Origin of the sequence: Bartonella sp. Raccoon60 (genome assembly GCF_002022585.1) — a bacterium.
Lineage (GTDB): Bacteria > Pseudomonadota > Alphaproteobacteria > Rhizobiales > Rhizobiaceae > Bartonella > Bartonella rochalimae.
Map to the genome: position 1 here is coordinate 692,059 of NZ_CP019786.1, position 57,671 is coordinate 749,729.

General features: G+C 35.1%; 50 protein-coding genes, 2 tRNA genes and 9 pseudogenes (1 of these 61 running past the window's edge). 27 read left to right on the forward strand and 34 right to left on the reverse strand.

The features are described 5' to 3' along the window. Window positions 1–105: 105 nt before the first annotated feature. The 4 genes from Bra60_RS03075 to parE all read left to right on the forward strand — a co-directional run bounded on the left by Bra60_RS03075 (window position 106) and on the right by parE (window position 4,796). A complete protein-coding gene (locus Bra60_RS03075) occupies window positions 106–753 on the forward strand; it encodes a LemA family protein (protein WP_078688574.1) in 648 nt (215 codons plus the stop codon). Continuing rightward, window positions 754–1,605: a TPM domain-containing protein gene (locus tag Bra60_RS03080; RefSeq protein ID WP_078688575.1), complete on the forward strand. Its 852-nt coding sequence runs from the start codon at window positions 754–756 to the stop codon at window positions 1,603–1,605. 280 nt (window positions 1,606–1,885) lie between these two features. Then, window positions 1,886–2,623 carry a lipoyl(octanoyl) transferase LipB gene (gene lipB / locus Bra60_RS03085; RefSeq protein ID WP_078688576.1) on the forward strand — a complete coding sequence of 246 codons (738 nt, stop codon included), beginning with the start codon at window positions 1,886–1,888 and terminating at the stop codon, window positions 2,621–2,623. Between the two features lie 94 nt (window positions 2,624–2,717). Then, window positions 2,718–4,796: a DNA topoisomerase IV subunit B gene (gene parE / locus Bra60_RS03090; protein ID WP_078698063.1), complete on the forward strand. Its 2,079-nt coding sequence runs from the start codon at window positions 2,718–2,720 to the stop codon at window positions 4,794–4,796. Window positions 4,797–4,813: 17 nt separating this feature from the next. Here parE and recJ read toward each other — a convergent pair whose 3' ends face one another. Then, window positions 4,814–6,598, reverse strand: coding sequence for a single-stranded-DNA-specific exonuclease RecJ (gene recJ, locus Bra60_RS03095; RefSeq protein ID WP_078698064.1), 1,785 nt, complete (start codon window positions 6,596–6,598; stop codon window positions 4,814–4,816). Between the two features lie 236 nt (window positions 6,599–6,834). Between recJ and rplM the strand changes: the two genes are divergently transcribed. Together rplM and rpsI are read left to right on the forward strand one after the other, a co-directional pair. Beyond that, a complete protein-coding gene (gene rplM, locus Bra60_RS03100; RefSeq protein WP_078688579.1) occupies window positions 6,835–7,299 on the forward strand; it encodes a 50S ribosomal protein L13 in 465 nt (154 codons plus the stop codon). A 2-nt stretch (window positions 7,300–7,301) separates the two neighbouring features. After that, entirely contained in the window at window positions 7,302–7,787 is a 486-nt protein-coding gene (rpsI, locus tag Bra60_RS03105) for a 30S ribosomal protein S9 (RefSeq protein ID WP_035005774.1), read from the forward strand. 116 nt (window positions 7,788–7,903) lie between these two features. On the opposite strand, the gene Bra60_RS03110 is transcribed toward rpsI, so the two are convergent. The 3 genes and pseudogenes from Bra60_RS03110 to Bra60_RS03120 all read right to left on the reverse strand — a co-directional run bounded on the left by Bra60_RS03110 (window position 7,904) and on the right by Bra60_RS03120 (window position 9,169). Then, complete coding sequence (locus Bra60_RS03110) at window positions 7,904–8,269, reverse strand: response regulator (protein WP_035005772.1); 366 nt, start codon at window positions 8,267–8,269, stop codon at window positions 7,904–7,906. Window positions 8,270–8,472: 203 nt separating this feature from the next. Continuing rightward, a pseudogene (locus Bra60_RS03115) lies at window positions 8,473–8,899 on the reverse strand (phage terminase large subunit); the annotation flags it as partial. Beyond that, window positions 8,880–9,169, reverse strand: a pseudogene (locus Bra60_RS03120) (hypothetical protein). The pseudogenes Bra60_RS03120 and Bra60_RS03115, both read right to left, overlap by 20 nt. Between Bra60_RS03120 and Bra60_RS03125 the strand changes: the two are divergent. The 3 genes and pseudogenes from Bra60_RS03125 to Bra60_RS03135 all read left to right on the forward strand — a co-directional run bounded on the left by Bra60_RS03125 (window position 9,156) and on the right by Bra60_RS03135 (window position 10,213). Next, a complete protein-coding gene (locus Bra60_RS03125) occupies window positions 9,156–9,656 on the forward strand; it encodes a hypothetical protein (RefSeq protein WP_078688580.1) in 501 nt (166 codons plus the stop codon). The pseudogene Bra60_RS03120 and the gene Bra60_RS03125 overlap by 14 nt on opposite strands. Before the next feature lie 109 nt (window positions 9,657–9,765). Further along, window positions 9,766–9,894 (forward strand): annotated as a pseudogene (locus Bra60_RS07545) (type II toxin-antitoxin system RelE/ParE family toxin); the annotation flags it as partial. Between the two features lie 10 nt (window positions 9,895–9,904). Beyond that, entirely contained in the window at window positions 9,905–10,213 is a 309-nt protein-coding gene (locus Bra60_RS03135; protein ID WP_078688581.1) for a HigA family addiction module antitoxin, read from the forward strand. A 102-nt stretch (window positions 10,214–10,315) separates the two neighbouring features. On the opposite strand, the pseudogene Bra60_RS03140 reads toward Bra60_RS03135, so the two are convergent. From Bra60_RS03140 to Bra60_RS03185, 11 genes and pseudogenes are all read right to left on the reverse strand, one after another. Next, window positions 10,316–10,552: pseudogene (locus Bra60_RS03140) on the reverse strand (type II toxin-antitoxin system RelE family toxin); the annotation flags it as partial. Between the two features lie 97 nt (window positions 10,553–10,649). Then, a complete protein-coding gene (locus tag Bra60_RS03145) occupies window positions 10,650–10,982 on the reverse strand; it encodes a type II toxin-antitoxin system PemK/MazF family toxin (protein ID WP_078688582.1) in 333 nt (110 codons plus the stop codon). Further along, complete coding sequence (locus Bra60_RS03150) at window positions 10,982–11,239, reverse strand: AbrB/MazE/SpoVT family DNA-binding domain-containing protein (protein WP_035005764.1); 258 nt, start codon at window positions 11,237–11,239, stop codon at window positions 10,982–10,984. Before Bra60_RS03150 ends, Bra60_RS03145 begins: the two co-directional genes overlap by 1 nt. Window positions 11,240–11,341: 102 nt before the next feature. Continuing rightward, on the reverse strand, window positions 11,342–11,737 hold the full coding sequence (locus tag Bra60_RS03155) for a hypothetical protein (RefSeq protein WP_442856041.1): 396 nt from the start codon (window positions 11,735–11,737) through the stop codon (window positions 11,342–11,344). Beyond that, a pseudogene (locus tag Bra60_RS07350) lies at window positions 11,711–11,991 on the reverse strand (HigA family addiction module antitoxin); the annotation flags it as partial. The gene Bra60_RS03155 and the pseudogene Bra60_RS07350, both read right to left, overlap by 27 nt. 15 nt (window positions 11,992–12,006) lie before the next feature. Further along, window positions 12,007–12,288 carry a type II toxin-antitoxin system RelE/ParE family toxin gene (locus tag Bra60_RS03160; protein WP_078688583.1) on the reverse strand — a complete coding sequence of 94 codons (282 nt, stop codon included), beginning with the start codon at window positions 12,286–12,288 and terminating at the stop codon, window positions 12,007–12,009. A 203-nt stretch (window positions 12,289–12,491) separates the two neighbouring features. Continuing rightward, window positions 12,492–12,568 (reverse strand) — tRNA-Arg (locus tag Bra60_RS03165). 34 nt (window positions 12,569–12,602) lie between these two features. Next, complete coding sequence (locus Bra60_RS03170) at window positions 12,603–12,908, reverse strand: ETC complex I subunit (RefSeq protein WP_035005762.1); 306 nt, start codon at window positions 12,906–12,908, stop codon at window positions 12,603–12,605. Between the two features lie 93 nt (window positions 12,909–13,001). Beyond that, window positions 13,002–13,078 (reverse strand) — tRNA-Pro (locus Bra60_RS03175). A 558-nt stretch (window positions 13,079–13,636) separates the two neighbouring features. Further along, on the reverse strand, window positions 13,637–14,326 hold the full coding sequence (gene hdaA / locus Bra60_RS03180; protein ID WP_078698065.1) for a DnaA regulatory inactivator HdaA: 690 nt from the start codon (window positions 14,324–14,326) through the stop codon (window positions 13,637–13,639). Continuing rightward, window positions 14,323–15,480 (reverse strand): AI-2E family transporter, encoded by a 1,158-nt coding sequence (locus Bra60_RS03185; protein ID WP_194284806.1) that lies wholly within the window; start codon window positions 15,478–15,480, stop codon window positions 14,323–14,325. The genes hdaA and Bra60_RS03185 overlap by 4 nt, the downstream gene beginning before the upstream one ends. 217 nt (window positions 15,481–15,697) lie before the next feature. Here Bra60_RS03185 and purM point away from each other — a divergent pair, with 217 nt between their 5' ends. Both purM and purN read left to right on the forward strand, forming a co-directional pair. After that, window positions 15,698–16,783 carry a phosphoribosylformylglycinamidine cyclo-ligase gene (gene purM / locus Bra60_RS03190; RefSeq protein ID WP_078698066.1) on the forward strand — a complete coding sequence of 362 codons (1,086 nt, stop codon included), beginning with the start codon at window positions 15,698–15,700 and terminating at the stop codon, window positions 16,781–16,783. Continuing rightward, window positions 16,780–17,391, forward strand: coding sequence for a phosphoribosylglycinamide formyltransferase (gene purN, locus Bra60_RS03195; protein ID WP_078688587.1), 612 nt, complete (start codon window positions 16,780–16,782; stop codon window positions 17,389–17,391). The genes purM and purN overlap by 4 nt, the downstream gene beginning before the upstream one ends. Window positions 17,392–17,628: 237 nt before the next feature. On the opposite strand, the pseudogene Bra60_RS03200 reads toward purN, so the two are convergent. Beyond that, window positions 17,629–20,180, reverse strand: a pseudogene (locus Bra60_RS03200) (ATP-binding protein). Window positions 20,181–20,346: 166 nt separating this feature from the next. On the opposite strand from Bra60_RS03200, the gene Bra60_RS03205 reads away from it, so the two are divergent. Beyond that, window positions 20,347–20,673 (forward strand): flagellar biosynthetic protein FliO, encoded by a 327-nt coding sequence (locus Bra60_RS03205; RefSeq protein ID WP_078688589.1) that lies wholly within the window; start codon window positions 20,347–20,349, stop codon window positions 20,671–20,673. Between the two features lie 783 nt (window positions 20,674–21,456). Here Bra60_RS03205 and Bra60_RS03210 read toward each other — a convergent pair. Then, window positions 21,457–21,996: a flavin reductase gene (locus Bra60_RS03210; protein WP_078688590.1), complete on the reverse strand. Its 540-nt coding sequence runs from the start codon at window positions 21,994–21,996 to the stop codon at window positions 21,457–21,459. Between the two features lie 157 nt (window positions 21,997–22,153). On the opposite strand from Bra60_RS03210, the gene rpe reads away from it, so the two are divergent. The 10 genes from rpe to Bra60_RS03260 all read left to right on the forward strand — a co-directional run bounded on the left by rpe (window position 22,154) and on the right by Bra60_RS03260 (window position 31,114). Next, on the forward strand, window positions 22,154–22,828 hold the full coding sequence (gene rpe / locus Bra60_RS03215) for a ribulose-phosphate 3-epimerase (protein ID WP_035005751.1): 675 nt from the start codon (window positions 22,154–22,156) through the stop codon (window positions 22,826–22,828). Window positions 22,829–22,837: 9 nt separating this feature from the next. Beyond that, complete coding sequence (purB, locus tag Bra60_RS03220) at window positions 22,838–24,139, forward strand: adenylosuccinate lyase (protein WP_078688591.1); 1,302 nt, start codon at window positions 22,838–22,840, stop codon at window positions 24,137–24,139. An 8-nt stretch (window positions 24,140–24,147) separates the two neighbouring features. Next, complete coding sequence (locus Bra60_RS03225) at window positions 24,148–24,696, forward strand: RBBP9/YdeN family alpha/beta hydrolase (protein ID WP_035005748.1); 549 nt, start codon at window positions 24,148–24,150, stop codon at window positions 24,694–24,696. Window positions 24,697–24,839: 143 nt separating this feature from the next. Further along, complete coding sequence (gene purC, locus Bra60_RS03230; RefSeq protein WP_078673772.1) at window positions 24,840–25,604, forward strand: phosphoribosylaminoimidazolesuccinocarboxamide synthase; 765 nt, start codon at window positions 24,840–24,842, stop codon at window positions 25,602–25,604. Window positions 25,605–25,684: 80 nt separating this feature from the next. Next, the gene (purS, locus tag Bra60_RS03235; RefSeq protein ID WP_078688592.1) at window positions 25,685–25,924 is read left to right on the forward strand and encodes a phosphoribosylformylglycinamidine synthase subunit PurS; all 240 of its coding nucleotides are present in this window, start codon (window positions 25,685–25,687) and stop codon (window positions 25,922–25,924) included. A gap of 11 nt (window positions 25,925–25,935) precedes the next feature. Continuing rightward, on the forward strand, window positions 25,936–26,604 hold the full coding sequence (gene purQ, locus Bra60_RS03240; protein ID WP_078688593.1) for a phosphoribosylformylglycinamidine synthase subunit PurQ: 669 nt from the start codon (window positions 25,936–25,938) through the stop codon (window positions 26,602–26,604). A gap of 246 nt (window positions 26,605–26,850) precedes the next feature. Further along, entirely contained in the window at window positions 26,851–29,064 is a 2,214-nt protein-coding gene (gene purL / locus Bra60_RS03245; RefSeq protein ID WP_078688594.1) for a phosphoribosylformylglycinamidine synthase subunit PurL, read from the forward strand. Between the two features lie 63 nt (window positions 29,065–29,127). Continuing rightward, on the forward strand, window positions 29,128–29,361 hold the full coding sequence (locus tag Bra60_RS03250; protein ID WP_035005741.1) for a BolA/IbaG family iron-sulfur metabolism protein: 234 nt from the start codon (window positions 29,128–29,130) through the stop codon (window positions 29,359–29,361). 99 nt (window positions 29,362–29,460) lie between these two features. Next, on the forward strand, window positions 29,461–29,793 hold the full coding sequence (gene grxD, locus Bra60_RS03255) for a Grx4 family monothiol glutaredoxin (protein WP_078688595.1): 333 nt from the start codon (window positions 29,461–29,463) through the stop codon (window positions 29,791–29,793). A gap of 67 nt (window positions 29,794–29,860) precedes the next feature. Continuing rightward, a complete protein-coding gene (locus tag Bra60_RS03260) occupies window positions 29,861–31,114 on the forward strand; it encodes a multidrug effflux MFS transporter (RefSeq protein ID WP_078698067.1) in 1,254 nt (417 codons plus the stop codon). An 89-nt stretch (window positions 31,115–31,203) separates the two neighbouring features. Here Bra60_RS03260 and parC read toward each other — a convergent pair whose 3' ends face one another. The 9 genes and pseudogenes from parC to aspS form a co-directional block, all read right to left on the reverse strand. Beyond that, entirely contained in the window at window positions 31,204–33,453 is a 2,250-nt protein-coding gene (gene parC / locus Bra60_RS03265; protein ID WP_078688597.1) for a DNA topoisomerase IV subunit A, read from the reverse strand. 17 nt (window positions 33,454–33,470) lie between these two features. Then, window positions 33,471–33,692, reverse strand: a complete 222-nt coding sequence (locus tag Bra60_RS03270) for a hypothetical protein (protein ID WP_078673776.1) — start codon at window positions 33,690–33,692, stop codon at window positions 33,471–33,473. A gap of 18 nt (window positions 33,693–33,710) precedes the next feature. Continuing rightward, a pseudogene (locus tag Bra60_RS03275) lies at window positions 33,711–34,013 on the reverse strand (hypothetical protein). 161 nt (window positions 34,014–34,174) lie between these two features. Beyond that, complete coding sequence (locus Bra60_RS07550) at window positions 34,175–34,483, reverse strand: hypothetical protein (RefSeq protein WP_236823963.1); 309 nt, start codon at window positions 34,481–34,483, stop codon at window positions 34,175–34,177. Further along, a pseudogene (gene trbL, locus Bra60_RS07740) lies at window positions 34,480–35,311 on the reverse strand (P-type conjugative transfer protein TrbL). The gene Bra60_RS07550 and the pseudogene trbL overlap by 4 nt, the downstream one beginning before the upstream one ends. A 96-nt stretch (window positions 35,312–35,407) precedes the next feature. Next, a complete protein-coding gene (locus tag Bra60_RS07565; protein WP_235692183.1) occupies window positions 35,408–35,587 on the reverse strand; it encodes a hypothetical protein in 180 nt (59 codons plus the stop codon). 12 nt (window positions 35,588–35,599) lie between these two features. Further along, window positions 35,600–35,833 carry an entry exclusion lipoprotein TrbK gene (gene trbK, locus Bra60_RS03285; protein ID WP_236823973.1) on the reverse strand — a complete coding sequence of 78 codons (234 nt, stop codon included), beginning with the start codon at window positions 35,831–35,833 and terminating at the stop codon, window positions 35,600–35,602. Continuing rightward, window positions 35,818–35,865 (reverse strand): annotated as a pseudogene (locus tag Bra60_RS07570) (hypothetical protein); the annotation flags it as partial. The gene trbK and the pseudogene Bra60_RS07570, both read right to left, overlap by 16 nt. Window positions 35,866–36,128: 263 nt before the next feature. Continuing rightward, window positions 36,129–37,919: an aspartate--tRNA ligase gene (gene aspS, locus Bra60_RS03290; protein WP_078698068.1), complete on the reverse strand. Its 1,791-nt coding sequence runs from the start codon at window positions 37,917–37,919 to the stop codon at window positions 36,129–36,131. 132 nt (window positions 37,920–38,051) lie between these two features. On the opposite strand from aspS, the gene rnd reads away from it, so the two are divergent. Further along, window positions 38,052–39,206, forward strand: a complete 1,155-nt coding sequence (gene rnd / locus Bra60_RS03295) for a ribonuclease D (protein WP_078689043.1) — start codon at window positions 38,052–38,054, stop codon at window positions 39,204–39,206. Window positions 39,207–39,262: 56 nt separating this feature from the next. On the opposite strand, the gene Bra60_RS03300 is transcribed toward rnd, so the two are convergent. Beyond that, complete coding sequence (locus tag Bra60_RS03300; RefSeq protein WP_078688600.1) at window positions 39,263–40,777, reverse strand: Ppx/GppA family phosphatase; 1,515 nt, start codon at window positions 40,775–40,777, stop codon at window positions 39,263–39,265. 32 nt (window positions 40,778–40,809) lie between these two features. After that, a complete protein-coding gene (locus tag Bra60_RS03305) occupies window positions 40,810–42,966 on the reverse strand; it encodes an RNA degradosome polyphosphate kinase (protein ID WP_078698069.1) in 2,157 nt (718 codons plus the stop codon). A 340-nt stretch (window positions 42,967–43,306) separates the two neighbouring features. Here Bra60_RS03305 and Bra60_RS03310 point away from each other — a divergent pair, with 340 nt between their 5' ends. After that, window positions 43,307–43,555, forward strand: a complete 249-nt coding sequence (locus Bra60_RS03310) for a zinc-finger domain-containing protein (protein ID WP_035005726.1) — start codon at window positions 43,307–43,309, stop codon at window positions 43,553–43,555. Window positions 43,556–43,576: 21 nt separating this feature from the next. Further along, window positions 43,577–44,836, forward strand: a complete 1,260-nt coding sequence (locus Bra60_RS03315; RefSeq protein WP_078688602.1) for an FAD-binding protein — start codon at window positions 43,577–43,579, stop codon at window positions 44,834–44,836. Between the two features lie 255 nt (window positions 44,837–45,091). Here Bra60_RS03315 and dnaE read toward each other — a convergent pair whose 3' ends face one another. Next, on the reverse strand, window positions 45,092–48,580 hold the full coding sequence (dnaE, locus tag Bra60_RS03320; RefSeq protein ID WP_078689044.1) for a DNA polymerase III subunit alpha: 3,489 nt from the start codon (window positions 48,578–48,580) through the stop codon (window positions 45,092–45,094). A gap of 382 nt (window positions 48,581–48,962) precedes the next feature. On the opposite strand from dnaE, the gene recG reads away from it, so the two are divergent. Further along, on the forward strand, window positions 48,963–51,068 hold the full coding sequence (gene recG / locus Bra60_RS03325; protein ID WP_078698070.1) for an ATP-dependent DNA helicase RecG: 2,106 nt from the start codon (window positions 48,963–48,965) through the stop codon (window positions 51,066–51,068). A 239-nt stretch (window positions 51,069–51,307) separates the two neighbouring features. Here recG and glmS read toward each other — a convergent pair whose 3' ends face one another. The 5 genes from glmS to Bra60_RS03350 all read right to left on the reverse strand — a co-directional run bounded on the left by glmS (window position 51,308) and on the right by Bra60_RS03350 (window position 56,857). Continuing rightward, window positions 51,308–53,128 (reverse strand): glutamine--fructose-6-phosphate transaminase (isomerizing), encoded by a 1,821-nt coding sequence (glmS, locus tag Bra60_RS03330; RefSeq protein ID WP_078688604.1) that lies wholly within the window; start codon window positions 53,126–53,128, stop codon window positions 51,308–51,310. Window positions 53,129–53,307: 179 nt separating this feature from the next. Continuing rightward, the gene (gene glmU, locus Bra60_RS03335) at window positions 53,308–54,657 is read right to left on the reverse strand and encodes a bifunctional UDP-N-acetylglucosamine diphosphorylase/glucosamine-1-phosphate N-acetyltransferase GlmU (RefSeq protein ID WP_078688605.1); all 1,350 of its coding nucleotides are present in this window, start codon (window positions 54,655–54,657) and stop codon (window positions 53,308–53,310) included. A gap of 14 nt (window positions 54,658–54,671) precedes the next feature. Further along, the gene (locus Bra60_RS03340; protein WP_078688606.1) at window positions 54,672–55,460 is read right to left on the reverse strand and encodes a cytochrome c biogenesis CcdA family protein; all 789 of its coding nucleotides are present in this window, start codon (window positions 55,458–55,460) and stop codon (window positions 54,672–54,674) included. A gap of 50 nt (window positions 55,461–55,510) precedes the next feature. Then, complete coding sequence (locus Bra60_RS03345; protein ID WP_371326049.1) at window positions 55,511–56,416, reverse strand: hypothetical protein; 906 nt, start codon at window positions 56,414–56,416, stop codon at window positions 55,511–55,513. Between the two features lie 117 nt (window positions 56,417–56,533). Continuing rightward, on the reverse strand, window positions 56,534–56,857 hold the full coding sequence (locus Bra60_RS03350) for a HesB/IscA family protein (RefSeq protein WP_078688608.1): 324 nt from the start codon (window positions 56,855–56,857) through the stop codon (window positions 56,534–56,536). 116 nt (window positions 56,858–56,973) lie between these two features. On the opposite strand from Bra60_RS03350, the gene Bra60_RS03355 reads away from it, so the two are divergent. Next, window positions 56,974–57,671: the 5' portion of a deoxyguanosinetriphosphate triphosphohydrolase gene (locus Bra60_RS03355; RefSeq protein ID WP_078692369.1), read on the forward strand. It continues 532 nt past the right edge of the window; 698 of the gene's 1,230 nt are visible here — the first part of the coding sequence; it begins with the start codon at window positions 56,974–56,976; its stop codon lies off the right edge, out of view.

Genomic DNA, 57,671 nt, shown 5'->3' on the forward strand with positions numbered 1-57,671 from the left:
ATATTAATGAGTCAGTTTCAAAACTCAAAATGCTTTGCCATATATAAAATATACCCTATTATAAAATATACCCTATATACGTGAATAAGTTTTCGGAGATATTTTATGCTAGATGTACTAACTACACAACGAACTATAGCTATCTATCCTCAATTAAAAATATTAAAATCATTTTTTATTATTGTTTTTTTAGCGTTTTTAATACCATTTTTAAGCGGATGTGGATTTAATATAATACCAACAAATGAAGAAAAAGCACATGCAGCATGGAGTGAAGTTTTAAACCAATATCAACGCCGTGCAGATCTCGTTCCTAATCTTGTAGAAACTGTTAAAGGTTATGCATCACATGAGAAAAACGTACTTTCTGATGTTATCGAAGCACGTGCAAAAGCAACGCAAACAACTATTAATGCTGATATGTTAAATAACCCAGAAATTATGCAACAATATCTCAATAATCAAGCAAATTTATCAAGTGCTCTTTCACGTCTGGTGGCTATTGTTGAAAATTATCCTGATCTTAAAGCAAATCAAAATTTTTTAGCTCTTCAATCACAATTAGAGGGAACTGAAAATCGTATTTCTATCGCCCGCCGTGATTATATTGAAGCAGTACGCGTGTACAATACTGCACTCAAAACAATGCCAACAATGATTTGGGCAAAGTTATGGTTTCGCGATGCAAAATCTATGCAAACATTTACAATTGATAGTAATGCTCAACAAACACCGCGGGTTAATTTCAATTAAATGATACCATTTCGATATTCTATTCAACGTAGTATTATTTTAGTTTTTTTAGCTTGTACAAGCTTTTTATATTTAATTATTACGTTGAATGATATTGCCTATTCGCAAATCTCATTTCCTCATTTAACTGGTCACGTTAGTGACACAGCTCACTTACTTGACCATACAACAATAAAAAATTTGACAACAAAACTCTCTGCTTTAGAAGAGCAAACAGGTGATCAAATTGTTATTGTAACTGTTCCTACTCTTTCTGGAATTGATATCGAAACCTATAGTAATTTACTTTTCCGTAAGTGGGCCCTAGGTCAAAAGAAGATGAATAATGGTGTCTTACTTGTTATTGCTCCAAACGAACGTGAAGTACGTATTGAAGTAGGCTATGGTTTAGAAGGAGAATTAACAGACGCGGTTTCTTCAGTCATTATTAATAATTTTATTCTTCCTAATTTTCGTAATAAGAATTATCAACAAGGTATCATCGAAGCAATCAACGCAATAACCAAAATTATTATAGAAAATGATTCTGATTTTATTTCCCGAATCAAGGAAAAAGCTAAAGCCATTGAAATACAGCGTAAACAAGAAAAACAAGAAGAAATGATATTTAATACAATTATATTTTTAATTTTTTTTATAGTGATTGGTTTACCTATTTTAGCAATGATTTTTGGCCAAAAAGTAGGTCCACAAAAATATCGTTGGATGGGAATCATTTTTACTCTTTGGTTTATCAATTTGAGTATTGATGGTAAACGCTCTGATAATATATTCAGAAGACATTCAAATAGGGGCGGTTTTAAAGGTGGAGGAGGCTCATCAGGTGGAGGTGGTGCATCAGGAAGATGGTAAAGTATCTTTAATACAGATTAATCACTTCTATATTAAATAGAATAACTTTTTAAAAACAATAATATAACAAAAAATGACAAATTAAATTATGAATTAAAAAGTTCTTAGTCATTTTAAGATTTTATTAGACTATAATAATTCAAAATAATAGAGTTTATTTTTATGACTTTAAGAAAAAATATCTACACCGTCCATTTTTCATTTTCATTTTAATAAACAAACCTATATCGTATCTTGTTACTTACTAATAAAAAACCAAATAACTTCAGATATATTTTTAATGATATCTAAATTGAAACATACTGATCGCAATTATTTATTACATCATTTTAAAGCGACTCACAATGCTTCACCAGTTGAGTGGAAAATAAGTGATAGCTTAATCGAATATCCTGAAGCATTATGCTATATGCAAGAACGCGTAGAGAATATTTCCGCAAAAACTGCATATGAGCAAGTTTGGCTTCTTGAACACCCTCCCCTTTATACAGCAGGAACAAGTGCTCAACAAAAAGATTTATTAGCTCCTCATTCTCTTCCTGTATATAAAGCTGGTCGTGGTGGTGAATTTACATATCATGGTCCAGGACAACGTGTTGCTTATGTTATGCTTGATCTTAAACGTCGAAAACAAGATATACGTGCTTTTATTAGTGCACTAGAACAGTGGATCATACAAACACTTGCACAATTTAATATTAAAGGAGAACGTCGCGAAGATCGAGTTGGTGTTTGGGTTATTCGGCCTGATCGCCCACTGACACTAAACGGAACGTTTGCTGAAGATAAAATTGCTGCTATTGGTATTCGTATACGTAGATGGGTAAGCTTTCATGGCATTTGTATTAATATCGATCCCGATTTATCTCACTATACAGGAATTGTTCCCTGTGGAATTGCAAATCACGGTGTAACAAGTTTACTGGACCTAGGTTTACCTATAACAATGCATGATGTTGATATTGCTATGAAACAAGCTTTTGAACAAATTTTTGGTCCGACAATTGATATTTCCTAAGTGCATTGATTTTTAACTAAAAAACGGGCATAAAATTTAATTCTGATTAAAGGTTTATTTATACAATTTAAACTTAGATAGACGATCGAGTGATATGAGCGATAATAATAAAGATCTTTTTAGTATTTTAAATAATGCTCAGTCCCGCATAGAAGCAAAAGAGAAAAATAAGCCAATTTCAGTAACCACACAAGAAACATCTCGGTCAATTTCTACCTCTGCTTCCAAAAATGATATAAAAAAAGATGAGTATAACGCCTTATCTATCCGAGTACTCGAAGGTTTAGAGCCTGTACGCTTACGACCTGGAATGTATATTGGTGGAACAGATAGCAAAGCGCTTCATCATTTATTTTCTGAAATTATCGACAACGCAATGGATGAAGCTGTCGCTGGTTATGCCGATTTAATTGATGTCTCATTGGATGAGCAAGGTTATTTAACAGTTACAGATAATGGACGTGGAATCCCTGTTGAAAATCATCCTCAAATGCCAGATAAATCTACTCTTGAAGTCATTATGACACAACTTCATTCAGGCGCAAAATTTGATGGGAAAGCTTATCAAACCTCTGGTGGATTACATGGAGTAGGCATTTCTGTTGTTAATGCTCTTTCTGATGATATGGAAGTTGAAGTAGCACGAGATCGTAAACTTTATCGTCAACGTTTTTCACGCGGTATTCCTCAATCTGGCTTAGAAAATCTAGGTGATGTTTATAATCGTCGCGGTACGCGCGTCCGCTTTCATCCCGATAGTAAAATTTTTGGTGAGAAAGTAGCCTTTGAACCAGAAAAAATCTATAAGATGGCGCGCTCTAAAGCCTATCTTTTTGGTGGAGTAAAAATTCGCTGGAATTGTGATTCTAAAATGCTTGAAGGTATAAAAAATATTCCTGAAAAAGCTGTTTTTCACTTTCCTGATGGATTAAAAGATTATTTATTATCCTCATTGAAAAATGAATATCGTGTAACATCTGAGGTTTTTTCTGGTAAAACAAAACAGCATGGGGCTCATGGTTCAGTTGAATGGGCTATCGCTTGGTATGGTGGTGATGCTTGCGTACACTCTTATTGTAACACTATTCCAACGGGAGAAGGTGGGACACATGAAGCAGGATTACGACAAGCTCTCTTGCGTAGTCTAAAAGCCTATGCTGAATTAATAGGCAATAAACGTTCTGCTATTATTACTTCCGATGACGTAATGATTTCAGCAATTGCAATCCTTTCAGTTTTCATCAGAGAGCCTGAGTTTGTTGGACAAACTAAAGATCGATTAGCAACAATTGAAGCGCAACGTATTGTTGAAAATGCAATACGCGATCCTTTTGACCATTGGCTTGCTAATTCTCCACAAGAGGCTACAAAACTTCTTGATTGGATTATTGAGCGTGCTGAAGAGCGTGTAAAACGGCGCCAAGATAAAGAAATAAATCGAAAAACGGCTGTACGTAAATTGCGATTACCTGGAAAATTAGCAGATTGTAGTCAAAACTCCGCTGTTGGAGCTGAATTATTCATTGTTGAAGGAGATTCTGCTGGTGGTTCTGCTAAACAAGCACGAAATAGAGTTAATCAAGCAATTTTACCTCTTCGTGGAAAAATATTAAATGTAGCGAGTGCAGCTCGTGAAAAAATGAGTGCAAGCCAAGCAATTAATGATCTTATCCTCGCGCTAGGATGTGGAATACGTTCTAAATATCGTGAAAATGATCTAAGATACGAACGTATCATTATTATGACAGATGCAGATGTTGATGGTGCTCATATTGCATCACTTTTGATTACCTTTTTCTTTCAAGAAATGCCTGATCTTATTCGTCAAGGGCATTTATATCTTGCTGTGCCCCCTCTCTATAGAATATCACAAGGAGGAAAAGTTGCTTATGCGCGTGATGATAACCATAAAGATGAATTATTAAAAACTGAATTTACTGGAAAAGCTAAAATTGAAATTGGACGTTTTAAAGGGCTTGGAGAAATGCGAGCCGAACAACTTAAAGAAACAACTATGGATCCCCAAAAACGCACACTTTTACGTATTGCTATCGATGCAGTTGATATGCAAGAAACCAAAAATACAGTAGAAAGTTTGATGGGAACTAAGCCAGAAGCACGGTTTCGCTTCATCCAAGAAAATTCTACTTTTGCAGATAATTTAGATATTTGATCTTCAAAATATATTGATCAAACCACTGCAGCTGCATCAATAACATGCAATTGTGGGCTGATATTTCCTCTCCAGTGATTTAAACTAAGATTACCAGCTAAATGAATTGTTTTACCAATATTTTCAGAAAGAAACTTACCAAGAGCTGTTCCTACTGCACCAAAAGCTATTCCTTGCAATTTTTCGCCTTCAATATTAGAAATAATAAGACGCAAATGGCCTTTTCCAACTTCATATAAATTAACTAACCGGTGAGAAGGAAAAACAAAAACAGGTGTAGCATTTCCTGAGCCAAAAGGACCAGCTTTTTCAATCATATCAAAAAGATCTTTATTAGCACCAGAAGCAGAAAGAAAACCATCTATACTAAGAGACTTCTCGGCACGTAATTGCGAAACTATTAAAGATATTTTTTCTTCTAACCATTCACGAAAAGCTTCAATTTTGTCTGATTGAATTGTAAATCCTGCAGCCATACTGTGTCCCCCACCCTTTTCTAATAAATTTAGTGCAACGGCTTCATGCACAAGCGCTCCCAAATCTATACCACTAATCGAACGACCTGATCCAATACCACTACCATCTTCCTTCAAAGCTATTATCAAAACAGGACAGAAAAAACGTTCTTTTAAACGGGCTGCAAGAATACCAATGATACCCGGATGCCATCCTTTATGAGCAATTACAAATGATGATGGTATTGTCCTTTCTTGATAAATGGAATCAATATAAGCTTCGGCTTGAGCTAATTGAGTTATCTCCATTTCTTGGCGTTCTTTATTAAGTTGGTCTAGTTGTTGCGCTATTCTATCTGCCTCATCTCTATCGTTACAGCTGAGTAAATATGCCCCTAAGGCCTGATTTCCTATACGTCCTCCTGCATTAATCCTAGGCCCCAATAAAAAACCCAAATGAAAACTATTAAGTGGTTCTCCTATACGTGCAACTTTTGCTAAAGCAGCTATTCCAGGATTATGCATAGAACGAGCCACCTGAAGCCCTTTAACCACAAAAGCACGATTAACGCCTTGTAATGGAACAACATCACATATGGTAGCTAATGCAACAAGATCAAGCATACTTAAAAGATCAGGTAGCGCCCCTTTCCACTTTTTCTCTCGCAATAAACGATTAACCCACATTAATGTAATAAATACAACACCAGCAGCGCATAAATGTCCTTGCTCAGAAAAATCATCAGGACGATTAGGATTAACAAGGGCAACTGCTTCTTCATGAATATTTTCCATTTGATGATGATCTAAAACAATAACATCAGCACCCGCAAGCCTCGCCGCTCTTATAGCATTGGGACTATTTGCACCACAATCAACTGTAATAATTAAATTCGCTCCTTCTTGTACTAATCCTTTCATTGCCTGTTCATTTGGACCATACCCTTCAATAATACGATCAGGAATATAGATTTTTACTATTATACCAAAACAATGTAAAAAACGTGCTAAAAGCGCTGCTGAACAAGCACCATCAACGTCATAATCACCAAAAACAGCAATTTTTTCTTGGTTTATAATAGCTCTAACTAAACGCTCTGCTGCACAATCCATATCTGTAAATTTTTTTGGATTAGGCATTAAAGCGCGCAGTGTAGGATTAATAAAAACCACAGCTTCTGATTCATCAACATTTCTTGCTGCAAGAACCCGAGCAAGCTGGTCTGGTAAACCAAACTTTTGAGAAATGGCACGAGCGTTATTAGTCCTATCCATATCAAGAGCATCAATCCAAGCTTGATTACAAGCAGAAGATTGAATATTAAGTAAATAACGAAATCGTCCCATTACTGCTGATAATACTCCAATAAATAACAAAAATATAATAATGAGTAAATCATTATTGGCACAGTTATTATAACAGCACATTTATATAAGTTTTATTTTCTCTTGACGCAAATCATCAGACATTATATCAAATAAATAGCATATTTGCAGTGTATTTTGTTGTGATAATAATACACAACGCCAAGCAACAAAAAATGCCCTTACTTTCTAAAGGGATTCTTATAAAGGATACTTCTATGGCAACTTTTTCACAAAAGCCAGCTGAAGTGGTGAAAAAATGGGTTATTATTAACGCAGAAAACCTCGTTTTAGGTCGTCTTGCCACGCTCGTTGCTAACCGCTTACGTGGAAAACACAAAGCTACTTTTACTCCGCATGTCGATGATGGAGATAATGTTATTGTTATAAACGCAGATAAAGTAGTTATTACTGGAAAAAAATATACCGATAAAAAATATTATTGGCATACCGGTTATATCGGCGGCATCAAAGAACGCACAGCTCGTCAAATTCTTGAAGGGCATTTTCCCGAACGAGTTATTGAAAAAGCCGTAGAACGTATGATCCCTCGTGGCCCTCTTGGTCGTCGTCAAATGAAAAATTTGCGTGTTTATGCTGGTAGTGAACATCCACATGTAGCACAGCAGCCTGAAATTCTTGATGTAGGTGCTTTAAATTGCAAAAATAAAAGGATTGCTTAGATATGGCTGAACTTAATTCCCTTTCTCAACTTAGTACCGCAACAGGTATTGTAGAATCTAATGAAAATGTTGCTCCCATTCACGTACAAAAACTTGACTCACAAGGACGTGCTTATGCAACAGGCAAACGTAAAGATGCTATTGCTCGTGTATGGATCAAACCAGGATCTGGGAAAATTACTATTAACAATAAAGAATTCGACAAATATTTTGCTCGTCCTGTTCTTAGAATGATTCTTCGTCAACCGATTGTGGCAACCAAAAGGGATACTCAATTTGATGTTGTTGCAACTGTCGCTGGAGGAGGCCTTTCGGGTCAAGCAGGTGCAGTACGGCATGGACTTTCAAAAGCGCTAACTTATTACGAGCCTGCACTCCGCGCTATTTTAAAAAAAGGAGGATTTCTTACGCGTGATAGCCGTGTTGTTGAACGTAAGAAATATGGTAAAGCAAAAGCGCGACGCTCTTTCCAATTTTCAAAACGTTAATTTTTATAATGGTAGATTGAGTTCTTGTTTTCAGTCAGGATTTTTTTATTCAAAACAAATAACTAAAATTATTTATCAAACAGTATTTTTTATTGTTATTATCTAAAATGAGGCTCTTAGTTTAAAAAGGACTTTACCATTGTAATAAAGTGAGGAACAGAAATGGGTTTTGACATGTATTCTTCACACCCACTTGCGCGAATTCGTTCTTCATCTCCTTTCATAGCAAAAGCGGTTACAGCAATAACGGGGATAGATTTGAGTTCTTCATCTTCTTTCAATTGCTTAATAATATCAATCCCTGATACTTCAGGCAATTGAATATCCATGAGAATAAGCGAAGGTTTCGAGGAACGAGCTAGATCTAGCGCAATAAGGCCATTACGCGTTTCAACGGTTTCATAACCACATGCCTCTATAAGATCACGAAATAATTTCATATTAAGTTCGTTATCTTCTACGATCATGACTTTTTTTAACATTCGTATAACTCTCCTACCCTTTCCACATAAAAGGCTATTATATACTAAAATATATTATCACTAAGCAAAGATGATGAAAAACTGTAAACTTTGAGAAATCTAAGTAAATCATGATAGAAGCATTTTTTCATTATCTAGTGTATTACTTATGATACTTTTCTAAACACTAAAAATCTATAATGTTTCTACAATTACATTATTGTCAGCATTTGCCAAGCCATCTCAGTCACCGGTTCGGCTTCATCAACCCAACAAAGCAAAATCCGACCCATTGATTTGATACTCGCTATATTCCGGTCTAATCCAGAAAACTGAAAAACTAATACGACCATCACGCGACTTAATCGATGCCTCTCCGACCTTATAATAGTCCTGTAAAAAATCATACGCTTCTATCGCCCGTTTAATCTCTTCTAATGAACTCTCTGCAAGCGAATTCTGAAACTGTCGTGCACAAAGAAGCGTTCCTGATATACCGGCCATACCAAATTGATACCCCTTTAAAGCGGCCATCAAAGCAAAGGACCTGGTCTTCCCTGATCCTCATCCGCCCCATGCCGCTCTTACAAAAGCATCTCCTGAAAAAATCGGTATAAGCTTCGGGACAATCCTAATCTGTCTTACTGTCATGAACCAAAGGCGCTATTTCTACGCGCCCTATCATCTGAATTGCTCCACCATTCTCACCCGTAACCTGTAACGGTAAAACTTTACCAAGCAATGCCAAATAAGCCGCTGGACAGTTGACAGCTTGCTTTTCTAAATACGAAACCAAACCATCATTCCCTATTTTATTCCCGGCATTCTCAGCGGCTTTAAGCACTGCTTCTTTCAAAATACGCGTCATTTATTCGGAACGCCTTTAACACGGCCACTCCCTGTACCAATGGTAGAAAAAATTAGCTATGCCTTTACAAAAGATAAAAGCAAATGGAAAGAATTAATCGAGAAACGAGAAAAACTTAGAAAACGCATAACAATTAAGAAAAAAAATCAATTTGCCAAACACAATAGAATTGTTTTCTTCCGTGCAACAGCAGGCACTTTCATTATTATATGTCTCATATTAGTCGTTTTTGTATGTCTTCCTGACTCTTTTTCTCCTTATTTGCTAGCGCTAATCATTTTAATGCCTGCTCTTCCTCTTACAGTCTGTATAGCACCAATCCAACGTAGAATACAGGTGCTACCTCTTTCACTTTTAATACAGATAATGCTTTTCTGGTTTCAATTCTACGGCAACTACACAGATAAAAAGACTGTAATCTACATCGTATTTTTTGAAATATTCATGTATACATTATTTAGCTTTTTTCACATAAGATTCACAGCTTCAAAGATCAGAAGAGCAATCCGTAATAAACTTGAACTGCTTGATCTTCTATAAGATATCTGATCTGAAAACTGGCTCCTACATATAATTGGTTAACTAAAGATCGTCACGACCTTCGCCAATACCTCATTCATAATAGCTGTTGGCAAATTTTCTACTTTGATTTAATTTTCATGCTTTGATTGGATTTCATCCTATCCGTTACACTATCCATGTTAATGGACCATGGTGTATTACATTCGAATTTGAGGCATATAATGCCTATCGTGTTGATCTTGAACAATATCATTGAGGACAAAATTATGAATGATTTTCCAGCAAAACGCCATAAAAACCGCTGCCCCTCTCATCCAGGTGATTTATTAGCAGAAATTATTCCAAAAACCGGCAAAACAAAATTGGAAATTGCACAAATGCTTGGTATATCGCGTCAGCATCTTTATGATATCTTGAAGGCAAAAAAATCTATTTCGCCTTCTGTTTCGGCGCGTCTAGGAAAAATGTTTGGTGATGGAGCTGCTGTTTGGTTACGTATGCAAGCAGCTTATGATGCTTGGCACGCTGAACGTGAAACAGATGTCAGTGAAATTCTAACATTCTGTAGCATTTAAAAATAATCTTAAGTGTATTTATCAAATTTAAGCAGTTATAGCGTTGATCAAATTTATTTGGACAATGCTCTAACAATCAAAATATTTTCTGAAAGATTTTCCTTAACCTTTATATATATTTTTTCTATGTCCAACAGCCAAGACTAACACGACAAGCTCTTTATCATAAAGATCACAGAGTATCCTGTAATCTCCTACACGATACCTCCATAAACCTGATAATTGGCCTCTTAACGGCTTACCTATTGCACGCACATCTTCAAGAGAAGCGACATGCTGATCTAAAAAATCAACAATCCGATGTGCTTCTTTTTTATCGCATTTTTTTAAAAAACTGAGAGCTTTTTTTTCATATCAAATGAATCTTTTACATGACTTTTTCCCCCGTCTCAAAGAACGGTGTTTTACGGCACAACAAGATAAAGATTTAAACCAACTACGTCAGAAATGTCGCTAGCTTAGCAAGGACTTCATTCATAATCATAGGTGGAACTGTTTCCAGTTTCTTCCCTTGACGCGCTCCAATATCAAGAGCACGTGGTTGATCACAACGTATTACGCCCGTTGTATGCAATCCCGCTCCCATTAATGATACAGCAAAACCTGCTGTTCTAGCAAAATTTCCTCCGCTTGTAATAGGCAAGACAATGGGTGTTTTCGTTACACGATTAAATGCCTCCAGTGATACAATTAGTACAGGACGCGTTCCTTTTTGCTCATAGCCTGAAGATGGGTCAAGAGATACAAACCAAATTTCTCCCCGCTTCATCACAACAGCTCTTTACCAACAGGTTGAGCACCAAACCACTCCATATCTTCATCTGCAAAATCATCTGAGGAATTACATTGGGCTAATAATTCATCAAGAGTATAACTAGGGAATGTCTGTGGTTTCACAATCAATTGTCCATTATCAACAGCCAAACCAACTTGCGTATTTTCTGTAAGATGAAGAACATCAAGTAATGCTGGCGGTATGGAAAGCATCACTGATCCTCCAACTTTACGTAATTTTGTTGTATGCATAAAACACTCTCTCTCAAATATTATATAAATATATAACATTCTGAAAACTATTTCAAGAACTCAAGAGCTTTTAATGCTTTTATAAAAATACCAGTAAAACATTTAACATTTAGTTTTTCTGACAAAATATTTCTGGAGAGCATTCAGAGCAAATCGCAATGAAGACACAAGATACGGTAATGTTTGATCTTCTGCGACAAGATATTGTAATGCGGAATGCAGGTTATATTGTTTATAGCGGCATTGTACTTCTCTTACTATCTTTTGCATACTTGAAAATTGTTCTGTTGTCAACTGAACCCATTTATCTCTTTCCTTCTCATCAGAAGAGGAAGGCATTTCATCATAAATAGCACAAAGAAAACCTTTTGCACAAAGGTAATTGTTTCTTATCTGTAGATATTTTTGTGCTGCATCATATTGCTCTTGAGTGAGCTCACCTTTCAAACAAAGCCACCCTATGTAAGTACTCGAAAGCGGATTTTTTTCCTGTTCTATGGTCAAACCAAAACGCTTAGTTTGCCATAAATTATAATTTTTTTGCATATCCAACCAAAATTTAGCTTTACTAAAACAGCTAATTCTAATTTAATTGCAAGCTCTGTACGCATAGAAGCGTGACCATTAATCACTCTTGAGAGAGAAGCTCTTGTCATATGGAGATGGTCAGCTAATTTTTGTATTGATAGCCCCATTTCTTCCAAGAAAGCCACTTTTAGAACTTCACCCGGATGTGCAGGATTATGCATCACTTTTTGTTCCTTTCATCAATGATAGTCCTGATAATCAACAAGCTCCACATCTGTTCCTATAAAGCGAAAAGTAACACGCCAATTTCCATTCACCCATAGAGAATAATATCCTGTAAGTTCACCTTTAAGAGAAAGCATTTTAAAGGCAGGTGCTTTCAAGATTTCGGACGTAGTAGCACTTGTTAAAGCCGTTAAGATAACGCATAACTTTTTTACGTGATCTGCTCTAATAGCTTTTGTAGACCCTGTTGTATAAAATAATTTTAAGCCCTTATGTTTGAAACTCACAATTGCTATTGCAGCCCCTTATTGTATAGCATCACTATACGATTAATAAAAATAAGGGTTAAGTTTTATACAACCAAATTTAGTTTCATATTTGGATAAAATGATTGAGAATAAGCTATAAAAAGGTTCGGAATAGAACAGAAAAAACATAATAAAATCAATAACTATAAAATTCCCTTACCTTTATATAACTTATTGATTTTATTGATATTTGGCGATCCCGACAGGATTCGAACCTGTGACCTGCGGCTTAGAAGGCCGTTGCTCTATCCAACTGAGCTACGGGACCAAACAAGAAACATCTTAATTAAGTAACATCCTCGTTAATGTGTCCAAGGCTGTTGTCGACTACTATGAAAATTATCAGAATAAGAAATAGCGCGTCGTAAAGCTTTATGCAAATTTTCTACACGATAAGGAATAGCATTTTTTATAGCAAAATTTATTGCTTCTTCTTTTGTTTGAAACCGAATTTTTATCTGACTATTTATATCAGAGGTCGCTGTATAACCCATAAGAGGTTCAATCATTTTTGCCTGTACTGGCTCATATTGAAGAATCCAAAAACCAGTATTTGCTTTGCCTGATTGCATTGGTGTTTTTGCAGGACTATAAATACGTGCAACCATAGATCTTCTTTTTCCCTTAGATAAAGCAATAGCTAAATAATAACTTTACTGCATACCATCCAATTTGTAATATTATCCTTAATCGAATAAGAATGGTCGGAGCGATAGGATTCGAACCTACGACCCCCTGATCCCAAATCAGGTGCGCTACCAGACTGCGCTACGCTCCGTCATTTATATTTAATTTACTTTCCCTAAAATTTTCATAGCAGAAGTGCAAGAGCAAAACACACTTTTTTTAATTTTTCTATTCCTTAACATATAATAATTCTTTTAAACACTTTTTTATTAAATAATAAACTATAGAAATCAAAAAACACTCTATAAAAATAAAACCCATAGCAGACAGAATAAAAATATTCTTAACATAGATTTTCAACAAACTGAATAATAATTCATTATAGCAATAACCGACTGTTATAATGATTGCAAAAGATAATATACATAAAAAAATTGAAAAACTGCTTATTTTAGATGAGTTATTTTTTATTTTAATGACTTATTTAAATAAGTATGTTGTTTATAGAATAAAATAAAAATAGCCTACTAATATTAAGCCTCTAAATTTTTATTATTTGCTAAAAAATTAGGAAATATGACCACACTAAAAACTACAAATGAAATTATTGCTTGAAAAACAAACATTATAGCTAAAAAAATGAAGGGGCATTTTTCTTTCCCATAGAGAATATTAAGCTAAAAAAGCATTAGAATATATCAAAAATTATTTACTGAATTTGCATATTAATAACTTCGCTAATAATAGAGCGTGTTACTTTACTTTTTCTTTGTAAAGCTAATCGATCAACAGAATCAATAACACGCTTTAATGAGAATAAAGAACGCTCACAATGGTTTATAAGATAGTGAATAACACTCGGATGAACTGTAATTTGCCGATCAGAAAATAGCTTAAAAGCAATAGCCGTTAATAATGCATCATCAGGTTGCTTTAATACAACGAGCATCACTGAGTTAAGGCGACTTTTCAAATCATCCAATTGCAAATTCCATGTAGATGGTAATGTACGTGCAGTCATCAATAAAGTAGCTTGATTTATTCCGAGATTTGCTTGTTTAATGCTATTAATCAAATGAAAAAGACCAGTTTCACTGATTTCACCTGAATCAACATCCTCAATTAAAAATGATCTACCTGAAGAAGCCATGGCGATAACCTGATCAATTTCATTATGACAAACATTTAAGGCATTAGCTTTTTGAGCCCATACACTAGAAAAATGCGTCTTACCAGATCCTTTATCCCCGATTAAGACCGCAATAGGAGGCACCCAATTTGGCCAATGATTAATCAATTGAAAAGCCATGCGATTGCTATCTGTCATTACCAAATCATCAAATTGAAAAACTGATTTATGAGAAAAATCCAATGGTAACTGCGTTTCATACTTATTCATTCTATTGACTCCAAATTCTCATTTTGAGCATACATCTGAGAATTCAGATAAATATGAAGAACAAAACGAACAAGAACGCCAATAATAGCAGCTGCAGGAACAGCAACAAGCATACCTGTAAAGCCAAATAATGAACCAAAAGCAAAAAGTGCAAACATCAACCAAACTGGATGAAGGCCAACTGATGAACCAACAAGCTTCGGTTGCAAAATATAACCTTCAATAAATTGCCCAATAAAAAAAACTATCATTATAATAATAACCCAGCCCCAATTATCTGGATAAAATTGAACCCATGCAACACCAATAGATAATATAAAACCAATCATTGTACCAATGTAAGGAATAAAACTTATGAGACCAACAAACATACCAATTAAAAGAGCAAAATTCAGTCCTGTAATAGTTAAGCCAATAGCATAATATCCTGCTAGAATTAAACAAACAGTTCCTTGTCCCCGTACAAAGCCTGCAACAGCTCTATCCATTTCATGAAAAAGACTGCGGACAGTTGTAAGATGACTGCGTGGTATCCAAGAATCAACGACCTCAACCATATGTGGCCAATCTAATAAAATATAAAATGTTACTACTGGCGTTACTACAAATAGACTAATAATATTAACAATAGATTTTCCTGACTTCAAAAGCGAGTTCAATAGAGATGTAATAAAGTCGGAGCTTTGTCCTAAAAGCACTTTAATATTAGTATGTAACTCATTCGGATCACTATCAAAATAATGCCTTACCCAACTAAAATTATGCTCAACAAAAAAAGTTTGAATACGATTGACATAAATCGGTAAACCATTGCTTATAAATTGTTGTATTTGTCCACTAATAATAGGAATCAAAATTATTAAAGAAACTACAAAAATAATAATAATAAACAAAGTAATTAGTATAGTGCCAAAAACACGATGAATTCCAATTTTTTCAAATAGTTGTACAATTGGATTAAGAAAATAAGCTAATACAATCCCTGCTATAAAAGGAAATAAAATTGATCCAAAAATAAACATAAAAATAATGAAAAAAATCAATGTACCTAGCCAGAAAAAAATTTGCTTTTTCATACTATTTGGTAATGGTACTTGGGCATAAGCAGGTATATAAGCCGTATAATAGTCATGAGACTTGTTTTTTTTATTCATTTTCTTATTCATTGGCAGTGAAGAGTTCTTTTAACTAATTGATATCCATTTAATAAATATCATTGAAATTCTCTTAAAAGATTATGGAATTTCTTTTGCTTGAGTCAAGTAAACAATAATTGTATTTTAAATAATAAATCCAATAACTCTTGCAGAGATAACTTTATCATGGCATTGTATAAATATCAAAATCTGATTTCCTATAAGGAAAACTCGAATGAGCAATCAACAACTAGTCAATAAAAAAACTAATAAGAGTCTTACCTATGCAGATAGTGGCGTTGATATTAACATAGCCAATACAATGGTAGAAAAAATTAAGCCTTATGTGCACTCAACAAAACGAATAGGCGCAGATACAAAGATTGGTGGCTTTGGTGGTCTATTTGATTTAAAAGCAGCAGGTTTTATAGATCCCATTCTCGTAGCGTCTAATGATGGTGTAGGCACAAAACTAAAAATTGCTATTGAAACAGGTATTCATAATACTGTTGGCATTGATCTCGTGGCCATGTGCGTTAATGATTTAATTGTACAAGGTGCAGAGCCTCTATTTTTCCTAGATTATTTTGCGACTGGAAAACTGGATGCAAAACAAGGAATAGAAATTGTTTCTGGTATCGCAGCAGGATGTCAACAAGCAGGAGCTGCTCTTATCGGAGGAGAAACTGCAGAAATGCCTGGTATGTATGCAAAAGGAGATTATGACCTAGCAGGTTTTGCCGTAGGAGCGACTGAGCGAAATTCATTGTTACCTTCAAAAGACCTTGCAGAAGGAGATATCATCTTAGGTCTTAGCTCATCTGGAGTACATTCAAATGGCTTCTCTCTCATAAGACAAATTATTAAACAAAATAATCTAAAATGGAATTCCCCTGCCCCTTTTAATCCTAAAATAACTCTTGGTGAAGCACTTCTAACACCAACTCGTATTTATGTAAAATCTCTTCTGCCAGTTATACGGAATAACAAAGGAATTAAAGCTCTCGCACATATTACAGGAGGTGGGTTTCCTGAAAATATTCCGCGTGTTCTACCATCTTCTCTTTGCGCTGAAATTAACCTCTCTGCAATTCCTATTACACCAGTATTCTTATGGATTGCCCAACAAGGTAAAATAGAAGAAACAGAAATGCTTCGGACTTTTAATTGTGGTATTGGCATGATTGTTATTGTAGCACAAAATTCAGCTACAACTGTTACGAAAGCACTTGAAGCTCAAGGGGAAACCGTTACTCCACTTGGTATTTTAACAAAATATCAAAATAAAAAAGTTACTTATAAAGGTAAACTTAATTTATGAAAAAACAAATAATTGTTTTTATTTCCGGTAATGGATCTAATATGGTTTCGCTTATTAAGGCTAGCCAACAAACAGAATATCCTGCTAAAATCGTTGCAGTTATTTGTGATAATCCTCAAGCTGCTGGCATTAAAAAGGCACATGATAATAATATACCTATTCACGTCGTTGATCGCAAAAATTATTCAACGAAAAAAACACATGAAGAAGCCATCCTCACTATTTTATCTCAATATCAACCAGACCTGATCTGTTTTGCTGGTTATATGCAGCTTGTCTCATCATATTTTATCAAACTTTATAAAGAGCGAATACTTAACATCCATCCCTCTCTTCTTCCTTTATTTAAAGGCTTAAATACCCATGAAAAAGCTTTAGCAGCAGGAGCGAAAATTACTGGTTGTACTGTTCATCTAGTTACAGAAGAAATGGATGCAGGAAAAATTCTGGCTCAAGCCGCAGTTCCAATACACCCTAATGATACTATAGAAAGTTTAGCAGAGAGAGTTTTGAAAGCTGAACATAAACTCTATCCAGAAGCCTTAAAAGCATTTATTCAAGGAAATAATAAAACAACAGATTACCAACAACAGCTTTTTTCTTTTTAAACTAAAATTTTCTATCAAGAATCTTAAGATAAAAATATAAAACTGCTAAAAGAATATCTGAAATAGGAACACATGCAGCATGTACTCAATTTCAATATTTTTTGTTTTATTTGATTTAAATGTATAGCTTGAAATAAAAAAATTAATAATATAGTTACTGAAATATCTTTGTTATTTAAGCTCTAACACATTAGAAATGTTGAAGTCTTATGGCTTTAAAAGCTAAAAATGTATATTCTATTGTGCCAATGTTTCTTTAACTGCTAGCGCTAACTGTTTAAGTGTGAATGGTTTAGATAAAAACCCAAAAACAGTATCTTCTGGAAGATTTTTAGTAAAAGCATCTTTTGTATATCCAGAAACAAAAATGATTTTTATATCAGGATAATTTTTACGTGCTTCTATGAGTAAAGTAGGTCCATCCATCTCTGGCATAACTACATCAGAAACAATAATATCAACAGCACCTTTATTTTTTTCAAGTATAGCAAGCGCTTCCACTCCGCTTGCAGCTTCTAAAACTGTATATCCTCTCATTTGAAGAGCTCTTACACTACTCATTCTGACAGAATATTCATCTTCAACTAATAAAACAGTGGCAGAACCTGTCAAATCTGCATTTTTTTCCTGTTCTTCTACTTTTTCAATCTGTTGAGAAATCTCTCTACCCATATCAGAAATATAACGTGGTAGAAAAATATGAAATGTTGTGCCTTCTCCTTCTTGGCTATCACAGTAAATATATCCCCCTGTCTGTTTGATAATACCGTAAACCATTGATAAACCAAGCCCTGTGCCTTTACCAACTTCTTTTGTCGTAAAAAATGGTTCAAACATTTTTTCTTGTATAACAGCAGGTATACCAGTTCCTGTATCTGAAATAGTCAACTGCACATATTCATCAACAACAAAACCAGCATAATCAAATTCTGCACTTTGCTGTTTTGTAATATTATTTGTCGTAATTGTTACTATTCCTCCATCAAGCATGGCATCGCGTGCATTGATAACTAAATTCATAATAACGCGTTGAAAAGATGCTTGATCAACTTTGACATCCCATAGATCTTTTCCATGAATGATTTTTAATTGAATATTATTCCCTAAAAGAGGTAAAATAAGATTACGTATATCTGATAAAAGCTCTGTAAAATCAACTTTTTGAGGTCGAAGCGTTTGCTTTCTGGAAAAAGCTAATAATTGTTGTACAAGTGCAGCTGCACGGTTAGCATTGTTTTTGATGTTGATAAGATCAGCGTATGCAGGATCAGAACTGCGATGTGTATTTAAAAGAAAATCACATGACATTAAAATTGCTGTTAAAACATTATTAAAATCATGAGCAATACCACCAGCTAACTGTCCGACAGCTTGCATTTTTTGGCTTTGTATCATTTTATCTTCAAATATTTTTTGTTCTGTTATTTCTGTTCCAGATACAATGACCAAATCTTGTAATGCATTATCATATTCTAATGTTACAGGCATAGTATAAAGATGCAAATAGCGTTTTTGATCACCTTCTAATACCGTTTCTATTGGAATTGAATTGTTTCTATTTGCTGTAATCTGCTGAAATACACGCTCTAACTGGACATGATCACAGGGAGATATAATATCATAAAGGCTAACGACTTTACTAGATTTCCCCGTAAGTAACAGAAAAGCATTATTGACGTATATAAATTGTCCTTTTTGAGTAACAACTGCTATTGCAAAAGGGCTTACATTAAAATATTTGGTTAATATACTTGGCAATTTTGATTGGTTATTACTTTCATTCTCTTCTATCTGCTGTGGTATCATAATAATCCGATAAATAGCCTCATCCTCTACAAGAGAAGAAGCATACATAAAACAATTCAATATTCTTTTATTACCAGTTTCAGAAATAGAATATAAAGAGAATGTATAGGGTATCGTGCCATTTAAATTTTGGTATTTATTATTGTTTCGACGAATATCACTCCATGTGCTATTATTTCTAACAGAATGAAATAATTGATCAAAACTATATTGACCAACAGTAAAATTCGTTAAATCGATTAAAAACCATTTAGCAAAAACAGTATTCAAATAGATAACTATTCCTTGTGCATTCACAGATAAAAATCCAATAGGAGATTCATCTAAATGACCAATAACTTCCTGTGAATTTAAGAAAAAGGTTTCATTATACTGATGATATTGCTGCAAATGAGAAACATCTGTAATACGCCAAAATAAAAGCTTTTTTCCCCTATGAACCGTAGGATGAATAGAAATATTATACCAAATAACATCTTTCTGTTGTGAATTAATAAAAATCGATCGATCTGTTCTCAAGACCTCTTGGGCTGCAGAACCAGCTAATATTGCTACTTTTAAGCGGTATAAGAGTGCACCAGTATTTGGAAGATCAGAAATAACGACATAACAAGAAACTTCAGGCTTATAAGTAAAAATTTTTTGATAACTTTGATTGGAGTAATAAACAAAACCAGATAAATCAGAGACTATAATTACATCATCTATCTCATTAAAAATGTTAAAATCTAAATCTTTATGTAATTGCATAACACTACATTTGAAAATGTTCACTCCTAATAAAAAAAGTGCTATAATACCTATTATTGCTAAAACAAAAAGAAATATCAAAGCAGTCTTATAGACATAGCTTTGCGGATAAAAAAACCTATTAATCCAATAATGAATAAAAAAATTATTGTAAAAATAGTAACTCCAATTGTAAATTCCCAGCGTACGAAAGTAGACAATAATTTATTAATACTTTCAAAATTTTTATCCATTTTTTCCTCAATTATGACTATTTTTATGTCACAAATTGCCTTTACGGTCTCTATAAATTATTGATATAAAAATACTACGTTCCACACTGTAATTTTTAAAGTCTAAATTTTTGTAATATTATAAATAAAAATAACAGATCTATTATTAATATTTAGGAGGGATAATATGAAAGGTTGGTTATCAGATTATATAAACGTGCCGATAACACAAGTGATGATCAACTTTTTGTATCTCATAATAATAATTGTAGCAATCACTATAGTTATTAAGCTTTTAACTAACTTAAATAAAATACAATTTAGAACTACCAGCAAGTCTCAGCCACGATTAGCTATATGCGGTACAGTTGCTATTGATCGTATACATCGTCTTGTTTTAATACGCCGAGACAATACAGAACATTTGGTTCTCATCGGTGGACCAACGGCTACTATTATAGAATCAAATATTACAAGTGTAGAATCAGATGTTGTTAAAAAATATACAGCATAAAATATCTCATACAAATCACCACAAGATAGCTAGTTAATATGGATACAGCAGACATCAATATTTATTCTATGCCTATAAATTTTAGAAAGAAAATCCTCTTCCATAAATTTTGATACTTCTTTATAGTTAGTATTGTCTTCCTCTTTATCGTTATATTAAAATTTAAATGGTAATTTTAATCGATTTATTCTCTCCCAAACAGCTGTTTTTTAAATCCTCACGATAGATTTATTTTCGTTTTTCGTAGCATTCTTGTGTTGCTAACACCACACTTCAATTCGTCTAACTTCAAAAATGCTTTATACTTTAGGATCTTTATTTCTTCCACAAAATCTATAAATACCATCATCAATACGTTGCAAAACTATATCTATTTTTGCAATAGATTTTCACCAATCAAAAAAATGTAATTCAATTATATCACTTAAATTATATTCAAAATATATGTTTAAGCTTTATATATAGAAGTCTTACGGAATGAATGATAATAAATATTGTGCTAGCAAAAGCGATTTTTTCATAAATGAGCAGTAAAAAGCATATTTTTACATCAAATTAAATTTTTTGAAAAAATGTATATATAAAGGAAAACACGTAAAGCTTTAGAAAAAGTGCAAAAAAGTGTTAATCAACCTAATTTAACTGATTGATCATCTTGCAGGACAAAATATGCCTATATTTTAAATATCAGTATGATTTAGCAAAGATTTTTTGCCCTAGAATAAGCTAATCAGAAAATTAAATACACTAGTAAGTAAATTACTAATATTTGAAAAAACACACTTACAAAGGCAAAGATAAGGTCTGATAGTCACGATTAAAATACATTAAAGCATCTTTTTCTTGATTCCGGTTTATTGCAACAACTTCACCAATTAAAATATAGTGTGTTGGATGTTCATGACAACAAATCAAATTACAGTCAAACGAAGCCAAAGCATTTAATAAACTAGGAGCACCGGTCTGCAAGATACCCCATTCAGCTGCAGCAAAACGTTCATTTTGTGTGAAACGATGGCGTCCAGAAAAAACATCGGCTAATAAACGATGTTTTCCTGTTAGACTATTGACACAAAAATTTCCGTTTTCCATAAACAGCTTATTTTCAGTCTTATAACGCATTAAACAGACAAGAAGTGTTGGAGGATTGTCTGATAAGGAACAACAAGATGAAATTGTCACCCCACGCTTACCCTTAATACCATCTGTTGTTACAATATGCACAGCTCCTGCAAAATGACTCATTGTATCCCGATATTCTTGAGATGAAACAGGAACTATTGATTGAGATTTCGATGTTAAATGTATTCTATGCTTAGACATGATTTTTTACTTATATAGCTGTTAAAATTTCAGAATATATTTCAATATTTTCTTTTATTATACACTATCACTCTCTTAATATCATATACGAACAATAAAAATGTATATTTTATCATATAAAATTACATGCTAAAAAAGATCAACTAAGGAGATCTTAATGTCCCGTTCCCATCTTATCGCCCCTTCACTCTTAGCTTCTGATTTTTCTAAACTCGGTCAAGAACTATCAGATGTTCTTGATGCTGGCGCAGATTGGATTCACCTTGATATCATGGATGGTCATTTTGTTCCTAATATCACCTTTGGGCCAGACGTTGTTAAAGCTTTACGTCCACAAACAAAAGCAGTCTTTGACGTTCACCTTATGATAAAACCTGTAGATCCTTATCTTGAATCTTTTGCAAAAGCGGGTTCAGATATTATAACCATTCATGCAGAATCAAGTACTCATCTTCATCGTTCATTACAAATGATCAAAGCAATGGGTAAAAAAGCGGGCATTGCAATAAATCCAAGCACATCAGAACATGTACTTGAATATTTGCTAGATCAATTAGATCTCATCCTTATTATGACAGTTAACCCTGGATTTGGTGGGCAAAATTTTATTCCAGACATGGAAGATAAAATAAAACGAGTAAAAAATATGATTGCTAATCGTCCTATCGACCTTGAAGTTGATGGTGGTATTACCATTGATACAATTGGAAAAACTGCAAAAGCAGGTGCAAATGTATTTGTAGCAGGCTCTGCAATTTATAAAAATGGTAACAAAGAGCTTTACAAAACACGTATTAATGCACTGCGCCAAGCTGCAATCCTCTCACAATAAGGAAAAATCATGATCACACGTTATTCTCGTCCTGAAATGGTGGCAATCTGGTCACCAGAAACAAAATATCGTATTTGGTTTGAAATTGAAGCACATGCTTGTGATGCAATGGCCCAGCTTGGTATTATTCCTAAAGAAGCGGCTAAAACTATCTGGGAAAAAGGTGCAATTGCCAAATTTGATGTGAATCGTATTAATGAAATTGAAGCAATTACTAAGCATGATGTTATAGCATTCTTAACTCATTTGGCTGAGTTTATTGGACCAGAGGCTCGTTTTATTCATCAGGGCATGACGTCATCAGATATATTAGATACAACACTCAATGTCCAATTGATGCGTGCTACTGATATTCTTCTACAAGATATAGAGCATCTTCTTACTGCATTGAAAAAACGTGCTTTTGAACATAAAGATACAATTACTATTGGACGTAGTCATGGTATTCATGCTGAACCTACAACATTTGGAGTCAAATTTGCTTTCGCATACGCTGAATTTTCTCGTTGTCATAAACGTTTGCTCGCCGCGCGAGAAGAAATTTCTACCTGTGCTATCTCTGGAGCAGTTGGAACTTTCGCTAATATTGATCCACGTGTTGAAAAATATGTAGCAAAAGCATTAGGTATGCATAGTGAGACTATTTCTACTCAGGTTATACCACGTGATCGTCACGCCATGTTTTTTGCAACACTTGGTATTATCGCTTCATCTATTGAAAGATTAGCCATAGAAATACGCCATTTGCAACGAACAGAAGTTCTTGAAGTAGAAGAATATTTTTCCTCTGGTCAGAAAGGATCATCGGCAATGCCTCACAAACGTAATCCAGTTTTAACAGAAAATTTAACTGGATTAGCTCGTATGGTGCGCGCATTTGTAGTTCCTGCGATGGAAAATGTAGCACTTTGGCACGAACGTGATATTTCTCATTCATCTGTTGAGCGTTATATTGGCCCTGATGCTACTATTACACTCGATTTTGCTCTTGCCCGATTAACATCTGTAATTGAAAACTTAATTATTTATCCAGAAAATATGAAAAAAAATCTCAATAAATTTTGTGGCCTTATTTATTCACAGCGTGTACTTTTAGCACTTACACAAGCTGGTACTAGTCGTGAAAATGCGTACCAAATTGTACAACGTAATGCAATGAAAGTCTGGGAACAAGGGAAAGATTTTTTAGAAGAATTACTAAAAGATCAAGATATCTCAAAGATTTTAAGTGAAGCAGAACTTTGTGAAAAATTTGATCTTTCTTATCACACTAAACATGTTGATACAATTTTTAAACAAGTTTTTGGATAAAAAAGCTCATGAAAGCAAATCAACTCGATATTCTTATTATCCCCGGTTATAAAGGATCTGGCCCTGACCATTGGCAAACACGCTGGGAACAAAAATTATCTACGGCTCGCCGCGTACAACAAATCCAATGGTCAAAACCTATCCGCGAAGAATGGGTTAATGCTGTTGAAATTGCTATTGGACAGGCTAATAAACCTATTGCTATTATTGCTCATTCATTAGGAGTTCCAACAGCTATTCACGCAATTGCACATAATCCAGAAAAAATTCGTGGTGCTTTCTTTGTTGCTCCACCAGATGTAGAAAATGAAAAGATACGTCCCAAACATTTAATGACATTTGGTCCATATCATCGTAAAAATTTACCTTTTCCTTCAGTGGTTATAGCTAGCCATAACGATGAATTTTGCCAATTTTCAGTAGCAAAAAAACTTGCTCATGATTGGGGAGCACTTTTCGTTGATGCTGGACAGTCTGGTCATATTAATGCAGATTCTGGACATGGACCTTGGCCAGAAGGATTAATAATTCTTTCTCACTTCTTTGCAAAACTCTAAGTCAATTATAAACTCTCTTTTACATACTTTAAATGATAAAAACTGTAGTAAATATCATAGCAATCATTGAGAATTCTTACTAATTAGGATAATGTTTTCCTTTATAGCAACATTTAACACCTCTAAACGAATAGAGAAATATGATGAATCGTCGCCACCGCATTTACGAAGGAAAGGCCAAAATCCTATACGAAGGGCCTGAACCAGGAACTTATATTCAATTTTTTAAAGATGATGCAACTGCGTTTAATGCAAAAAAGCATGAAATCATCGATGGCAAAGGAGTCTTAAATAACCGTATTTCAGAATATATTTTCACTCAGCTTAGTCGTTTAGGAATTCCAACACATTTTATTAAACGCATTAATATGCGCGAACAACTTATTAAAGCGGTTGAGATTATCCCATTAGAGGTTGTTGTACGTAATATCGTCGCAGGTTCCCTTTCTAAGCGTTTAGGATTAGAAGAAGGAACAGCTCTTCCACAATCTATCATTGAGTTTTACTATAAAAATGATGCTCTTGATGATCCAATGGTAACAGAAGAACATATCGTTGCTTTTGGGTGGGCTGCCCCACAAGAAGTAGAAGATATTATGCAGCTTTCATTTCGTATTAATGATTTTCTCTCTGGTTTGTTTGCAGGCGTCGGTATCCAGTTAGTTGATTTTAAAGTGGAATTTGGTCGTTTATGGACAGGCGAAACAATGCGTGTTGTTCTCGCAGATGAAATTTCACCTGATTCTTCTCGCTTATGGGATATTCAAACAAAAGAAAAACTTGATAAAGATCGTTTTCGACGTGATATGGGTGGACTTATTGATGCCTATCAAGATGTTGCAAGACGTCTTGGTATCATGAATGAAAATGAACCTCCGCGACCTAGTGGTCCAGTTTTAGTCAAATAAAAAGAAAAATAGTGCAATCTCAACTTACTTAACAAAAATACTATTCTTCAAAAAAGAGTTATTTAAATAATAGGAAAAAAATGAAGGCACGTGTCACAGTTACTTTAAAAAATAGCGTCCTCGATCCACAAGGGGAAGCAATAGTTAATGCCTTAAATAGCTTAGCCTTTACAAATATTCAATCTATCCGCCAAGGGAAAGTTTTTGACATTATCCTTAATGATATGCCTATTGAATCTGCAAAACAAACACTTGAACAAATGTGTGAACAATTGCTTGCGAATACTATTATTGAAAATTATACAATAGAACTTCTTTAAGTGAATTAGCCATGAAAACTGCTATCATTCAATTACCCGGATTAAATCGTGATCAAGATATGATTGCAGCATTGTATGACATAACAGGTGTTCAGCCATTAAAAATTTGGCAAACAGAAACAACAATTCCCAATGTGGATATGATTGTTATTCCTGGTGGTTTTTCCTATGGTGATTATTTAAGATGTGGTGCTATTGGAGCAAGAACACCAGTATTACGAGCTGTTTGCGAAAAAGCACAACAGGGTGTAGCAATTATAGGAATATGTAACGGTTTTCAAATTTTGTTAGAAGCAGGATTATTGCCAGGTGCTCTGATGCGTAACACTTCATTGAAATTTGTTTGCCGTGAAGTAAAACTTGAAGTAACCAATGCTGAAACGAAATTTTCTCGACTTTATAAAAAAGGGCAAATTATTCGCTGCCCTGTTGCTCATCATGATGGTAATTACTTTGTTGATAATGATATATTGAAACAAATGGAAGATAACAAACAGATTGTTTTCCGCTATGCAAAAGGTGAAAACCCTAATGGTTCAATAAATGATATAGCTGGCATTATCAATAAAGTTGGTAATGTGCTTGGTATGATGCCTCATCCTGAAAACTTTATTGAAGCAGCACATGGTGGCACTGATGGGCGCTTACTTTTTCAAGGTGTTTTAGAATTAGTATCATGATCACAAAAAAATATTTTTTGGAATTCTCAAATATTTTCGCATTAACTTTCTATACAGAATAGCTAGTAATACAAAAATATATAAAGTAAATTTTATCAGTTATGTTTCCTCACTCATCATAATAAAATATATTATTCTATATACACATTGTTGTTGATCTAAAAACAAAAAAATTAATAATCCAGATTACTGGATTAAAGACAGTAATAAATATTAATTTTGATTAATTTAACGGAATGAAAACTAATGACTCTTTGCAATGATATTGCCATTACACCAGAATTAATTGCAAACCATGGCTTAAAAACTGATGAGTATCAACGTATTTTGGAGTTAATTGGTAGAGAACCAACATTTACAGAGCTTGGAATTTTTTCTGCTATGTGGAATGAGCATTGTTCTTATAAGTCATCGAAAAAATGGCTCAAAACCTTACCAACAAAAGGGAAATGTGTCATTCAAGGTCCTGGAGAAAATGCAGGAGTCATTGACATTGGTAATGGCGAATGCGTTGTTTTTAAAATGGAAAGTCATAACCACCCTTCTTATATTGAACCTTATCAAGGTGCTGCAACAGGTGTTGGGGGCATTCTGCGTGATGTTTTTACGATGGGTGCTCGCCCTATTGCGACTATGAATGCATTACGATTTGGCTCTCCTGACCATCCTCGAACACGTCATCTTGTTTCTGGTGTTGTTTCTGGAATTGGTGGTTACAGTAATGCTTTTGGTGTACCCACTGTTGGTGGAGAAGTTAATTTTGATAAACGATACAATGGTAATATCCTTGTTAACGCCTTTGCAGCTGGTATTGCAAAAATAGATTCTATTTTTTATTCCAAAGCGCAAGGTATAGGACTTCCCGTTGTTTATCTTGGTGCTAAAACGGGTCGTGATGGTGTTGGGGGAGCAACAATGGCTTCCGCCGAATTTGATAATACAATTGATGAAAAACGCCCAACTGTTCAAGTAGGTGATCCTTTTACTGAAAAATGCCTTCTTGAAGCTTGTTTAGAATTAATGGCATTAGGAGCTGTTATTGCTATTCAAGATATGGGAGCGGCAGGACTGACTTCTTCTGCAGTGGAAATGGGAGCAAAAGGAGATCTAGGTATAGAACTTAATCTTGATCAAGTACCAGTTCGTGAAGATAATATGACGGCCTATGAAATGATGCTTTCTGAAAGCCAAGAGCGTATGCTTATGGTACTTAAGCCAGAATTAGAAGAACAAGCTGCAGAAATTTTTCACAAATGGGGGCTTCATTTCTCTGTTATCGGAAAGACTACTGATGATTTACGTTTCCGTGTACTACATCAAGAAAAAGAAGTAGCAAACCTCCCAATCAAAGAACTGGGTAATGAAGCACCTATCTATGATCGTCCTTGGATAGAACCCTTAAAAAAGCCTACTCTAAAAGTAGAAGAAGTTGAAAAAGTTGATAATCTTGGTAACGTACTTCTTACACTTTTGAATTCTGCGAATCAAAGCTCACGACGCTGGGTTTATGAACAATATGATACCCTGATCCAAGGGAACAGTCTTGTTAGACCAGGAGGTGACGCGGGTGTTATTCGTGTAAGCAATAATGATAAACGTGCTCTTGCTTTTTCTACTGATGTAACACCACGCTATTGCGAAGCTGATCCCTATGAAGGAGGAAAGCAAGCCGTTGCAGAATGCTGGCGCAATATAAGTACCGCAGGTGCAATACCACTTGCAGCTACAGATAATCTCAATTTTGGTAATCCTGAAAAACCTGAAATTATGGGACAGCTTGTTTTAGCACTCAAAGGTATAGGTGAAGCCTGCAAAATACTTGATTTTCCAATCGTTTCAGGAAATGTCTCTCTTTATAATGAAACTAATGGAAAGGCAATTCTTCCTACACCAACAATAGCTGGTGTTGGGCTCCTTGATGATTGGTCAAAAATGGCTACGATCAATGGTATGCAGAATGAAGATATTATTGTTTTAGTTGGTTCTTGCGGATCACATCTAGGTCAATCAGTCTATATGCATAATATTTTAAATATTGAGGCAGGAGCTCCACCTTGTGTCGATTTACATCTTGAAAAAAAACATGGTGAATTTGTTCGTAATGTTATCCATAGTGGTTTTGTTCATGCCGCTCATGATATCTCTGATGGAGGCTTAGCCACCGCTCTTGCGGAAATGGTAATTAAAGCAGATAAAGGAATCAAAGTAGAATTAAGTAATCAAACACCACATCATGCTGAACTTTTTGGTGAAGATCAAGGACGTTACCTTTTAGCAGTCAAGCCTGATGCACTAGATAATCTTAAAATGCTTGCACAAACAAATACAATTCCCTTAATAGAGCTTGGTACAGTTGAAGGTGATACACTTGATATAAAAGATGTATTCACACTTTCAATAACTGAACTTACACAGGCTTATGAAAATTGGTTTCCAAAATTTATGGACAAAGGTAAATAATATTCATTTCTACTAATTATAGATTAATTCTCATAAAAAATAGACAAATCGAGGAGAATGTCCATGGCAATGAGTGCAGATGAAATTGAAGCCCTTATTCGTGAAAGCATTCCTAATGCAAAAATAACAATTCGTGATCTTGCTGGAGATGGCGAACATTATGCAGCTGAAGTTATTTCAGAAAATTTTCGAGGAAAAAGCCGTGTTCAACAGCATAAAATGGTCTATGATGCTCTTAAAGGAAATATGGGAAACGTTCTTCACGCTTTAAGTCTGCAAACAAGTGTTCCTAAATAATCTCAAAATTTTCTCTTGCATTCATTCTGTGAATACGATTAAAAAATGACATGGGTATAAATGTGTGTTTTTCTAAATCCACAATCTTGAGGAATGATAATGACTACTGTTCATAATTTTATTGATAATGAAATTAAAACAAACGAAGTTGTTTTATTCATGAAAGGGACCCCTAGTTCTCCTCAATGTGGATTTTCTGGACAAGTTGTTCAAATTCTTAACTATTTAGGGGTAAATTATAAAGGAGTTAATATTTTAACTTCTAATGAATTACGTCAAGGAATAAAAGATTATTCAAATTGGCCAACAATTCCACAACTCTATATTAAAGGTGAATTCATTGGTGGCTGTGATATTGTCAAAGAAATGTTTCAAAACAATGAGTTAAAAGAACTTTTGAAAGAGAGAAGCATAACTTTTACCAAATCGTAAATATCTCTAATTTATTCGGATTCTTTTAAGTATTGTTCAGTCGCAATTTTTTATTTTAAGGATACATATGTCATATTCTGCCGACGAACAAAAGCACATAGATACAATTAAAAAAAAAATTGGATATAGAGAATTCGTTATCCTCATTGCAGCACTTATGGCAATCAACTCGATAGCAATTGATATCATGCTGCCCGCTATGCCTGATATTTTAAACAGCTTGCATGCTACTCATGAAAATGACCAGCATTATATCATTTCTTGTTATCTTATTAGCTATGGTGCTACGCAAATATTTTTTGGCCCAATAAGTGATCGTTATGGACGGCATAAACTCACCCTTATAGGCCTTGCTTGTTACTCGTTTGCAGCAATTGGATGTATATTTGTATCCAGTTTTCACATATTACTTATTCTACGTATCTTGCAAGGTGTTGGAGGAGCAGCCATGCGTGTGCTCACAATATCCATTATACGCGACCTCTACGATGGTCGAAAAATGGCAGAAGTCATGTCCATAGTCATGATGATTTTTCTTCTTGCAACAATGATTGGGCCGGCAATAGGGCAAATTATTTTGTTATTTGGACAATGGCAATTAATTTTTATATTCATGGCAATTGTTGGTTTTGGATTGATGATTTGGATTCAAATACGCTTGCCTGAAACCCTTTATACACCACGATCTCTTTCTTTTTCTTCCGTCAAAAATAACTTACGGCTTATCATTACTAACCGCTCAACACTTTGCTATACACTCGCAACTTCTATTATTTTAGGTTGCATTTTTACTGCTATTAATACATCGCAACAAGTTTATGAAGGAATCTATAATTTAGGCATGTGGTTTCCTGCTGCCTTTGCTCTTGGCGCTGCATTTCAAGCTGTATCATCTTTCCTCAATTCTCGTCTCGTTGGGCACTTTGGAATGCGACGGATTTCTCATACAATGCTTCTACTGTTTGCTAGTATTTCATGTATTTGGTTTTTTTGGTCAGTTTTAAAAGACGGCGTTATATCTTTTCCATTCTTTATGATATTATACTGTATGTTAATGTTTACATGTGGTGGTATTATGACTAATTTCAATACACTTGCCCTTGAACCTCTAGGAAAAATCGCTGGAACTGCGTCTTCTGTATCTGGTTTTCTTCAAACATCCATTGGTACAGGCCTTGGCTTTTTCATAGCACAATGCTTTGATGAAACAACAATTCCTAATTCAGCAGGATTTTTCTTTCTCAGTCTCACAGCTATTCTTCTTGTCTTGTGGGCTGAACATGGGCGTTTTTTTACGCAACATAATTCTGAATCAATCTAGTTAATAAAATAAAGTTTTTTGCTATAATAAAATCTTTAATATTTTTTACGACACTTTTATAAGCAAGCAATCAAACACACTACATCGTACTAACTAGAAAATTTACCTGATTTTGGAAATCCCTTCGGAACTAAACGCCCGGTTCCCGCGCGCGTTCCCATCCACTCAACGAGTTCATTAGCCTGGCGATTAAAACTACGCTCAGCTGTATCTTGCCAACTCAAACCTTCTGATAAAGTAAAAGTTTTGGCATCGACAATACCACCATCTTTATAACGTTGTAAGCGAACACCCTTACCACGACTCATTTCTGGTATTTGTTCAATAGAAAAAATAAGCATTTTTCGATTTTCTCCAACTATTGCAATGTAATCGCCTTCTACTGGAATGCAAAGCTTCAAACTATCAAGAGATTTTACATTCATCACTTGCTTTCCTTTTCGTGTATTAGCAATAATATCAGTTTCAGAAACAATAAAGCCATTGCCATAGGATGAAATTAAAAGTCTTTTGCCCTGCACATTGTGTACAAAAGCTGTGAGAATATCGTGCTCATTATTCATATCTACTAAAATACGAATTGGCTCGCCATGACCTCTTCCTCCAGGCAAAGTATTGGTACTAATAGTAAAAAACTTTCCGCCAGTGCTTATCACTATGATTTTATCTGTAGTGAATGCTGGAAATGCTAGCTTCAAACCATCGCCTTCTTTGAAAGAAAGAGTTTTATAATCGTTCAAATGGCCCTTTAAAGCACGCACCCAACCTTTTTCGGAAATAACAATAGTAACGGGTTCTTTTTCAATCATCGCTTGATGAATATCATTTTCATCATGCCTTGGTGCATCTTCAAATGTTGTACGCCTTTTTCCCAAGAAAGTTTCAGGACCAAAAATTTTACGAACTCTTGTAATCTCCTCAGCAATAACTTTCCATTGCTTGATGTTGGAATTTAATAAATTCTGTAATTTTTCCTTTTCAATCTTAAGAGAATCAAACTCTTTACGAAGTTGAAATTCTTCAAGCTTACGCAAAGAACGCAATCGCATATTTAAAATAGATTCAGCCTGATTCTCGGTTAATTTAAAGCGCAAAATCAATTCTTTTTTCGGTTCATCATGTTCACGAATGATTTGTATCACCTCATTAAGATTCAAATATGCAATAAGATACCCCTGCAGAATCTCTAATCGACAATCAATTTCATTCAGTCGATAATTTGAACGGCGAATAAGCACTTCTTTACGATGTTGAAGCCACTGCTGCAAACTCTCACGTAAAGAAAGGACATTAGGCACTTTTCCTAAAGTTAATACATTAAGATTAAGAGGAAACCTCACTTCAAAATCCGTTAACTTAAAAAGTGACTCCATCAAAAGTTCTGGATCAATTGTGCGATTTTTTGGAACTAGTACAATCCGAATATCTTCTGCTGATTCATCATGAATATCTTCAAGCATCGGTAACCGCCGAGCAAGCAATAACTCTGCTGTTTTTTCAATAAGGCGTGATTTTTGTACTTGATATGGAATTTCTGTAACAACAATCACATAAGAACCTCGATTCCCCTCTTCTTGATGCCAACGTGAACGCAATCGAAATAATCCACGCCCTGTACGATAAGAATCTTCAATACTTTTTTTAGGTTCAACCAAAATACCGCCTGTTGGAAAATCAGGCCCAAGCACAAATTGACTTAAATCTTTATGATCTGCATGGGGATTAGCAATCAAATATAATGCGGCATCACAAAGTTCTGCAACGTTATGTGGCGGAATAGACGTTGCCATACCAACAGCAATACCTGCTGAACCATTAGCTAAAAGATTAGGAAACGCTCCTGGTAAAACGATAGGCTCTTCATCTTCTTCATTATAGGTTAAACGAAAATCAATTGCATTTTCATTAATTCCTTCAAGAAGTAATATTGCCACTTCAGTCATACGTGCTTCTGTATAACGCATGGCTGCAGCATTGTCTCCATCAATATTACCAAAATTACCCTGTCCATCAATTAATGGATAGCGAACAGAAAAGCTCTGAGCTAAACGTACCAATGCGTCATAAATAGATGCATCGCCATGAGGATGAAATTTTCCCATTACATCACCTACAATCCGGGCACACTTAGCATAAGCTTGTCCAGGATTAAGTCTGAGTAAGCGCATCGCATGGATAATACGTCGATGAACAGGCTTTAACCCATCACGTACATCAGGCAAAGCACGGTGTGTAATAGTAGAAAGTGCATAAGCCAAATAGCGTTCTTGCAAAGCAGATCGCAATTCTATTGGCTCAATATGCTCCTTATCAAAGGATCGAATCATCTCATCAGACATAATGTAAGGTAGCAATTTTAAAAATAAGGAACAAGTCTTCTATAAAACCGCTCAAATTTGCTATTAGCATAGCGTAACAAATCATCACCAATGAAATTGCGCTCTGTATCAGTAATTAATAATATATCACCACTGCGGCCAATACTGCGTAAATTATTAGAAAAATCCAGTTGCACATTATTCAATGTTTGAAATAATAATGTCTTTTCTATTTCTTTTTTATATCCATCTCTTATCAAAAAAAATTCTTCAAATTATTAGAAATGGTGACCTCCTATCACAACGCCTTTATCTAGCCAGTCTGAACCATATTCTTCATCTGCACTCTTGGTAGAAAAACCCATATCACGAATAAACTGTGCACCACGCCATTTTCTAAGACATAAAAGAGAGTGCGCTGGATACTCAATCATTGCTAACCATTCCTATTTTGTTTGGCCGTCATTAGCTTTTTCTGCTGCTTCTGCTTCAAGTATATAAATACAATTTTGAGATAACCCACTTGCTTGCAATTTTTTGCGTTCAGCATCAGTTATATAACTCTTAGGCATTTTTTTCATAAGAAACTCCTTATGTTATATATTCCTAATTTTTAATTTAAAAATGAAATAAGAACAATAGAAAATATATGTACCTTTAATTAAAAATATTTGATGTAAAATTTTGGCCATTTTGAATAGTTAAAAATAACCTAGTCAAATAGACCTCACTAATTTTATTTTTAGCTAAATGCTGCAACTTCGTCGTTTATATCAGCTTTGCTCAAGCTATTTTCCCAGAATTGATTTTCTTGGCTCTCTTCTTTGGGCTCCATGCTTTCACGGATAGATTGAGCGATTTTTCCACCTGTCATCTCTTTAATTCGTTCTTGTAATCCTTTTTTTATTTGTGAGCCAATGCCTTTGGCCAATTCTGAAGTGGTTCCTGTGGCCAATTTAGCGGCTTGAACCACTGTGTCAAAACCTCTAATATTTGAAGAACTATCCATATTGGCATAACCGGCAGCTTGGGCATATAGTGAACTGCTCATAGTGGCCACTTCCTGACCCTTATCACTGTTTTTGCTTTGTTTAAGTACATCACCAATTCTTGGCGTATCATTACTAAATTCATAGAAGATGCTGCTTTTTGGTATGCGGCTTTAAGAGCAGACACACCACCAGCTACTTCGGAAACAGCTTCTGCTACCGCTTTACCGGTCATCACTGCCCCTGTGGCTGCTGCCGCAGTGGCGCTTATTGCTGTGCCGACACCCACTGTGTTACCGATTGCACCTAAATTGGCACCTGTCATAATTCCAGAAATCATTAGAGGAACCTTATTGACTAAGGATAACAAGATTAAAGAAATAACCAATATAACAGCCAATTCTTGCAAAGATATGCCTTTACTTATTTGTGTATAATAGTGATTAAGAAAAGTCTGGCCAATTGCAATCAATAGTATCATTGACATGAATTGAACAGCAATGCTCAACACTGTTTTGTAGTAGTTGATAGCTATATCAGAAGTCCAACGGCTTCCACCAAAACCGAGAAAAAACACCAGCATATAGTAGAATCCAAGCTGACACCATGACAAGAAGTAGATTGATCGCAACTAATGCTACAATAATCAAAATGCTAGCAGCCAATAAAAAAGCACCCAATGAACTAAATGGACTCATCCACGAAACATTCAATATAGTATTATGAAATATCTGAAATCCTACATCAATAATGCTGGATAGTGTAAAGGCTTTCATATGTAAGTTACTTGCTTGAGCGCCTAGAGTTTGTAATGATTTTATTATAGTGCCTGCAATGTTCATGCCAATAGAGGCATTTGTCAAAAGCCACCAATAAAAACCAATGAACATGGTGAAACGAACAAATTCTGCAAAAAATTCACCAATGTCGGCTTTTCACAAAGCCATCATGCCAAATGTCCAGACCATTGAAATCGTAGTTAATACCTAAAATAACCGAGATGCTGCCGCTATAACTACTACTTCCCATGTAGAAGCTGCGTTATGAAAACGATTCAATACGTCATCCATTATTCCATTACTGGTAAGCTGTTCCGCCATTGCTGAATCAACAAATATTACTGTTCCAACTGTTATTAAGAGACCTAAAGTAAGTTTATATCTCATACTAATCACTTACTAATCACTTGTTGTTTCATAATCATAGTCTGTTGTTCCAAAATCATAGTCGAGCCAATTTTTTGGAGCACTTGGTACAAACTTCCATTCAGTCCGACGGCGATGTTCATTGAATGCATCACATTCTGCTTTAAAAGCATCTCGATTCCTTTTACTTTGAAGACTATTATATGCTTTTTCAAATGCTTCGGTGCACAGTTTTCTGCGTTTGGGTATGGCCTTTCTTCTCCGCATCCTGTTAATGCTATTGCTGTTAGTATTGTCATGATTAAGAATGGGTAAATTTGATTTCATTTTACTCCCCTCTAAAATCTACGCTTCCTCAATCTTTTGGAAAACTTGGTACAAACTCCTAGGTAGTCTATTGTTTTCTCTAGTATCAGTACGTGCTTTTTCATCCAGTTCAGCTGCCATTTCACCGTTTGAGCTATTTGTTGAGCAGTTAATAGGGCACGGGTTTGTAAAAGTTGGTTAGATTATAGATATTTTTATCCAAAGTTACATACATAAATAGTGTAATTCAGCTCCCTTACTTATTTTTAACTGTTGGGGTAATTCGAATTCCTAGATCACTTAACTGCACAGCGGACACATCGGATGGAGCACTCATTAAAAGATCAAGCGCTTGCTGATTCATTGGAAATAAAGAAACTTCGCGTAAATTTTTTACACCTTGCAAAAGCATAACGATGCGATCAACACCTGCTGCCATACCGCCATGTGGTGGCGCACCATAATGAAATGCACGATAAAGACCACCAAAGCGCTCTTCTACAACCTCTTGAGAAAGGCCTGCAAGATTAAAAACTTTAAGCATCATTTCCGGTGAATGATTACGAATTCCACCTGATGCAATTTCATAACCATTGCAAACAAGATCATACTGAAAAGCTTTCAAAGAAAGAGGATCTTGAGAATCAAGAGCATTTTTTCCACCTTGAGGCATTGAAAAAGGATTATGCGCAAAATCAAGTTTTTTTTCGTCTTCATTCCATTCAAAAAATGGAAAATCAATAATCCAAGCAAAAGAAAAACATTCTCGATCAATAAGCCCCAATTCCTCTCCTATCCGTGTACGTGCTACTCCAGAAAAAGATGCAAATTTCTTTGGATCTCCTGCAACAAAAAAACAAGCATCACCACTTTCAAGTCCAAGTTGCACACGAATAGCTTCGGATCTTTGCTCACCAATGTTTTTAGCAATAGGGCCGGCTCCTTCAAAATTTCCATTTTCTTCACGCCAAAAAATGTAACCAAGACCTGGTTGTCCCTCACCCTGAGCCCATGCATTCATGCGGTCACAAAAAGCACGGCTACCTCCATTTTTTGCAGGAATAGCCCAAATACATGCATTCTGATCACTCGCTAAAATCTGAGAGAAAACCTTAAAACCAGAATCCCGGAAATGCTGAGAAACATCTTCCATAATAATTGGATTACGCAAATCAGGTTTATCCGAACCATACTTCTGCATTGCTTCATCATATGAAATACGAGGAAAATTTTGCGTTACAGATTTCCCATCTGCAAATTCCTCAAAAATAGAGCGTATAATTGGCTCCATAGTTACAAGAATATCTTCCTGTTCAACAAAACTCATTTCAATATCTAATTGGTAAAACTCACCTGGTAAACGATCTGCTCGTGGATCTTCATCTCTAAAACATGGAGCTATTTGAAAATAACGATCAAAACCAGACATCATCAACAACTGCTTATATTGTTGAGGTGCCTGAGGTAGTGCATAAAATTTTCCCTGATGAATACGGCTTGGAACCAAAAAATCACGTGCTCCTTCTGGAGATGAAGCTGTTAAAATTGGTGTAGTAAATTCCGTAAAAGCACAATCTTGCATATGCCGCCTTATGGAAGCAATAATCTCAGTACGACGCATTATATTTTTGTGCATAGTCTCTCGACGTAAATCAAGAAAACGATACTTTAGTCGAATATCCTCAGGATAATCAGGCTCGCCAAAAACTGGTAAAGGAAGTTCATCAGCTTTTGAAAGAATTTCAACCTCTTTCGCAAAAATTTCAATTTCACCCGTTGGGAGAGCTGCATTAATAACTTCATCAGCACGAGCACGTACTTCTCCATCTACACGAATGACCCATTCAGAACGCACCTTTTCTATAATTGTAAATGCTGGTGAATTAGGATCAACAACAATTTGTGTAATTCCAAAATGATCTCGTAGATCAATAAAAAGAATTCCACCATGATCACGGACACGATGAACCCACCCAGAAAGGCGAACCTGCCTTCCCATATCGCATTTACGAAGAGCAGCGCAATTATGACTGCGGTAACGGTGCATATTTTTTCCTTTGGTTGTAATTTACCTTACATACGTTACAAACGCCTTTTAACAATCATTTGTCAAGGTATGATTAAAAAGACTAAAAAAAATACAATAAAAGACAAATTTAATCTACTTAGCTATAATAAAATAATGGAACTTATTACAAACACTATAGATCTTGAAATTTCTATTGCCGCTTTGCGCAAATCTAATTTTGTAACAGTAGACACTGAATTTATACGTGAAACAACCTTCTGGCCTCAGCTATGCCTGATTCAAGTTGCATCACCAGATATTACAATACTTATTGATCCAATGGCGCAAGATATTAATCTACAACCATTTTTTGATCTAATGATTGATAAAAAAGTTGTTAAAGTTTTTCACGCTGCACGCCAAGATATCGAAATTATTTATCATCTCGGAGGAATTATTCCCTCTCCCCTCTTTGATACGCAAGTAGCAGGATCAATCTGTGGATTTGGTGATTCTATTTCCTATGATCAAATTGTACAACGTTGCACTGGACATCATCTTGATAAATCATCTCGTTTTACAGACTGGAGCTGTCGCCCCCTTTCTGAAAAGCAACTGCTCTACGCAGTTTCTGATGTTACTTATCTAAGAGACGTCTATCTTGCACTAAAAAAACAATTAGAGGAAAAAAAACGTACTCATTGGATGCATGATGAAATGGCACTCCTCTTAACACCGACGACATATGATATACCAGAAAATGAAGCTTGGAAAAAAGTAAAAGGAAGAATCACAAAAAAACGCGAACTTGCCGTATTGCAAAAAATAGCAGCTTGGCGTGAACGTGAAGCACGCCAATATAATGTCCCTCGTCGCCATATAATGAAAGATGAATGTCTTATTGAAATTGCAACCCAACAACCAAAGGATGAAGCTGCTCTGTATCGTTTACGTAGCATTAACAAAAGCTGGCATCATTCACCAGCTGTGCATACATTAATCGAAGCCATACACCAAGGCTTAAAAGCTGATCTTGCTACTTTACCTGCCCTTCCCAAGTATAATGCTATTGATGATAAAACAGCTGTTACAATTGATCTTCTTAAAGTACTATTAAAGCTTGTTGCAAACGAAAATAATATTGCACCTCAAATTATTGCAACGTCCAGTGATTTAGAAAAAATTTCTAATGGCAATATTATTCATAATATCGCTGCTATGAATGGTTGGCGTTATGAAATTTTTGGTCAAAAAGTGGAACAAATGTTAAAAGGTCAAATAGCATTTTATTATAACAACGGAGAAGTAACGATCAAGAAACTTTAGTTTATAAATATGAAAATATTATAATAAATATTTTGATATTTCACCTTGCAAAGGAATCAAAAAACTTCAAAAACTAAGGGAAATTTAGTTATTTTTGATAATTGCTGTAAGCGTTTATAAGGCCGTTCGCTTATTAAATTTGCATAGCGCGCTGGAATATGTAATACAATATTGTCTAGCTTTTTTTGCCATGATAAATTAGGTAAGATTCCTGCAGTAGAGGCACTAAAAAGATTAGCGATACGCATAATTCCGCCAAGGATTCTTGCTTTTTCGACAATATCGCTAGTTGCTAATTTAAGAATCTCAGGAGCTTCCTTATCAAATGATAAGCCTGTATTACGGAAAAAGACTGCTAATGCAGCATAAATACGTCCCTTATGTGAAATTCCTGGATAAGATCCTAATGCTATCTGGTTAGCTGCTTCATTACCGCGATGATCTGGATGTATACGCCAACCGATATCAGAAAGAAGACAAGCAGCTTTACGATAACGACATTCATTTTCAGTTTCTGAAATTTCAAAAGCTTCAAATGCACCTGTGGTAAAATCAATCAGTTCACTTGCTTGTTTTGGTGAGCGTGCTCTTAAGATAGCCATTTCTAAACATGCTGTAATTAATGGATCAGAAACACGATCTTCTCGTGGTAATTTTGAATAAAGAAAACCTTCGCGAACCCCTGCTCCAGAAAAAACTATTTTTTTTAAATTCATGCATTGAATCAGTTCAATAAGAACAATCGCTCCATACGCTAAAAGCTGACGACGTTTTTTGGGAATAACTGAAATTTCTCTTATTTTTTCAATACCACCATTGATAACAAGAAGCAAAAATTCCTCCATCTCCTGCGCATCAACCTCATAGCCATGCATAACAGGTAATCGATAATTTTTGATGACCATATATAATTTTGCAAGATTACGCCAAGTTCCCCCTACTGCATAAAAGCAACGAGATATATCTTTACGCATAACAATGGAAGATTTACAAAGTTGCTCATGAACAATTTTTTTTGCCAAAATAAAATCATTATTTGACAAATATTGCAGTCGTAAACTACCTAATGGCAACGTTATCCCTTCACATACATTAAAATCATGAATATCAATAAGTTCAAGACTTCCACCGCCAAGATCACCAGACATGCCATTTGGCTGATAAAAAGTAGAAATAACTCCGTAAGCTGAATAAATAGCTTCTTCACTTCCCGAGAGAACATGTATTTTATTTTGTAAAATATTTTCAGCGCTTTGAATAAAAGCTAATCCATTTTTTGCCTCTCGTACTGCTGCTGTTGCTAAAGTATAGATTTCATCTGCACCAACCTGTTGACAAACAGCATAAAATCGTTTCAGTGCTCGTAGTGCCATCTCGATTGATTTTTCTTCCAAAACTCCAGTTTTTGCAACACCTTGACCAAGACCACAAAAAACTTTTTCATTAAATAAAACTGCTGGTGAACGTACGAGGCCTTCATAAACAACAAGTCGAACAGAATTTGAACCAATGTCGATAACTGCAACGGGTTTATACCCTTTCAGCCAACCTTGAGTATTTATATATGTCATTGGATATTTCAGTCTTTAAGTGTTTTCATTTGTTACTGAAGCAACTCAATCAAAGGTGAAGTAGAAGTCTGAAAAAAGTTTTCATACTCGAAAAAAAGCACATTGCTCATAAAATACTCCTGTGCATTAAATAGCTTTTCATCTTTTTGCGGCTTTCTACGTCTTGATGTTCCATCGGCCAATATATCAAAGCTTTGTTGGTTATCAATAATATTAGCCAACATAATTTTTGAAAGAACTTGTTGATGAACTATTTTATTTAAAATTGGAACCAATACTTCAACACGATGATCCAGATTACGAGGCATCATATCAGCTGAGCCGAAATAAACAATAGCATTCTTATTTGGCAAATTCTCACCATTACCAAAACAGAAAATGCGACTATGCTCAAGAAATCGTCCTACTATTGATTTCACACGAATATTATCTGAGATCCCTGGAATACCAGGACGTAAACAACATATACCCCGCACAACCAAATCAATCTGTACCCCCATTTGACTAGCATGGTATAAAGCATCAATAATTTCAGGATCAACCAATGAGTTTACCTTCATCCAGATAGCAGCTATCCGCCCTTGTTGTGCATTGGTAATTTCCTTTTTGATATGTTCAAGAATACGGCTACGCAATGTTAATGGTGAAAATGCTATTTTCATTGGTTTATTTGGCTGTGCGTATTCGGTAAGATAATTAAAAAGCAGCCGAACATCATGAGCAATGTCATCATCAGTTGTAAAAAAGGAAAGATCAGTATACATTTTAGCGGTAATTGGATGATAATTCCCAGTTCCAAGGTGAACATAAAAACGACGACAGTTCTCTTCACATCTTACCACTAAAGACATTTTAGCATGTGTTTTTAATTCAACAAAACCAAAAATTACTTGAACTCCTGCACATTCAAGATCACGTGCCCAACGAATATTAGCCTCTTCATCAAAACGGGCTTTTAATTCCACTAATGCTGTCACCGTCTTACCTCGCTCAGCAGCATGAATAAGAGCACTAACAATCGGACTATCATTTGATGTACGATAAAGAGTTTGCTTGATTTCAATTACATTAGGATCAGCGGCAGCTTGACGTAAAAATTGTATAACAACATCAAATGTTTCGTAAGGATGATGAATAACAATATCTCTTTCACGAATAGCTGCAAAACAATCACCACCATACTCACGAATACACTCTGGAATACGAGGACTATAAGAAATAAATTTTAAATCATCGCGCGGAATAGAAACAATTTCTGAAATCATATTTAGTGCTAACAAACCATTGATAACACTCACACAATTACTAGGTACTCTAAGTGCATCCGTTATGAATTGGCGTAAATTTTCAGGCATTTTCATATTAAATTCAATTCGAATAACTTCTCCACGACGACGTTTTTTTAACGCAGTTTCAAAAAAATGAACAAGATCTTCTGCTTCTTCTTCTACTTCAATATCGCTATCGCGGATAATTCTAAATGTTCCAGCCCCATTGTTATCATAACCAGGGAATAAACGATCAATAAAAAGACAGACAAGATCTTCCAATAAAATAAAACGAAAATTATTTTCCTCTTGAGGAAGAAGAATAAAACGCTTCAAAGTATTAGGAACAGGTAAAAACACCATTATAGAATGCTGATCAACGGGCCGTAATAATTGGAACGCAAGAGAAAAACCTAAATTAGGAATAAAAGGAAAAGAATGTATAGAATCAATAAGAGAAGGTGCTAAAACAGGAAAAACTTCCTTTAAAAAATACCTTTCAAGCCACAATTTTTCAACTTTGGAAAGCTTGTCAGAACAGACAATTTCAATATTATTTTGTTTTAGCTCATAACGTAAGGTACGTAATTCTTGTTGCTGATTAGCTTGCAAATATGCAATCTCAGTTAATACAAAATCCAGCTGTTCCTGCGGTGTACGTCCGTCTGCACTACATTTTGTAATCCCAGAACGAATTTGAGCAGCAAGGCCAGCAACACGAACCATAAAGAACTCATCAAGATTAGTTGCTGAAATTGAAAGAAACTGTACCCGTTCCAATAAAGGATTCTTAGAATTTGCAGCTTCCATTAAAACACGATTATTAAATTGTAACCATGAAAACTCACGATTAACAAATCGCGCTGGATTATCCATCGTTATATCCCGCATAGTAATTTGATCTGTCAGCGTTTGTTTCATATATTCAGTTAAAATTCTTTATATTTTATAGAAACCTTTACAAAATAAAAATCGTGCTCTTATGAAGATAAGATCCTAATTTTATCTATTTTTTATCAAATCTTATAAACTGCAAAAATTTCAAAAGTCCTGGCTCAATCATAATATTCAATCATAATATAATGATTAATTCTCTCCATATTAACTATATGAATATTTTAAAAACAATTGAATCTACCCTCATTTATAAGTTATCTGAAAAAGCATCTTGCATTATAGTATATCATATTACAAATTAATAATTAAAACACATGATTTAAATCATACCTTATTAAGATAATTTATCTGGAGTTTACGCATTATGGCTGATTATAATATTCCGTATTTTCAAAATGATAATGGATACAAAACAATTGAAATTGGTGTAAAAGAATTTATGTGTATAGGGGCTACGCAACCATTCGATCATCCCCATATTTTTCTTGAAATGGGAGCAGCTGATGAAAAAATTTGCCCCTATTGTTCAACACTTTATCGCTATAATCATACACTACCACATAATCAGACAAATCCTACAGGATGTACGTATCATCTCAAAGATTCTTTATAAAAGATTCTCTTTTTCTTTGATATGAAACAGCTAAAAGATCAATCTCTAATTATCATTGGAGCAGGCATTGCAGGACTAAGCTCTGCTTTAGCACTTGCTCATAAAGGAATTGCAAGTACTATTATTGAGAAGCGGAAGCAACTTTATAGTATTGGTTCTGGTATTCAACTTACTCCAAATGCAACACGCATTCTTGACCGTTGGGGAACGCTTAATACACTTATTAAATTAGGTATTAAACCGCGTTTTCTTGAATTAAAAGATGGTATATCTTTGAAAACGCATTTACATGCAGACCTTATTAACTTATCTGAAAAGCGCTGGAAATCTCCTTATATTACAATTCATCGAGCTGATTTACAGAACGTTTTATATAATGCTGTTATTAAGAACCCTCTTATTAAATACAAAATGGGAGAAAGCATCATATCATCTACCCAATCTACAGGGGATAATATTAAAATAAAAACAATCACAATAGAAGAAAAAACTGGAATACAACGATATCAATTTTATTCAACACCACTTCTCATTGGATGTGATGGTGTTTGGTCAACATTGCGACAGTTTTCCCCCTTTCATGAAAAAGCTAGTTTCACTAACTTCATCGCATGGCGAGCAACAAAATCATTTGAGAGTCTTTCTCCAAAATTTTGTTCTTTATTACAAAATATAAAAACAATTACTGCTTGGATGGGACCTAAAAATCACCTTGTTGCCTATCCTATTCAGTCAATAAAAACATTCAATTTCGTAGCCATCACTCATGGAGAAAATCCAGGAAAAAGATGGAAGCAAATAGGAAATAAAGAGAAACTCAAATCTCTTTTTAATGATTGGAATCCAAAAATTCTGCAAATTTTTAATCACATTGATGAGTGGAGCTATTGGCCATTATTTCAAATGAATCATAATCGTTTTTTAGGTTTACAACAGCAAGTCTTTGTAGGTGATTGTGCGCATGCATTTTTACCCTTCGCAGCACAAGGTGCTGCTATGGCAATAGAGGATGCCGCCACATTAGCAGAAGTACTCTCTCTGGATAATCTCTCACTCGCTGAAGCCACTGCACTTTATGAAAAAATACGCAAACCACGTATTACTGCTGTAAAAAAACGTGGAGATTTTAATAGATTTGTCTATCATGCAACTGGGCCGATAGCAATTGCACGTAATTTCTTTATGAAAATTTATACACCAGAAAATATTATGTCTCGCCTTGATTGGCTATACTCTTATGACGCCATGGACTTGACAAAAAATAATATTAAAAAGCATTGAGTAGAAAATTTATAAAAATTATAGTCTCATTGCCTTAAACAACCAAAATTACAATTCTATTTTCATTGTAAATATAAAAAAATTTTAAACGTTAATAATACAATTTGTAAAGCAAATAAAGCGTTTATTTTGCAAATGTCAATTTGCTAATACTAATTTACTTTAATCTTTCAAGCTGACTTAAAATATAATTTTCATAACACTAAAGAAATATAATACTACTTGCTTAAAAAAATAATCTTTATCCTATAAACTTTAGCTTAACTCGACATCAACTACACCAGAAAGAACTTTTATAGCATTGACTACATGGGCATTCACTTTATACCTTTCTGGAAGAGCTATCTCAACTTCTCGAAGTCCGTCCTCTTGAATTAGTACAAGTGCTACCTCTCCTTTGCCTTCAGAATTCAAATTCTGCTCAATTTGTGGTAGCATATCTATTGTTTTTAGGAAAATGCGCATCATTTTATGACATTGCAGTGCTTGTTCTTCTAAGGACTGAATTGTTTCAATACGCAAACTAATTCCTTCAGAGCGATCCTCCGCAATAACTGTAATGATAAAAGATTTTCCAGGCTCCAGCATATCTCCGTATACAGAAAGTCCTTCGGAAAATATAACTGCTTCATATTGCCCACTCGTATCAGAAAACTGAATCACTCCCATTTTCTTACCAGATTTTGTTTTACGAATTTGTTTTGCTACAACAGTTCCAGCAAGCCGGGCAGCAGTAGCTCCCCCTTTAACTGAAGCAGCAAAATTGTTCCAAGTCTGAACACGTTTTTTAATAAGAACATCTTGATACTCACTCAAAGGATGAGCAGAAAAATAAAAACCTATTACCTGAAATTCATAATGAAGTTTCTCAGCAACAGACCAAGGAGATGCTTGAGATAAAATCAAAGGCTCTTTTAACCCACCTAACATCTCAAATATATCAACTTGCCCACTAGAATTATTATCAAGAATACGAAGAGCACGTGCGTTAAGAGTTACCAGGCTTGCTAGTAGAACTTCACGAGCAACATTAAAACAATCAAAGGCGCCAGCGTAAATCAAACTCTCCATAGCACGCTTATTCACAATACGAGGATCAATACGTTCACAAAAATCTTCTAAATCCCTAAAAGGCTTGTCTCCACGACAAGCCACGATATGATCAACGACCATATCTCCTACCCCTTTAACAGCAGAAAGGGAATAATAAATACAATTCTCACCAACTTCAAAAATGCGGTGTGATGTTTGCACACAGGGCGCAATAACCTCAATTCCTAATCTTAATGCCTCACGTCGAAAATCATTGAGCTTATCTGTATTTGTCATATCATATGTCATAGATGCAGCCAAAAACTCTACAGGATGGTGTGCTTTCATATAAGCTGTATGATAAGAAACAATCGCATAAGCGGTAGCATGCGACTTATTAAAACCGTAATCCGCAAATTTTGCTAAAAGATCAAAGATTACATTAGCCTGCTCCTTATCAAGGCCACCATCAACAGCCCCACTTACAAAGCGTGCACGTTGTTCTTGCATTTCTTTATGAATTTTTTTACCCATAGCTCTACGCAATAAATCTGCTTCTCCAAGTGAGTAGCCAGCAAGTTCCTGAGCAATCTGCATCACTTGTTCTTGATAAACAATAACACCTTGCGTTTCTTTAACTAAATGGTCTATTTTAGGATGAATAGAGGTAATTTCTTCTTCTTTATGTTTGCGTATATTATATGTCGAAATATTCTCCATCGGACCAGGACGATAAAGCGCTACAAGAGCAATAATATCTTCAATACAATCTGGCCTCATACCAATAAGTGCTTTACGCATACCAGCACTTTCAACTTGAAACACGCCAACTGTTTCACCACGTGACATCATAGCATAAGTTGCTTCATCATTAAGGGGAATATGAGATAAATCTACCTTCGTGCCTTTTCGTGCGACAAAATCAACAGCCATCTTTAAAACAGTAAGCGTTTTTAAACCTAAAAAATCAAATTTTACCAATCCAGATTGTTCAACATATTTCATATTAAATTGAGTTACAGGCATATCAGAGCGTGGATCACGATACATCGGTACAAGCTCTGATAATGGACGATCACCAATAACAATCCCTGCAGCATGAGTAGAGGCATGACGATAGAGTCCTTCTAACTGAAGTGCTATATCTAACATACGCGCAATAACAGGGTCCTTTTTCTTTTCTTCTTCAAATTTTGGTTCATCTATAATAGCTTGTGCTAACTCAATATTACTACCAGGAGTAGCAGGAACTAATTTTGTCAGATAATCTACCAGACGATAAGGTACCTCTAAAACACGACCAACATCACGCAATACTGCACGTGCTTGCAATTTACCGAATGTAATAATCTGAGCGACTTGATCGCAGCCATATTTTTGCTGAACATAACGAATAACTTCTTCGCGTCGTTCTTGACAAAAATCGATATCAAAATCTGGCATAGAAACACGATCTGGATTAAGAAAACGTTCAAATAAAAGAGAAAAACGTAAAGGATCAACATCAGTGATCGTTAGTGCATAGGCAACAAGGGACCCAGCACCAGAACCACGCCCTGGACCGACAGGAATATCATGAGCTTTTGCCCATTTGATAAAATCCGAAACAATGAGAAAATAACCAGAGAATTGCATCCGCGTAATAACTGAAATTTCATAATTAAGCCGCTGCTCATAATCTGCAATTGTATAGCCTTCTGCTAAACCAATTGTCTCAAGACGCATTTTTAAACCGGCTTTGGCTTGATCTAATAATTCCTTAGCTTCTGCTTCTAAAACAGAGGATGTATCTGCAGATCGCTCTATAAAACCAGGCAAAATCGGTTTTCTAATTGGTGCATAAGCATGACAGCGTAAAGCAATTTCAACACTATTTTCCAAAGCCTCCGGAAGATCAGAAAACAGTGAAACCATTTCATCTTGTGACTTTAAATAATGATCTGATGTCACACGTTTACGATTTGGATTAGAAACAACTTGCCCTTCCGCAACAGCCATGAGCGCATCATGAGCAGCATATCCTTCTTTATTGAGAAAAAATGCCTCATTAGTAGCAACAAGAGGAATCTCATAGGTGTAAGCTAGTTCAATAAGCGCTTCTTCCACTTTCCAATCATAAGAACCATGCCGTTGTAATTCAACATAAAGACAATCACCAAAAATTTTCTTCAAATAAGTTAAACGCTCAATAGCTCGTTCTTTTTTATCTTCAGTTAAAGCCAAATTAATAGGCCCTCCTGGTCCACCAGTTAAAGCAATAATTCCTTCATGGTGTCTTAAGAGAAAATCAGCTTTAATATGCGGAAGATCCGTATCATTCTTATCAAGATATGCACGACTAACAAGCCGAACCAAATGCGAATAACCTGTTTCACTCGCAGCAAATAATACAATGGAAGAATAATCAGAAGAATGACGCAATTTAGTTAAAGGTAAATTACAATTTTCATCACAAAAATCAATAGCAAGCTGACAACCAATAATAGGTTGAATACCATCAGAAAAACAGTATTGTGAAAACTCTAAAGCACCAAATAAATTATTTGTATCCGTAATAGCTATGGCAGGCATACGATCAGAAATGGCGTGCTGAATGATTTGTTTGACTTTTAAAGCACCTTCAAGAAGTGAATAAGCTGAGTGTACCCTCAAGTGAATAAAGCGAGGGAGAGAGTTTTTATTATCGGGTGTTTTTCTTTTTTTTCCTGACACTTGCACTATTTCCCATTAAAATAGATACCAAATTGCAATTTTTATTTTTGTAAACGATCTTTGACTTACACCAAAGCCACAATCCTAGCACTCTAGAATATCCAAAAGACATACTAATTTCATTGATATCAATAAATGACCACCAAACAAATAGCTATAGCCACAATAAAAAAATATATAAATAAAATAGAGTAGCATATAAAATGATTAATGTTGATTATCTTTTTATCATGTTCTTAATTTTCTTCATTATCGGACTATTTAATTCCATAACCCACATCTTAAGAAAACAATAATGCAACTATTTTTATATACTGAGTGATTTATCTTCAAAAAGTTCTTTCTAAATACTAGAAAAAAACAAAGAGAGCTAAATTTTCGTATGCGTCCAAGCCTTCTGAATCCCCTTTTTACCTCTATTAACACCCTCGCTGGAGTTAATACAAAAATATGTTCTTTATTTGCTAAAGTTTTAAATATTAATCTTGTGCAACGCGAACCTACTCTTATTGATCTTCTTCGATTGATGCCTCATTCTGTTATAGACCGCAGAAAACAACCCAATATTTCTTTCGCACAAGAAGGAGATATTGTTACTCTTGAAATTATTATCGATCAACATATACCACCAACGAATCACAGTCGAGCACCTTATCGTGTCATTGGTTATGATCGAACAGGTACAATAAATTTAATATTTTTTCACGCCCAACGCTCTTGGCTAGAGAAGCAATTGCCAAAAGGGAAAAAAGTAATCGTATCAGGTAAAGTAGAACGGTTTAAGGGGCAGCTTTCAATGATTCACCCTGATCATATACTTTTTTATGAACAACTCGATCAGATGCCATTTATTGAACCGATTTATCCCTCTACTGCAGGGCTTTCCACAAAGACACTAAGACGAGCAACGAAAAAAGCCCTTGATTTTATTCCTTCTTTGCCAGAATGGATAGAAGAAAGTATAAAAAAGGAGCATAACTTTTCTTCTTTTGCTGTTTCTTTACGCCGTATTCACGACCCTATCAATCCTGATGATCTTACCCTAGAAAGTACAGCGCGTAAGCGTCTTGCTTATGATGAATTTTTTGCTAATCAAATAGCTCTTGGCCTTGTACGCCTAGAGACTAAATCACTTTCAGGTACTTCTCGCCCACCTACAGGTGCTTATACTAAAAAACTACTTGAAATCCTACCCTTTCAGCTTACAAATGGACAAATAAAAGCAATTAAAGATATCGAAAATGATTTAGCTTCACCTGAACCCATGTTAAGGCTTCTTCAAGGTGATGTGGGAACAGGAAAAACCGTAGTTGCACTGATAGCGATAGCTCAAATTGCTGAAAATTCAGGGCAATCAGCCTTAATGGTTCCAACAGAAGTTCTTGCTCGACAACATTTTGCTACAATCGCTCCCCTTGCTGAAAAAATCGGTTTACAAACAGCCCTATTAACTGGGCGAGAAAAAGGAAAAGTGCGCGCAAAAATTCTTGATACTATTTTATCAGGAGAAGCTTCTATCATTATCGGTACCCATGCTTTGATACAGGAGCATGTCACTTATAATAACCTTGCTCTGGCTATTATTGATGAGCAACATCGTTTTGGTGTACATCAACGTCTTACCCTTACTGCAAAAGGCAATAAGCCTGACATGCTTGTTATGACAGCAACTCCTATTCCACGTACGTTGATACTAACATCTTATGGTGATATGGACGCATCAAAAATTACAGATAAACCAATTGGGCGGAATCCTATCACAACTGCAACAATTCCTTCAGAACGGATAAATGAACTTATAGAACGAATTGCTACTGCAGTACAAAAAGAAGAAAAAATTTATTGGATCTGTCCTCTTGTGGAAGAATCCAAAACTCTTCAGCTTACTTCTATTGAAAATCGCTTTGCGAGCTTACAAAAACGGTTTGGAACTCGTGTCGGTATGATACATGGAAAAATGTCTACTGATGAAAAAGAAACCGTAATGGCATCCTTTAAAAATGCTAATATATGCATTTTAGTTGCAACTACAGTCATTGAAGTAGGAGTTGATATTCCTGATGCTTCAATTATTGTTATCGAGCATGCGGAGCATTTTGGTCTTGCACAACTACACCAATTACGTGGACGTGTTGGACGAGGAAATAAAAAATCCTCCTGTATTTTACTCTATAAGGGCCCTCTCACCAAAACAGCTGAAGCACGTCTCAATATCATGCGAAATACAGAAGATGGTTTTACAATTGCTGAAGAAGATTTGCGTCTACGAGGTGAAGGCGAATTATTAGGGACACGACAATCTGGTATGCCTGAATTCTATATAGCAAACCTTACAGTCCATCGTAATCTTTTACTTATAGCAAAAAAGAATGCGAATTTATTATTACAACGCGATCCTAATCTTTCTTCAGAACAGGGATATGCTGTGCGCTTACTTCTTTATCTTTTTGGACGCGATGATGCTCTTCAGCTATTACGTGCAGGTTAGTTTTTTAATAATTTTATCAACACAACCAACAAAAAATCAACTGTTGAACAAGATTTTCACCCACTTCAATAAGCATAAAGAGAGCATATCCTCCTGTAAAGAGCAAAAAGCTTATTAAAACACTCTGGTCATTGTTGATGATATATTTAAAAGTCATTTTGATAAAATAAAATGTTTTTATATATCAGTTGCAGATACTGATTTATCATTTCTATAATTCTTAAAAAATAAATCATTTTTTACTCAACGGTCACTGATTTTGCTAAATTACGTGGTTGATCAACATCTGTTCCCAACAAAACAGCTGTATGATAAGCAATTAACTGAACAGGCAAAGCATAAATAATAGGAGCAATAAACTCTGGAACATCTGGTAAAATAATAGTCGATAAGGAAGAAAAATGAGTTGCTGCTGCTTCTCCTCTTTTATCCGTTATCAAAATAATATGGCCATTACGCGCAGCAACCTCTTGCATATTAGAGAATGTTTTTCCAAACCATCTATCATAAGGGGCTACAACAATAACTGGTATTTTTTCATCAATCAGCGCAATCGGCCCATGTTTTAATTCACCAGCAGCATAACCTTCAGCATGAATATAAGAAAGTTCTTTCAGTTTGAGCGCTCCCTCTAAAGCAATTGGATAAGAAGTGCCTCGCCCAAGATAGAGTACACCTTTTGCATTTACTAAACTACGACATAATTGTTCAATTTTTTCATCCAGCTTTAAAACTTCATTTAAAATCCTAGGAACTTCTGCTAATTGCTGAACCAATTGCTGTTCTGTTGTTTTTGAAAGATATCCACGCTGTTTAGCTGCACTAAGTGCCATTGCAGCAAGAGTGGATAATTGACAAGTAAAAGCTTTTGTCGAAGCAACACCAATTTCTGGTCCTGCGAAGGTTGGTAAAACAAAATCAGCTTCTCTTGCCATCGTTGATTGCATAACATTCACAACTGTTGCCGTTTTTACACCAAGATTTCGGCAGTAGCGTAAAGACGCTAAAGTATCAGCCGTTTCACCAGACTGGGAAACAAATACCGATAACACATCAGATGTTATCGGTGGTTCACGATAACGGAATTCAGAAGCTACATCATTATCGATACTTAAAGCAGCAAAATTTTCAAACCAGTAACGCGCAACTAAAGTTGAATAGTAAGCTGTCCCACAACTAGCGAATAATACTCGATTAATCTTGCTCCAATCGATCAAACTTTCAAGCAGAATACCTTGTCTAAAATCAAGATAGTGCGTCAAATTATATGAAATAACTTCAGGCTGTTCAAACATTTCTTTACGCATAAAATGACGATGATGACCTTTAGAAACGAGCAAAGACCCTTCAAATAAAGTCGTAATAGGGCGCTCTACTTGCCGATTATCCGTATTGTAAATTTTTATTCCTTCACGTTTGATAACTGCATAATCTCCATCTTCCAGATAGCTTATACGATTTGTAAATGGCGCTAAAGCAATCGCATCAGACCCCACAAAAAACGCATCTTTACCATAACCAATCACTAATGGTGGTCCAGAGCGAACAGCAATCATAAGATTGTCTTCACCTTCAAAAATAAGAGAAAAAGCAAAAGCACCCTGGAGTTTTTTCCAGCCTGTGTACGTTGCTTCTTGTGGAGAAAGACCATTTTTCAATTCGCGTGTAATCAAATGAGCAATAACCTCCGTATCCGTTTCTGTTTCGAAGGTATAACCGTCCTCAACGAGTTCCTTTTGTAGTTCTACAAAATTTTCAATAATGCCATTATGAACAACTGCAAGTCTCTCAGTCATATGAGGATGAGCATTTCGTTCTACAGCAATCCCATGCGTAGCCCAGCGAGTATGACCAATTCCTAAATTACCTTCCAGAGGTTTTTTTCCTAATTTTTCTTCTAAATGAACTAATTTACCTTCAGCTCGAACACGATGAAGACGCCCATTATGCACTGTCGCTAAACCAGATGAGTCATATCCCCTATACTCAAGACGCTTCAAGCCATCAATCAAATGGGATGCAACAGATTTATTTCCAAGAATTCCAATAATTCCACACATTAAAAAGCTCCAATTTACACCCCAAATTGATAATAAACATTATAAAAAATCAAACGATCTACATTCTAAATCTAAACAGCCTATAAATTATATAAATTGATATGGCATGGTCATAAATAAGAACAAGTGTCTCCATAATTATTAGATCACTATTAAAACTGAGAAATAAATAAAAACAATTAACTCTTTTTTTTATTTGCTGATAAACGCTCACGTAATTTTTCTGCACGATCCTCTTTTATAATCTGCCGTGCACGCCCCAAAGCCATACTGTCAGCGGGAACATTTTCAGTGATAACACTTCCTGAAGCGATATAGGCTCCTTCCCCTATGATCAAAGGAGAGACAAGTGCTGAATTAGAACCAATAAAAGCATTGTCTCCAATCACAATTTTATGTTTGTTAAAACCATCATAATTACAAGTAATTGTACCAGCTCCAATATTAGTATGCTTCCCAATTTCTGCATCCCCGATATAACTCAAATGGTTAATCTTGGAACACTCTCCTATTTTTGCTTGCTTAATTTCACAAAAATTTCCAATCTTAACCGATCGTTCTAACTCTGTTCCTAGTCGCAAACGCGCATAAGGTCCAATCTCTGCACCCATACCAATCACAACACCTTCTAGATAACTAAATGCGTGAATAACTGCACCAGATTGCACTTTTACTCCTGATCCGAAATAAACATTTGGTTCAATCACAACATCTGATTCAACCTCTGTATCATAAGAAAAATAAACACTTTCTGGCTTTAATATTCGAACACCAGATAACATGAGATCGCGCGCTTTACGTTTTTGCCATAAAACATCAACCTCAAAAAGCTCAAAACAATTATTAATTCCTACAACATTATCAAAAGGCACTTCCACAACCTGAATGTTTAACCCCTCACAAGCTGCAATAGAAACAATATCTGTTAGATAATATTCTCCTTTCAAATTGTTATTATTAACTTTATCTAGAAGAGAAAGAGCATACTTTCCCTTAATGGCCATTATTCCACCATTACAAAAAGAGATTTTTTTCTCTTCATCGCTTGCATCTTGTTCTTCTACAATCGCAATAATCTTACCATCTTTATTGAGAAGACGACCATAACCTGTTGGATTAGAAGTATAAAAACCAGTGACAACAACATCTGCTCCCTTAGAAAGTTGTTCACGAATTTTGACCAATGTATTTTGCTCAATTAAAGGAGTATCTCCAAAAACAATGAGAACATCATCCACTTCTTTTTCCAAAGCAATTCGTGCAGATAAAACTGCATGAGCAGTGCCTAGTCGCTCTTTTTGCTCAAAAATCATCGCATTTTTTACAAATGATTGTACAGTTTTAGTAACATCTTCTACACCAACCCCTACAACCACTGCTAATTGTGAAGAATTTAATAATTCTATTTGTCTTATCACGTGACACACAAGTGGTAACCCAGCCACTTTATGGAGGACCTTAGGAAGAGACGATTTCATACGCGTCCCTTCACCTGCTGCGAGAACAATAGAAAGACAACTTCTAACCATAAAAGCACATATAATTAACGAAAAAATCCAAATAAATTTATAATATCATGCCAACTAATCGTTTCAATATTACCTAACGAAGGATAATTTTCTAAAAGCCAAAAAGATAAATTTTGCATAGAACCTGTCAAAAATAAAATACCTGTAATAATCAGAAAAATACCTATAATTTTTTCAACTTTTCCTAAATAAACACGAAAAGCCCCTAAAAATCCCATGAAGCTACTTGAAAACAAAGCTGCTAACAGAAAAGGTACTCCAAGACCCAATGCATAAACACCCAAAAGCATAGCGCCTTCACTTACGGTTTCTTTCGTTCCTGCAAGCGTTATAATAGGCCCTAAAATTGGACCAATACATGGTGTCCAACCAAATGCAAAAGCTAACCCAATAATATAAGCTCCTAAAGGTCCAGCAGGCGTTTTTCGTGTTTGAAAGCGCGCTTCACGCAATAATAAACCAATCTTGAAAAGCCCTAAAAAATTTAAACCAAAAATAATAATGATAATTCCAGATGCAATAGCAAACCAATCACGATAGTAACCGATGAATTTGCCAAGTGTACTTGCACTTGCACCCAAGAGAACAAAAACAGTTGTAAACCCAAAAACAAAAGCAATAACAGAAGACAAAAGTACTAAGCGTACAGATGCTCTTCTATCTTGTTTTTCTGATCGAAAATCGTCAATGCTAACACCTGCCATATAGCACAAATAAGGAGGAACTAATGGCAAAACACATGGTGATAAAAAAGATAATGCACCAGCAAAAAAAACACTTAATGTTGAAAATTCTATAACCAAAACTTTAAATATCCCCTTTAACAATTACAATTAACATCCAAGATAATGAATCACTCCATTGATTCATCAAATTGCTGTACATTTTGCGAATTTGCTATAACATTTACATCTTTATCTTGACCAGAAACTACCGAAAAAACCTTTCGATAAATTTTGTCTTTATTTTTAGCAATAGCAATATAATCACCTTCTACTAAAACAAGCAAAACATAAGCACCAACTGTTTCATAAATAATATCACCAGAGTCATTAGTGATAGACCAGCTTGTATCTGCCAGCGCTTCTCCTCCCTCTTGACGTACTAACTTTAAAATAATTTGAGCAGCTTGATGTTCAAGGGTTACTTCAGTAATTTTACCAGCTTCTACCTGAATATCTGAACGTATAATGGCATTAACTGAACCATAATGAGAAACAACACGATAATGACCAGCTTTTAAACGCACCATCGATTGTGGTTTAACATTTGCTAAGATTACACCCGTATCATCATTTTCTCTTTCATCCTCATATATAGTAAAACGCAATTCTTTTTCATTGATTATGCCATTAAATAATGTGCTATTTAAAATAATACCACCCGCATCAAGGTTAAAATTTTTAACAAGGTGTTGTCTATTCTCTAAACTTACACGTTGCACAACACTTGCATGACCAAATGAAACATGAACAAGATAGCTCCCTGGTTTTAAATCAAAACGTGCGGAACCACCTTCATAAGTTGCAACCAATGGCAATTTATTGTCGCTTCCCAAAATAGGCGCATAAACACGCCACACTAATCCGCTCATAATATTTTCACTCTTATTTGTTAGTTGAGCGTGTAATATAAGCTGCGAGTATGAATCACCCTCTTCATGATCATGAGAATCCATAATAGAAGTAACTAATTCTTTTCCTTGATTCCTTTGAAATTCTCCTTCTTCAGAAAAGGTGACATTACTCCAAGTCAACAAGATAAATGTTATTATCAACCACAAAATCTGGTATGATTTTTTTATAAAAATTTCCATTTTCACATTGTTGATCAAATTGGTAATCTTTTCAAGGAGTAATATAGAAAAGTAATTATTCTAAATTGAAAAGCTCACACCACAACCACATGATGAAGCAGCGTTAGGATTATGAATTTGAAAAGATTGCCCCATAAGATCATCGACAAAATCAATTTCAGCTCCCTCCATGAAAGGAAAAGATATTGAATCAATAAATACAACCGCTCCATCTTTTTTAATAACAAAATCATCTTCTTTACTTTCAGAGACCAAATCATACTTATAAGAAAAGCCAGAACATCCTCCCCCTTCAACAGAAATACGTAAAGCTGTTTTTCCAGGTTGCTCTGCAAGTATCTGTGCAATTTGTTTGGCAGCAATATCTGAAATATTTACACTCATACGCTACTAGATCCTTGAATTAGTGAACTCAATTGTAAAGAAAGAGTATCCAAAATACATAGAATTTTGTTAATAATAAATGATTCTAAATTTAAGGTGAGAACGGATAACTTGCAATGGATATAAACAATATCAATTACAATTATCAATCTCGAGCGGTATATAGCACGAATCCTCAAAAAAGCCGTGGCAGACTATTTTATGAGGCAGAAAGTACGATACGTACACCTTTTCAACGTGATCGTGATCGTATTATTCACTCCAATGCATTTCGACGTCTTAAGCATAAAACTCAAGTTTTTATTGCTGATGAAAGTGATCATTATCGGACACGTTTGACCCATTCAATCGAAGTTTCTCAAATTGCACGTACATTAGCCCGTGCACTAAATCTTGATGAAGATCTCGCAGAAGCAATTGCCCTTGTGCATGATTTTGGGCATACACCTTTTGGCCATGCAGGAGAAGATGCTCTGAATGAAGCAATGGCACCTTATGGAGGTTTTGATCATAACGCACAAACACTACGGATTGTTACAAAACTAGAACAGCGTTATGCAGATTTTGGCGGATTAAACCTTACCTGGGAAACACTTGAAGGACTTGTGAAACATAATGGTCCTCTTTTAGGTCCTCATTCTAACAATAAAAATGTTTCTATCGATATTTTACACTATAACGCACAACACAATCTTGAGCTTAATTGCTATGCTGGACTAGAAGCGCAATGCGCAGCAGTTGCTGATGATATTGCTTACAACGCTCATGATATCGATGATGGTCTACGTTCGCACTTTTTAACAATTGATCAGTT

What these genes read in the sequence shown, in the direction of transcription:
- Bra60_RS07565 (WP_235692183.1), bottom strand. Translation starts at nt 35,587, where the DNA reads ATGAGATATAAACTTACTTTAGGTCTCTTAATAACAGTTGGAACAGTA.
- Bra60_RS03305 (WP_078698069.1), bottom strand. Translation starts at nt 42,966, where the DNA reads ATGAAACAAACGCTGACAGATCAAATTACTATGCGGGATATAACGATG.
- Bra60_RS03075 (WP_078688574.1), top strand. Translation starts at nt 106, where the DNA reads ATGCTAGATGTACTAACTACACAACGAACTATAGCTATCTATCCTCAA.
- rpe (WP_035005751.1), top strand. Translation starts at nt 22,154, where the DNA reads ATGTCCCGTTCCCATCTTATCGCCCCTTCACTCTTAGCTTCTGATTTT.
- rplM (WP_078688579.1), top strand. Translation starts at nt 6,835, where the DNA reads ATGGCAACTTTTTCACAAAAGCCAGCTGAAGTGGTGAAAAAATGGGTT.
- Bra60_RS03170 (WP_035005762.1), bottom strand. Translation starts at nt 12,908, where the DNA reads ATGGTTGCACGTATTTATAGTCCTGCAAAAACACCAATGCAATCAGGC.
- hdaA (WP_078698065.1), bottom strand. Translation starts at nt 14,326, where the DNA reads ATGAATAAGTATGAAACGCAGTTACCATTGGATTTTTCTCATAAATCA.
- Bra60_RS03350 (WP_078688608.1), bottom strand. Translation starts at nt 56,857, where the DNA reads ATGAGTGTAAATATTTCAGATATTGCTGCCAAACAAATTGCACAGATA.
- Bra60_RS03210 (WP_078688590.1), bottom strand. Translation starts at nt 21,996, where the DNA reads ATGTCTAAGCATAGAATACATTTAACATCGAAATCTCAATCAATAGTT.
- Bra60_RS03250 (WP_035005741.1), top strand. Translation starts at nt 29,128, where the DNA reads ATGGCAATGAGTGCAGATGAAATTGAAGCCCTTATTCGTGAAAGCATT.
- Bra60_RS03300 (WP_078688600.1), bottom strand. Translation starts at nt 40,777, where the DNA reads ATGACATATATAAATACTCAAGGTTGGCTGAAAGGGTATAAACCCGTT.
- Bra60_RS03260 (WP_078698067.1), top strand. Translation starts at nt 29,861, where the DNA reads ATGTCATATTCTGCCGACGAACAAAAGCACATAGATACAATTAAAAAA.
- Bra60_RS03310 (WP_035005726.1), top strand. Translation starts at nt 43,307, where the DNA reads ATGGCTGATTATAATATTCCGTATTTTCAAAATGATAATGGATACAAA.
- Bra60_RS03080 (WP_078688575.1), top strand. Translation starts at nt 754, where the DNA reads ATGATACCATTTCGATATTCTATTCAACGTAGTATTATTTTAGTTTTT.
- parE (WP_078698063.1), top strand. Translation starts at nt 2,718, where the DNA reads ATGAGCGATAATAATAAAGATCTTTTTAGTATTTTAAATAATGCTCAG.
- purL (WP_078688594.1), top strand. Translation starts at nt 26,851, where the DNA reads ATGACTCTTTGCAATGATATTGCCATTACACCAGAATTAATTGCAAAC.
- purN (WP_078688587.1), top strand. Translation starts at nt 16,780, where the DNA reads ATGAAAAAACAAATAATTGTTTTTATTTCCGGTAATGGATCTAATATG.
- glmS (WP_078688604.1), bottom strand. Translation starts at nt 53,128, where the DNA reads ATGTGTGGAATTATTGGAATTCTTGGAAATAAATCTGTTGCATCCCAT.
- Bra60_RS03315 (WP_078688602.1), top strand. Translation starts at nt 43,577, where the DNA reads ATGAAACAGCTAAAAGATCAATCTCTAATTATCATTGGAGCAGGCATT.
- Bra60_RS03150 (WP_035005764.1), bottom strand. Translation starts at nt 11,239, where the DNA reads ATGCATACAACAAAATTACGTAAAGTTGGAGGATCAGTGATGCTTTCC.
- purM (WP_078698066.1), top strand. Translation starts at nt 15,698, where the DNA reads ATGAGCAATCAACAACTAGTCAATAAAAAAACTAATAAGAGTCTTACC.
- Bra60_RS03110 (WP_035005772.1), bottom strand. Translation starts at nt 8,269, where the DNA reads ATGTTAAAAAAAGTCATGATCGTAGAAGATAACGAACTTAATATGAAA.
- recG (WP_078698070.1), top strand. Translation starts at nt 48,963, where the DNA reads ATGCGTCCAAGCCTTCTGAATCCCCTTTTTACCTCTATTAACACCCTC.
- rpsI (WP_035005774.1), top strand. Translation starts at nt 7,302, where the DNA reads ATGGCTGAACTTAATTCCCTTTCTCAACTTAGTACCGCAACAGGTATT.
- purB (WP_078688591.1), top strand. Translation starts at nt 22,838, where the DNA reads ATGATCACACGTTATTCTCGTCCTGAAATGGTGGCAATCTGGTCACCA.
- lipB (WP_078688576.1), top strand. Translation starts at nt 1,886, where the DNA reads ATGATATCTAAATTGAAACATACTGATCGCAATTATTTATTACATCAT.
- Bra60_RS03125 (WP_078688580.1), top strand. Translation starts at nt 9,156, where the DNA reads ATGGTAGAAAAAATTAGCTATGCCTTTACAAAAGATAAAAGCAAATGG.
- Bra60_RS07550 (WP_236823963.1), bottom strand. Translation starts at nt 34,483, where the DNA reads ATGAGCAGTTCACTATATGCCCAAGCTGCCGGTTATGCCAATATGGAT.
- Bra60_RS03135 (WP_078688581.1), top strand. Translation starts at nt 9,905, where the DNA reads ATGAATGATTTTCCAGCAAAACGCCATAAAAACCGCTGCCCCTCTCAT.
- Bra60_RS03185 (WP_194284806.1), bottom strand. Translation starts at nt 15,480, where the DNA reads ATGAATAAAAAAAACAAGTCTCATGACTATTATACGGCTTATATACCT.
- purQ (WP_078688593.1), top strand. Translation starts at nt 25,936, where the DNA reads ATGAAAACTGCTATCATTCAATTACCCGGATTAAATCGTGATCAAGAT.
- parC (WP_078688597.1), bottom strand. Translation starts at nt 33,453, where the DNA reads ATGTCTGATGAGATGATTCGATCCTTTGATAAGGAGCATATTGAGCCA.
- purS (WP_078688592.1), top strand. Translation starts at nt 25,685, where the DNA reads ATGAAGGCACGTGTCACAGTTACTTTAAAAAATAGCGTCCTCGATCCA.
- aspS (WP_078698068.1), bottom strand. Translation starts at nt 37,919, where the DNA reads ATGCACCGTTACCGCAGTCATAATTGCGCTGCTCTTCGTAAATGCGAT.
- grxD (WP_078688595.1), top strand. Translation starts at nt 29,461, where the DNA reads ATGACTACTGTTCATAATTTTATTGATAATGAAATTAAAACAAACGAA.
- Bra60_RS03205 (WP_078688589.1), top strand. Translation starts at nt 20,347, where the DNA reads ATGAAAGGTTGGTTATCAGATTATATAAACGTGCCGATAACACAAGTG.
- purC (WP_078673772.1), top strand. Translation starts at nt 24,840, where the DNA reads ATGAATCGTCGCCACCGCATTTACGAAGGAAAGGCCAAAATCCTATAC.
- glmU (WP_078688605.1), bottom strand. Translation starts at nt 54,657, where the DNA reads ATGGTTAGAAGTTGTCTTTCTATTGTTCTCGCAGCAGGTGAAGGGACG.
- recJ (WP_078698064.1), bottom strand. Translation starts at nt 6,598, where the DNA reads ATGGGACGATTTCGTTATTTACTTAATATTCAATCTTCTGCTTGTAAT.
- Bra60_RS03145 (WP_078688582.1), bottom strand. Translation starts at nt 10,982, where the DNA reads ATGAAGCGGGGAGAAATTTGGTTTGTATCTCTTGACCCATCTTCAGGC.
- trbK (WP_236823973.1), bottom strand. Translation starts at nt 35,833, where the DNA reads ATGCGGAGAAGAAAGGCCATACCCAAACGCAGAAAACTGTGCACCGAA.
- Bra60_RS03225 (WP_035005748.1), top strand. Translation starts at nt 24,148, where the DNA reads ATGAAAGCAAATCAACTCGATATTCTTATTATCCCCGGTTATAAAGGA.